Genomic DNA, 41744 nt, shown 5'->3' with positions numbered 1-41744 from the left:
TTCCGGGGAGGGGGGGGGGGGAGAAAAAAAGAACAAAAGGAGGAAAGACAAAAAAAGAGCTGGCCCCCTTTTTTGGGTTTGGGGGGGGGGGGGGGGGGGGGGGCCCCCCCCCCCCCCCCCCCCCCCGCCGTGCCGTTTCCGGCCCCGACCGGCCCGGGAACGGCGGCGGTCCGATCCGGACGCGCCGCGAAAATCCATGATCGACAAGGAATCCCGACAGATGAGTATCCCACGGGCCGCCGACCGGCGGTCCCGAGGCAGAGTCCCGGCCGTCGTCGCCGCCACCCTGCTCAGCTCGCTGCTGCCCGCCCTGCCGCTCGCCGGCAGCGCCGCCGCCGACCAGTACACCAAGCCCGCCGCCGCCTCGTCCGAGAAGCCGGTAAAGGGCTCTAACGGCAAGGTGAAGGCCCGCAAGGGCGACACCACCGTCAGCGCCCCCGCCGCCAAGCACACCAGCTGGCCCGGCGCGGGCAGCGCGAGCGTCGTCCCCGCGCCCGCCGGCCAGGCCCCGGCCCGGGCGGGCAAGCTGCCCGTCGCGCTGGAGAGCGCCGCCGCGGGCCTCGCCAAGGCCCGGTCCGCGCCACCCGCGTCCGCGCCGCAGGAGGCCAAGGTCGAGGTCCTCGGCCAGGACCTCGCGCGGAAGGCCGGCATCACCGGTGTGCTGCTGACCGTCGGCGGCAGCGACGCGCCGACCAGGGTCAGCGTGGACTACAGCGGTTTCGCGCAGGCGGCCGGCTCCGGCTTCGGCGCCCGCCTGCACCTGGTCCAGCTCCCGGCCTGCGTGCTGACCACTCCAAAGAAGCCGGAGTGCCGCACCCAGACCCCGCTGCCCGGCGGCAACGACCTCGAGAAGCAGACCGTCACCGCCGCGCCGGCGGCGCCGGCCGGCTCGATGCGCCTGCAGGCCCTCTCCGGGCCGGTGACCGTCCTCGCCGCGACCGCCGACACGGCCGGTCCCAGCGGTGACTACAAGGCGACCCCGCTGTCCTCGGCGTCCTCGTGGTCGACCTCGCTGAACAGCGGTGCGTTCACCTGGTCGTACGACATGCCGCTGACCGCCATGCCGGGCGGTCTGACCCCCAAGCTCGGCCTGTCCTACAACTCCGGTGCGATCGACGGCCGGACCGCCAACAGCAACAACCAGGCGTCCTGGGCCGGTGACGGCTTCGAGCTGTCCCCCGGCTTCGTCGAGCGCAGCTACAAGCCGTGCGCCGACGACGGCGCCCCGAAGACCAATGGCGTCACCCCCGGCGACCAGTGCTGGGCCACCGACAACGCCACCATCAGCTTCGCCGGACACTCCGGTGAACTGATCCCGGTAAGCGCCAACGAGTGGCGGATCAAGGGCGACGACAACACCAAGGTAACCCGCGGCCGCGACGTCAACCGCGCCAACGGCGACAACGACGGCGAGTACTTCCGGGCGGTCACCTCGGACGGCACCCGCTACTACTTCGGCTACAACCGCCTGTCCAACTGGGCCAGCGGCAAGCCCGAGACGAAGTCCGTGTACACCGTGCCGGTCTACGGCAACAACGCGGGCGAACCCTGCAACGGCGCCGACTTCGCCTCGTCCTGGTGCCAGCAGGGCTGGCGCTGGAACCTCGACCTGGTGATCGACGCCCATGGCAACGACGTCACCTACTGGTACACCCAGGAGACCAACAATTACGGCCGCAACCTCAAGGCCACCGACCGCACCCCGTACGTCCGCGGCGGCCGCCTGGAGCACATCGAGTACGGCCAGCGGCAGTCCGACATCTACTCGGCGACCGTGAAGCCGATGGGCCGGGTGGACTTTGGCACCGGCGAGCGCTGCCTGGAGACCACCTCGGGCACCTGTGACCCGGCGAACATCGACGCCAACCGGCAGTACTGGTACGACACTCCGTGGGACCGGAACTGCAAGGACGGCACCGACTGCACCGGGCAGTACTCCCCGACCTTCTTCACCCGCACCCGCCTCACCCAGGTCGTCGCCAAGACCCTGCAGGCCGATGGCAGCTACGCCGCCGTCGACACCTGGGACCTGAAGCACAAGTGGGGCACCGCCGACTTCGACTACCAGCTGCTGCTGGACTCGATCAAGCGCACCGGCTCCTCCGCGACGCCGGCGATCGCGCTGCCGCCGACCACCTTCGCCTACAAGCAGATGGTCAACCGGCTCGACAAGGTCGGTGACGGCCGGGCGCCGTTCATCAAGCAGCGCTTGGGCACCATCACCGACGAGCTCGGCGGCCAGCTCGACGTCAACTACTCGGCAGCGGTGTGCGACTGGGCGAACCTGCCCACCCCGCAGACCAACACCACCCGCTGCTTCCCCCAGCAATACCAGGCGTCCGACGAGGTACCGGTGACCACCGAGTGGTTCAACAAGTACGTCGTGGAAGCCGTGACCGCCACCGACCGCACCGGCCACGCGCCGGACATGGTCACCCACTACACCTACCTCGGCGACGCCGCCTGGCACTTCGACGACGAGGACGGCCTGACCAAGGACAAGCTCAAGACCTGGTCCCAATGGCGCGGCTACGCCCGCGCCCGGGTGGAGACCGGCGGCGTGGCCGCCATGTCCACCCACGCCGAGCACTGGTTCCTGCGCGGCATGGACGGCGACCGCAACGACCCCGCCGACAAGACCAAGAAGCGCAGCGTCACCGTCGACGACGGCCACGGCACCGTCCTCACCGACGACCAGGCGTGGGCCGGCTACGAGTACCGCACCGAGCAGTACGACAAGCCCGGCGGCGTGATCCTCTCCAAGACGGTCAACACGCCGTGGAAGAAGCAGAGCGCCACCCGCACCACCGACTGGGGCACCACCACCGCCAACCTCACCGGCACCGCGGTGACCCGCTCCTTCGCCTCGCTCGACAAGGGCGCAGGTGCCGCCTGGCGCGAGACCCGCACCAACAACACATTCGACACCTACGGCCGGACCACCCAGGGCGAGGAACTCGGCGACGTCGCCGTGGCCACCGACAACAAGTGCACCCGCACCACGTACGCGGACAACACCTCGTCCTGGATCCTCAACGGAGTCACCCGGACCGAGGTCGTGGCCGCCGCCTGCGCGACCAACGTCAGCCGTGAGACGCAGGCCGACGGCACCTCCGCCGTCCTCGCCGACACCCGGCTCCGCTACGACGGCCAGGCGTACGGCGCCGCCCCCACCAAGGGCGACGTCACGCTCACCGAGACGCTCAAGTCGCAGACCGGCACCAGCGCGACCTACCTAGACAGCTCCGCGACGTTCGACCTGTACGGCCGCAAGCTGACCGACACCGCGCTGGTCTCGACCACCGTGTTCGACACCACCGGTGCGACCGGCCCGGTCACCACCGCGTCCACCGACGCCCGTACCACCGCCAACGCCTACACCCCGACCACCGGACGTGCGACCAGGTCCACGCTCACCACGCCGCCGGCCACGGTCGGCGACAGCGCCACCGCCCAGACCACCACGGTCGACTACGACCTGATGCGCGGTCTGAGCACCAGCACCATCGACGCGAACGGCCGTCGCAGCGATCTCACGTACGACGCCCTGGGCCGTTCCCTGAAGGTCTGGCGGCCCGACCGCCTCAAGTCGAGCGGACAGACCCCGAACCACGAGTTCGCGTACGCGGTCGCGGACGGGGCGATCACCGCCGTCACCAGCAAGACCCTCAACGTCGACGGCTCGCAGGCCACCACCTACACGCTGTACGACGGCCTCGGCCGCGTCCGGCAGACCCAGGCCCCGGGTGGCAACGGCGGCCGGATCCTCACCGACACCTTCTACGACGAGCGCGGCCAGGCCGCCCTCAGCTACGCCCCCTACTACGCCACGGGAGCGCCCTCCACCACGCTGTTCAAGGTCGAGGACGCCACCGGCGTCGAGACCCAGACCGCCAACACCTACGACGGCCTCGGCCGCGTGGTGAAGGCCACCACCCTCGCCGGCAACGGCGTCGGCACGCCGCTGTCCACCACACTCACCGAGTACGGCGGCGACCGCGTCACCGTCACCCCGCCGCAGGGCGGCATCCCGACGACCACCATCACGGACGCCGCGGGCCGCACCACCGAGCTGCGCCAGTACAAGTCGGCCACCCCGACCGGCGCGTACGACGCCACCACCTACGGCTACGACCCGGCCGGTCACATGAACAAGCTGACCGACCCGTCCGGCACCGTCTGGACCTGGCTCTACGACCAGCTCGGCCGCCAGACCAAGGCCGTCGACCCCGACAGCGGCACCTCCACCAAGGCGTACAACGTCCGCAGCGAGGTCACCAGGACCACGGATGGCCGCGGCAAGACCGTCTCCAGCGTCTACGACAACCTCGGCCGCCTGATCGAGACCCACGACGGCCCGGTCACCGGACCGCTGCTCACCTCGCAGACCTGGGACCCGTCCGGGAACAAGGGCCAGCTGTCCACAGCCTCACGTTTCAGCACCGTCGGCGCGACCACCTACGAGTACAAGACCACCTACTCGCTGTTCGACGCGCTGTCCCGGCCGAACCGAACCACCGTCACCATCCCGTCCGTCCCCGGTCAGGAGAACCTGGCCGGCTCCTACATCAACGGCACGACCTACCGCCTCGACGGGCTGGTGAAGTCGGTCGCCTACCCGGCGGCTGGCAACCTCGCCTCCGAGTCGGTCGCGTTCACCTACGACGGCCTCCACCGGATGACCGCAGCCGAGGGCCTGAGCAAGTACCTCACCGCCCAGAGCTACAGCCTCACCGGCAAGCCGCTGCAGTCCACGCTGAGCAACGGCACCGCAGGCAAGGACACCTACGTCACCCTCGGCTACGAGTGGGGCACCCAGCGACTGGTCTCCAGCCGCACCGACCAGTACGGCATCACCGGCGCAGCCCGCGCCGCCGCCTACACCTACGACCAGGTCGGCAACGTCACCTCGGTCACCGACACCTCGCGCTCCGGCACCGACCGGCAGTGCTTCACCTACGACTACCTCACCCGCCTCACCGAAACGTTCACCCCGACCGGCAGCTCCTGCCCGGCCTCGCCGACCGGCGCCACCCTCGGCGGCCCGGCCCCGTACTGGACCAGCTGGACCTACAACACCAACGGCACCCGGGCCACCGAGACCCGGCACGATCCGGCGGGCAACACCGCCAACAACGCCACCACCTCCTACACCTACCCGGCCCCCACGGCCGCCCGGCCCCACACCCTGACCGGCACCAGCACCGTCACCGGCGGCACCGGAACGCCCGTCACCCAGACCTACACCTACGACAACTCCGGCAACACCACCGAACGGCACCTCAAGCCCAGCGGCACCCAGACCAGCGACCAGATCCTGACCTGGAACACCGAAGGCCGGCTCGCCCAGGTCGCCGACACCGTCAAGAACGGTGCGACCACCACCACCAAGACCACCGACTACCTCTACGACACCTCGGGCAACCGACTAATCGGTCACACCCTCGACACCGCCAACCCGGCCGCCGAGAACTGGACGCTCTACCTCGGCACCACCGAGCTCAACCTCGTCAAGGGCGCAGCCAAGGCCACCGCCACCCGCTACTACCCGCTCGGCGCCACGGCCACCGCCGTCCGCACCGACGACAACAAGGTCACCTTCCAGGTCAACGACCACCACGGCACCGCCGAACTCAACATCGACGCCACCACCGGCGCCCTCAACCAGCGCCGCACCACCCCGTTCGGCGGCACCCGTGGCACCGCCCCGACCACCTGGTCCGGCACCCGCGGCTTCCTCGGCGGCGTCAACGAGGCCACCGGCCTCACCCACCTCGGAGCCCGCGACTACGACCCCACCACCGGCCGCTTCATCTCCGCCGACCCGCTCTTCGTCGCAACCGACCCCCAGTCCCTGGCCGCTTACACCTACAGCGACAACAACCCGCTCAGGTACAGCGACCCGTCGGGGCTGGCCCTGGAGGAGTGCGCCAGCGGGATGTACCGCTGCCAGGGCGGAACGAAGATCCTCGGCGAAGGCCCGAGGTACCAGGCGATCGTCGCGCAGAACAAGGCCGAGGAACCGTACCGGAAGGCCGCACTGGCCGCGTACCTGGTGAGCGTGGGAGTCAAGCCGTCCGGGTGGACCGGCAGCCTGATGGCCAACGCCGCGGACGAGATGAGGAAGGCGCGCCGGGCCTACGGCGAGCAGCTGGAGAGGGAGTACCGCCAGAACACCAACTTCAAGTACGAGACGGTGCCCGGCCAGACGCAGATCCCCGGGGCGGAGCCGTACGACGAGATCGCGACCGGCAAGGCCAAGAAGTCGGAGCTGATGGTCTGCGCGTACATCGGCGTGGCCGACTGCTACGACGCGAAGCAGATCACCGGCTGGGCCGCGAACGTAGCGGCGGACGCATACCCCGGGGCGGAGAACGAGGGGCAGAACGCTTACCGGCACTTCACCTGGCAGGCCATGATCACGGCCAAGCACGGGGCCCAGACCGCCGAGATGGTCGCGGACGCCCACGAGGCGTACGGCGACCGGGAAGGCCACAACTATGCTGATCACCTCTCGGACCTCGTGAACAACGAGTACGGCCGCCAGATGGGCGAGAAGATCGCCGCAGCCAACCCCGGGGCCTCGGAGTCCCAGCTCAGGGACGCGATCACCAGGGAGGCAAAGAATTACATGACAGGTGGGAACTATGCCCGACCCAGTGACTTCGAGTAACCCGCTCCAGAAGGGAGATGTCGGATGAGGAGTGGCGTCCGTTTCCTGATCGGCTCACTGGTGGCCGTCCTACCGCTGGCGGTGTCCTGCACCGTGCAGACGGACGAGGACAGGGCGCGGCATGTCGTCGGGTCCTGGAAGTCGCCGACCCTGGGCACGATCCAGTTCCTCAAGGACGGTGCGCTCGGAGAGGTGAGCCTGCCTCCCAGCGTGTGTCACAAGGGGTCGTGGTCAGCCGACACGAAGTTCACCGGTACCTGGCGACCCTGGCATCTGGACTCCGTCGGACCGGCTACGGAGGTCAAGTTGACGGCCGCCGCCGGTGGCCCGACGTGCGACCTGTTCTTCCTGTACTCCACGGATCAAGGTCAGGCAGAGCTGGACCTGGCCTATGCCCCGGAGGGTAGCGAGCCCTTCGTCCGGCAGTAGACCAGCAGACCGGTCATCGCGGAGAACCTGAGCCTCCGCACGAGGGGTCGTGCTCATCCCACCGAGGATGAGCACGACCCCTTTTCGCGCCCTGGCGCCGGTGGCCGCACGCGGTTCCCAGGCGCCCCGGCCGATGGCGGACCCCACTCTCTCTGACTCTCTCGGTTCTGGACCTCCTGCCATCGCTCGCCTCCCGCTCTCTCCTCAGCCCCGAGAATCGCGCCGTCTGCCGTGGGGAGTTGTGGGAACACCTGGTTGACATGGTCGTTCCGGACCGGACCGGCCTCCCGGACAACGTGGTGCTCCGTCTCCCCGGCCTTGACTCTGTCGGGGATCTTGGAGTTCCCCGGAGTGCAACCCCGGCCCCCCATCACCAAGCCGTGATAGCTCGGCCCGGAGCCATATCGCCCCGACATCAAACTGATCAGCCCAGGCCTGCACGGCAGGCGAACGGCACGCCCTTGCCACAGCCGACGAGCGCGAAGCCCTCGCCGGCCAGCGGCGCCCGCGGGGTCCTCGAGCACGGGCTCGGCGCCCAGCGCCTTCAGTCCGCGGCCCCGCCGGGAGCGGCTGGGATGCGCATGCGCTGCGCGGCCGTGAGCGGCTGAGAAGCCCGCCGGTCGCTGGCCGAGGGCGCCACCAAGATCGGCCGGGCAGGCTCATCCGCCGGTAGACCGTGGCGGCGCGGTCCTGCTTGGGACGACCGCCCGCCCGGGACATGGCCGCTCGTCGGCCGGGTGTCCGACCTCGGTGCTCCTCAAGTCACCACATCCAAAGTGGGCACGCTCCGGCAGAGGATCGCGGCGATGGAGCCGTCACTCGCGGGCGCCGCCACGGAGCCGCGCTTCATACGCTCCGGTGGTGGCGGGCGCGCCAGCGGGCCATGGCTTCGGCGGGCGTACGGGCGGAGGGAGCCGGCTCGGCAGGTACGTTCTTCTGCCCGGCCAAAGGGACCTGCGGCATGAGGTAAAGCTTGCCCCCGGCCAACAGGGCGCACAGGGGTTCACCTCCGGGTATGTCGGCACTGCCCAGTCGGACCGTGAAGGCATGCGTACCTGCACCGTCAACGGTCTCGCCTTCGAGCTGCGTCGTCGCGCGGCGCCGGGTCGGCACCGAGGCGATCACTTTGCCGTCAACCAGCAAATCGGCCCGGCGGCGAGCCGGACTCCACTCGACAGTGATCGAGTGGCCCTCCTGATCCAGGTGGAAGCGGTGTGAAGGAGCGCGCATCGCCGATGCCTCCTTTCACCGTGCCCGCTCGCCGGCCTCATCAGAAAGGACCTGCGCCGGACGGTGCGCTCGGGCCCGGGGCGGGTCAGGGTGATGGCCGGGGCCGACGGCCAGGCCGGTCAAGGGAGTGGGGGAAAGGTCGGCGGGGTCCTCGCCGGCTTCGAGGAGGGTGTCGGCGGCCCCGACGATCAAGGGATCCGGGCGGCCGACCGCCAGCTCGTCCTTCCTGTCGTAGTCGACCCGCCACAGCAGGCTGCGCATCGCCTCCAGCCGGGCGCGCCGCTTGTCGTTGCTGCGCCCGGTGACCGTCGAACTTCTGCTCGTACGCCACCCCCGCGCGCAGCCGGCCTTCTTCCTCGCCCGGCAGCTGGCCGAGCTCTCGCTGAAGGCGCTCGTCGGGCCCGGACACAAGGAAGGCCACGACCTCGGCAAGCTGCTGAAGCGGCTACAGGATAGCGACGATGACCTGTTCGCTGCGGACGACGACCAGCTCCTGGTCGTCGAGTTCATCAGGGACCTGTACGCCCGCGACCCGAGAGGCGACCAGGGGCGCTACGCGACCACCCAAGGCGGGGATCTCTCACTGGCCGCGGTGTGCTGCGCGAACCCCGAGCCGTTCCGCCAGTACGTCGACCGCCTCTTCCTCTACACACAGGGCCGAATCAGCCGGGTCGGTCAGAGCGCCTGAAGCACCGGCCTACCCGTATCGGACGGCCGTACGGCGATCCGTGCACGTGTGCGGGGGCTGAGCTGGCGTTGTCAGAGCCCGCTGTCACCATCCGGGCATGGCCCAGATCAGCCCCAGGCTCGCCCGCACGTACTTCGCGGAGATCGCCGCCGGATCCGCCGTCCCGCTCGACCTGGACGACCTGGACGACCTGGACGACCTGGACGACCTCGTGAGCATGGTGCGGCTGCGCCATACTTGCCCGACTTCTGGCTGCCCAAGGAGAAACTCTGGGTGGAAGTCAAAGGAGTCGAGGATCAGCTCGATGTCGAACTTCTCGTGTACGCCGCGATACCTCACTTCGGCCTGCCGAGGCCGTCCGTCCCTCGACGCGAAAACGAGTATGAGGTCAGACTCCTCATCCTGGGGCCGATCGACCGTACAGGAAGCCTGGTCGACCAGACGACCGGCGAGCATGCCGGCTACATGCAGCCCGCGCACACCCTTCTCAGCTTCCGGAAGGGCGATGTCTTCAGCGGATCGGCCTGCTTCTTCTCCTCCGGCATGGACCTGTGGCCCGAAGGAGGCGTCGTCGGAAACGACGGGCCACACATCTTCTGGGAGTCCCGCGGCACTAAATGGGGCAATTGGGTCAACGGAGGCGGCCTCATCAGCGAAGAGTGTGATGAGAAGGTACATGCTGCCTACCGTGCTGCTCGCTCTGCACGCTTCGAGCACGGCGAGACACCCTGACTCGGTCAATGTGCCCCCCGTAGGCCGGCCGGGGCGCGCAGCCCCGGCCGCACCCTGCGGACGCCCCGCTACAAATCGAACTCGATGTGGTCGATGTCGGTGAACTCCACCAGGAGGCCGCCAGCGCGGCGGCCGCGGTCCTTGAAGTAGATCTCCTGCAGGCCCTCGGCGGCGATGTCGCGTAGCTGCTGCTCGGTCGCTCCGGCGTCTTGCGCGTCGAAGAGGCGGCCGGCGAACTCAGGCGGCAGCGCCACGGTGAGGTGGCGCAGCCGGCCGTCGTCTGTGGTGCCGGGGGCGGCGGTGTAGCCGAAGCGGGCCCGGGTGTCGACGACGATCCCGCCGGTGGTGGCCGCCGTCTTCTTGGCCTTGGCGCGGATCTGCGGCTGCCACCGCTTTTTGACCTCGCGCTCTATGCGGGCGGCCAGCTCGGGGCGCGGCTTTTTGATCTGATCCTTGACGTAGCGTTCGACAGTGCGCTGGGTGATGCCGAGCGCGGCTGCGGCGGCCTTGGTGGACTTGTACTGCTTGACCAGGTAGCGCATCTGGGCGCCCGCCGTCTTCGGGATCGGGCGTGTGAACGCCTTCTGGACCGCTTGGTTGAGGCCGTCCCCGAGCTGTGCCATCGCGGTTTACTCCCCGTCGTCGGTGTGGGTGATGTTGCCGTCCTTGATGTATCGGGCGAGGTTGAGGTCGCCGCCGTGCTGCTCGCGGACGCCTTCGCCCCACAGGACGGTCTGGGTGCCTTCGTGCTTGACCAGGCCGGGGTTCACGCCGAGCTTCCACCCGCCGGGCAGCGGCTTGCCCTCGCAATAGGGCAGGAAGCCCAGCGGCGACGTCCCGTCGACGGCGTAGACGGCGCAGTCAGAGAGGATCCCGACCGGGTACTGCCCGGTGAAGGCGGCGTGCTTGAGGATCTTGCGGTGCATGTTGATCCGGGTCCGGGAGATGACCGCGGCGCGGATGTCGGGGCGCCAGGTCGGCCGGGACAGGGCCCGCCACGGCTGGCCCGGCTTCCAGCCCTCGCCGCGGGGCCGTTCGCGGAGCTTGCCGATGCCGCCCTTGACCGTCGCCTTGATCGCCGAGACGACGATCGCCATCTCCGGGTCCCGGTCGCGGTAGCCGTCCATCGCCGCGAGGAACTCCTGCGGCGGCAGGTCGGCGCCGACGCCGAGGTCGGCCATCGTCGCCAGGTAGGCGTCGCGCAGCCGGCCGTACCAGGCATCCAGGTAGCGGCCGTTCTCGTACCGGACGTACGCCTCGAGCGGGGTGACGTCGTAACCGAGCTCCACCGCGTACGCGACGGTCGGCGTCGCGTACCAGGCGGGCCCCTCGGGGCGGTTGCCCTTTGGCGTGAACGGGCTGGGCAGCAGGGCGCCGTCCAAGTGCACCCAGTCCTTGCCAGCCTTAACCCGGGAGAGGTCGACGTGGGAGAGGTCGACGAGCCAGGAGCCGGGCAGCTTTGGGTCGAACACCGGCGCCTTGACGTGGGTGGGGGCGCCGAGACCGACGACCAGGCCGTTGGCGCCGGCGGCGAAGGCCATGTTCACGTCGATGCCGACCAGGTTGCGGCGCAGGCACTCGTCGTCGGTCAGCGGACGAGACCAGTCGTACGCCTCCTCCATCAGCATCTCGGCCGGGGTGCGCTGGTGGAAGCGCGGGAGGTCGGTGAGCAGCGGGTGGCCGTCGGGGGCCTCGCACGGTGCGCAGTCGACCGGGTCCTTGCCCAGCCCGCCGGGGTTGTGCTCCGAGTGCCGTCGGCCGTCGGCGTCGGGCTCGGAGGCGCGGGTCGCCGGGTGGAAGGCCGTCATGAGCTCCAGGCCGGTCACGGCCGTGGAGCCGCGAGGCGTGATCACCCGGGCCGCGTACGTGCCCAGCAGCCGGGCCAGTTCCGCCGGGGGGAGCTGCCCGGCCTGGCCCCAGTCCCGGATAGCGAGTGCGCCCCAGGACGGGATGCACAGCTGGACGCACGCGCGCTCCGAGCCCTGCGCGGGCCGGTAGATCCGCGCCCAGGGGCCGAAGCCGCGCTTGGTGAGCTTCCACTCGGCGCGGGCCAGCTGCTTGGCGACCTTGTGGCCCTCCGGCAGCCGTCCGGCCAGCCGCTCCTCGTCGCTGAGCTTCACCGGCAGACCGTAGCGCTCTAGAGCGGCCTCGGTGAGCACGATGAGCGGGTCGGCGTCCTTGCCCGGTCCGGACAGCTTCGGCGCCCCGAGCTTGGCCTCCTTGAGGATCCAGTCGACCAGGGACGGCAGGGACTTGGCGGGCACGTCCAGGACCAGGCCGCCGGTGCAGTACGCCAGCACCTGCCCGTCTTCGACGTCCAGGACCGCCAGCGGGCCGTTCTCGAACCGCGAGTCGGTGCCGCCCGCCGGGGTGTTCGCCGGGGCGGCCTTCTTCGCTGCCGGACGGCGTGACGTCGGCGTCCTGGTGGCGGGCGCCGGGCGGGTCTCGGCGGCCGGGGCAGCGGCGGCGACGGGAGCAGGGGCGGGGGTCTGGGTGTTCTCGGTCGCAGTCATGGCCGCAGCCTCGGGGGCCGGGCCTGTGGACATAGTCGGTGCTTCGGCCGGGGCCGGTGCGCTGGTGAACGTGGCGGGCACCGAGGCGGCCGGCTCCTCGGGCGCGGGGTAGAGCTCGGCGAGCTGCGCCAGCAGCCGTGCGTACGCCTCGCGTTCCGGGCCGCGGGGCTCGGTCGGCTTGGTGAGCGACTCCCACCCGGACACGGTGGCTCGCCGCACGCGCAGGGCGGCGGCGACTTCGTCCAGCGTCAGGCCGTGCGCGACTCGCAGCCGCTTGCGCTCCGCCGCCGGCGGTAGGGCGGCGCGGGACGCGACCAGGGCGTCGACCGCGTCGAACAACTCGGACATGGAACACCTCCTGACTCGCATCCTACATCATGAGCCGTACGTATGGCGTACATCAACCGTACGGATCGCGTACGGAGCCACTCTTGGGAGGCGACGTTTCACGCTGTGATAGCTCACCCACGACAGCAGCCTGATCACGCCATGACAGCCATGACAGCCATAACAGCCATGATCAACACGACCACCAAACACAAGCAGCGACAACCCCCACAACCTCGCTGACGCCCACCCCACTGCCACCAGCACACCCATTCACAGGGCCGAACGGCGGCCGGTAGTGGGGGCGGCCGGGGGTACTGCTACCCCCAGAACGATCTGGGCCCGGGGCCTCATGTGCACGCCATATCGGCATGGGCTACTCACCTAGCTTTGATCAACGACGACCGGGAGCATGAAAGAGGCCCGCCGGCATCCCGCCGACGGGCCTCCTTCATGCGTCCAGCGGAACTCCGCGGGGTCAGCGGCGATACATGACGTACAGCTTGCCAGCGTGGGAGGCCACGGTCGGCTCGCCCCGGGAGGTGATGCGCTTCCCGCCGACGTAGCCGGCGTCGCGCCATGGGGCGGCGTCGGTGTAGGTGGCGGCCCGCAGGGCGCCGTCCGTGTCCTGGCGGATGGCCCAGATCTGGCCTTCGTGGACGGTGAGGCCGAGCCCGCGGGTGGTGCTCCAGTCGGCCTTGGAGACGTCAGTGCGCCAGCCGGTGTCCGAGCCGGAGATCATGAAGTGGGCCTTGTTGTCGTGTCCGCAGGCCAGTCGCCACACCTGCCCGGTTCCATGGGGGACCATCGCGGTGGCTCTTGACCCGCCAGTCGACGTTGGACTGGTGGGCACGGCTCCAGTCGTCGCCGTTGTGGGTGTTGTGGTAGAGCAGGCCGTCGGTGCCGACGTGCGTCAGCCACAGCCTGCCGGGGATCGCGGCCATGGAAGGGGCGAAACCCGACCGGTAGCTGTCCCACCCGCTGACGCCGCTCCAGTCGCGGGGCTCGGTGTAGGTGTGCCAGTAGAGGCCGCCGTTGAGGCCGGTGACCGCGTAGAACAGGTCATTACGGAACGCGCACAGGGCGGGGGCGAAGATGCTCTGGTCCTGGACGATCCGTTCGGGTTTGCGCCACACCCCGTTCTCCAGGCGGCTCCACATCACTGCCTTGTCCTCGCGTACAAAGGCGACATACAGCTTTTGGGCGAAGGAGGCCAGAGCGGGCGGGGTGATGCTCTTCCACGGAAGAGTGACCGGCGCGCTCCAGCTGCTCCCGGTACGGACGGCGTATTCGAGGGTGCCGACGGGGAAGGGCACCGGGTCGCCGGTGTACTTCACCCGCAGCTCGTGGTGGCCGTCGCCGTTGAAGTGCCAGGCGGTCTGTCCGCGGTGGGACAGGACCGCCAGGTCCTGGCGGTCCAGCCCGATGGTGCGGACACAGGAGAGGTCGTCGTAGTTGCGGAAGAGGTGCATGAAGGTGACGAAGGACTTTCCGACCTCCCAGGCGATCGTCGCCCACGTAGGCATGCTGAAGCCCGTCAGGATGTCAGCGGCCATGAGGTAGTAGTCGATGGACTTGATGGCCTTGAGCAGGGCCTTCTGGAGCTCGCTGAACCACGCGGCGTTGCTCTGGTCGGCTTCCCAGCAGCAGATCGTCGTCCCGACGAATCCGCTGGAGGGCCCTTCGAAGAAGACCTTCCTGCCGGCGTTGAAGGACCGGGTGTCGCCCTTCTTGACGGCTCCGAACTCCTGCGAGATGAAGGCGCTGCCCCGATCGCTGTCACCGACTCCGGTGGCAGCGGTCCAGTAGATCTCGTCCCGGCCGCCGCCCTGGTCCCCCACAGCCCGCTCGACGTAGAAGCTGTCCATCTCCAGCTTCACCCGGAACGGGGTGCCCGCACTGGAGCCCTCCGCGCTCTCACCGCTGTCGGCCGGCGCCTCCTCGCCCTGTTCGGGGCCGGCCGCCTCGGTGGCGCCGGCGGTGAGGGGTGGGGTGACGTCACCGAAGCCCGTGACCGCGAACCCCGTCTCGGCCATCGCTGCCGGCATCGGTGTTCGGTGGGCAGTGAGGTACTCGATGACCGCCTGTCCTCCCCAGAGGTCGCGTGGATGCCCGGCCGGGTCGAGAACGGCGGCAAGGCGCAGCGCTGGAATGGCGAGGCCCACAGGTTCGCAGGCTTGGGCAACGTTGAGGGAGAGGAGGAGGGCGGCGGCGACGTGGCGTCCGTAGCCTTCGGTGTCCGCGTAACGCGGGAGCAGGTCGTCCAGTTTCGCGGCACTGCTGTTGAAGCGGAGGAGGTACTCCGCGTACGGGACGTCCTCGTTGATCATGTAGGCGGCTGCGTGGGACAGCGCCAGGGGCAGATGGCCCAGTGCCTCGGCCAGCGCTTGCGTCTGCGTGTCCAGCAGATGCTCCGCGCGGGCGGCTCGGAGCCGGGCGCGAAGGTAGGTGTGGGCTTCTTGTGGGCTGTAGGTGTCGATGTCTACAACCGCCCGGCCCCCGCCGGACAGGGCCGCATCCTGGCGCCGGGTGGTTGCCACCACCCGGCCGCAGCCCCATGCCGATGATGGCGGCCACCACGGCTGCATCGCATCCGGGTCGGTGATGTCGTCGAGGATGACGAGCCATGATCGTTTGGTGGTGGCGAGCCACTGGAGAAATGCCCTGGCATGTTGCTCGCCGGTCCGACCCGCCAGTGCGTTGGGGGCATCAACGATGTGGGCGGCGACCGCGTAGCGGGCGATCACCTGGTCCGTTTCGCTGGCGTCGACCCAGACCACCAGGTCGACGCGTTCGACCAGGGCCTGGTGGGCGTACGCGGAGGCGAGTTGGGTTTTGCCGACACCGCCGCCGCCGGACAGAACTTGGGTCAGCACCACGCGGTGTGCCCGGTGACGGCTTGGTCGATCGCGTTGCGCACTTCGGGCCGCTGCTGAAATGCAGATGCCAGTGCAGGAACCGATCCCAGGCGCAGCGGCCACTGGACTGGCCCTTGCGGACCCGCGTGGGTGATCGTCAGGTGATCCACATGGCCGCTGACGGCCACTGCGCCCGCTGCCGACGCGATGGCGTCACCGCTCTCGCTGACCGAGGAGGCCGCGAGATCGTCCCTCGAAGGGGATGAACGCTGCTTGCTTCGGCGCCACCTCATGTCGCGTTCGGCCTTGGCTCTACCTGCATGGCCGTGCTAATCGGTGTAGTCGATGCCGGTGCCGGCCTTGCTACCCGCGCCACGCGAGATGGCGTCACCGGTGTCCTGAACCCGAGCGGTGCCAGGGCTGCCGTCAGCACTGCGTCGTACGCCCGTATGGGCTTGCCCGCCGCCGATGGCTTCCGCTCGCCCTGTCTGAGTCGCGGTGTCCCGGACGCGCCTGGCGTGTCGGCCCGAGGCTGGGCCCACGCCCACGCCAGCGCCGCGACTCCGGTGGCGGCCTGAATTGACGCGCCCACGACTCCTGCGGTGTCCGGTCCGTCAAGCAACCAAATGACAGGAGTCGAGACGATTCCCACCATCGCGGCCACCATCACCGCGATCCGCTGCTTCCTCGACACAGAAGCCCCCTCCCCCGTCCAAACCCCTCGGCGCAGCACCAGCGCCGAGAGCCGCCTCACTGCAACGCGGTTCCATACTCCGGGAAGACTCCCCACCTGTGGGGTGAACCGCACAAAAAGTCCGGGCTGGCGCGTTGCCTCGCCCCCGCCACACACAGAGTTCCGCACCTGCCCAGTAACCGGGGAAGCCTGCGCAGCCAGGACCTAGCCGAGCCAGACGATGCCCAAGACGGACAGCCGCCGGGTGAGCCGGTTGGCCACGTAGACGACGGAGAGCTGCCCCACGGACGCGGCGCGGACGTCTTCGCCCTCAGGATCGCCCGCGTTCCACTGCGGCCAGCCCCACGGGGAGCGCACCGCGATGTCCAGGACGTCGCGGACCATCTCCCGTGCCGGGTCGGGGAGCTCGGCCAGGGTCTTCGCGGCCTGCGGGGACAGGCGCACCGCCCATGGCTGTTCGTCGGTCACGGGCGGCCGCCGAGGACGTCATCGAGGTCCACGAAGTCGGAGTCGTCCTGGCCGGAGTCCATGAAGGCGTCCACGGCCGGGGCCGCGGCAACCCGCAGCTGCCAGGTGCGCACCACTTCGTGCAGAGGGGTGAGGCTGAACGCGTGGCGGGCGTCCTCCAGCGCCTTCGTCCAGTCCCGCTCGAAAGCCGGCACCCACTGCTCAGCACGGCGGTCCGCCCTGAGCTGGGCGAGGAGTTCGGCCGCAGCGCCGGGTGCGGGTGCGTACGGGGTGGTGGGGGTGTGGTCGGGCTGGGCGCTCATCGGCTCCTCCTCGGCGGGGTGCTACCGCCACCGTAGAACGACCTGGCCTGGGCCGTGGAGGTTCGGACGGATACTGCAGCCCGGACCCGTCTGCTGCCGCGCTGCGGGGTAGCAGCAGGCGGGGCGGAACAGCACCTTCACGCCGGGCGCTTCGCCGCTTCCGCACGGCGAAGGGCGCTCACCTGCGTCCACGCCAGGTCGTCGGAGTCCATGTCCTCGGCATCGACGTCGCCCAAGTAGGCCTCGAGGGCGTCGCGCAGGACGTCGGCCTTCTCGTCATCCGTGATGACGGTCAGTCTGCCAGCGCCGGCCGCGAGGCGGCGTGACCGGGACAGGTCGGTGCAGCGGATCCCGCCGCCGGGGTGCCACTCCAACACCGGCGCCACCGCGTCGCCGTGCTCGGCGCACCAGGAGACGGGCACCACCCCGCCGCAGTCGTGCCGCCTGCACACGCACCCCTCGCCCGGACCCGCGTACGCGACGCCGTGGCGGACCACCCCGCCCGCCAGCCCTGAGGCGGTCGGTGCCGCGCAGTCCGGCGGGCCACGCCAGCGTGAGGCGCAGGCCCCCCGATCCGGACCGGAACCGTTCGATCACCCGCACCTCCCCCGGCACCGCCAGCGGGCCGGTACCGGGCGCGGTCAGCCGGCGCAGCGACGCCGCGAACTCCCCACGCCCAGGGCCAGCACGTCGGTGTCGTCGTCGGTGGACCAGCCGGACAGGCAGTCCTCGCCGGCCGCGTCGTCGGCCAGGGACAGCCACGGGGCATCGAGGCGGAACCGGTGCGTGGCGCCTGCAGCCCCGGCCAGCACTAGGGCGGCGATCGTCGGCCCGGTGGGTACTTCGATCTTGTCGTGGGCGAGGAGGGAGGCCACGACCGCGCGGCGGTCGAACTGCGGGTGCACGTCCGTACCGGCCACCGGGTCGGGGAAGTCGGGGTGCCGGCGGCGCCAGTTCACCACCGCGGCCCGGCCCACCCTGGCGATCCGCGCCACCTCCGCCAACAACACCCGGTCACCACCCGGGGCGACCGGGTTGAGACCGGCGAGCGGGGAGCGGCGGCCAGCGCGGGCGGTGCGCACGGCCCGCCAGTCCACGGAAGGGCGGACCACCTCCAGGAGCGCGACGTCCTGGGCGTCGTACAGGGGGACCGTGGTCACCCCGCCCTGCCGCTTGTATTCGATGGCCACGGTGCCGATCGGGGCCAGCCAGCCGAGCCGCACCACATGGTCGAAGTCGGTACGGCGCACCCCGAGGCGGACGGCGGCCTGGTCCGGGCCGAGGGGTACGTGCCGGTCGAGGAGGGCGGGCAGGTCCCGGCGGCGGCAGAGCGCGGCCACCTGGTCCGGGTGGACGTCGGGGAACTGCGTGTCCCCGCCGAGGTAGACCAGGAGGCCGGCCTTGACGAGGTGGCCGACAGCCGAGGCGGTCGCCCGCGGCCGGAGGATCGGGAGCGGCACCCCGAGGGCCTCCGTCAGCCGGTCCGCCGCATCCTAAGCACGCGCGCCGCCCGAACCCGAACACGACCTCACCGGGTTCCACCGCCGTCGCGCCGACCGCCCGCTCCGCTACTGCGCGTTGCGGAAGTCGTAGTAGTCCTTGCCCGCGACGAGGACCGAGGTGAAAGAGACGGGCAAGCCGTGCGGGCCGCGGGGGACTTCCTGGGAGGTCTGGCGGGTGAAGCCCAGGGAGACGCCCGGGACCACGACATTCTCCGGGTCCTCGGCGTCCACGGCGCAGCCGCGCTCGGCGAGCTCCGCGAGGATCGTTTCGGCGGGGTCCCTGAAGACGTCGTGCCCGTCCAGGAGGACGCGCGTGGCGCTCCCGCGGCCCTCGCCGGGCCACCACAGTTCCACGGCCGTCACGTGGTCATCCGCATCGAGGAAGACCGTGTAGCCGACCCCGTCGACGTCGCCCACCAGCCGGCGCGCGCGCCGGGAGGTGGGGCCGACGACCCGGGGCTCGCCCCAGGGCTGCAGCGCGGCCAGGGCCTCTTCGTACGTACTACCGAGGTGCACGGGCCCGGCGGCGGTCGGCGGTGTCAGGAGCAGATCCATATTGCTTCTCCGATTGCCTACTTGAGCACTTCGTAGTCTATTATCCAGTCCCGTTTCCCGAGCATCTTCTGGAACTTCTTGTTCACCTTGAGGCTCTCGACCATGTCCGCGATGTGCGTGTCGTACTTGTCGCCGTACAACTCCCGGATCTCGTCGATGTCCATCTTCATCGCGAGGTCCCACCGGCCGGCGTCGATCAGCGCACGCTGGTCGGCCCGCCACTTGATGGACTCCGCACTCGATCCGGTGCTCGTCACCCCGCGGTGGTCGTCGTACTCCATCCGGATCGCCGGGCCCATGCCGGCGCCGCCGCCGTCCTTGTTGGTCTTGAAGCCGGGCTCGTCCAGGTGCGCGTACGCGTTCTTCGCCGGGATGTGGTTGACCTCCATATTGGTCTCCGTGCGCCGCGTACCGTCCGCGTTCTTGAGGTTCGCCGGGCTGAGGCCGCTGTACCAGCCGCCGTGCTCCGTGCAGCCCTTGGCGATGAGGCCCTCGGGGTCCGACCAGCGGTAGGGATTGAGCACGAACGCGACGGGGTTCGCGGCCGCGCCCAGGCCCAGCGGGTCGGGACTGGCGTAGCATCCCCGGTAAGGGGTGACGGCCCGCACTGCTGCTCCGGTCAGTGGCTCCGGCCGCAGGAACCGGCTAGCGGTGGATCACCGCGCACCGCGCACCGTACGACGTTGCACTCGACGCACAGCTTCGCGCCGTGAGGGGAACTCCTGGCGGCCCATCCACTTCCACCCGACGGTGGACAGCTTGGTCATGGCCGCCGTGACGGGGGTGGCGTCCTTCCATCCGGTCAGCTCGGAGCGGTACCCCGTCGGCATGTAGGTGATCAGGCGGGCGCGTACCCCGGTCCCGTGGCCTTCCATGTGCGCGCCGACGTCGTCCACCCGCAGCCCCTTGCCGTAGACGGACAGGCCCGGCCCCGGGTGCGCCGGCCGGATGCCAAGCCCCACCCACTTGGCAGGCCCGTCATCCAGTGGGTACCGGACGGACGCCTACAGCCGGGACCTCGCCGGCGGCGCACGGCCTCCCCCGTCGCGTCACCCCAGCGGAATGCGGTGGGGCGGATGCGGTCAGCGCCAAACCATTCAGAGCCGCAGGAGTCGATCGAGGTCTCCAGCGAGAGCGTTCTGGAAGGCCAGGGCGTAGATCCGGGCCCGGTACTCGTCGGGTACCCCGGTTACGGCCGTCACGGCGCTGGTGCTTCCTCCCCCCAGCGCGTCGCCTTCGCGTACCAGGCGCGCGACGGCCTGCGCGAGGATCCGCGTCCCGGAGGCCAGGCTGGCGACGATGCCGGTCCGAGATGAGATCGTTCCCGCATGGCCGACACAGACGAAGCAGAAACCGACGTTGAGCATGCCGTCATCGCTCACTATCGACTGGCCGATGACGGTCTCGGCGAGCCAAGCCAACGGGAGGCCGTCCGCCAGGCCCAATCCCTGCTGACCGAGGCGATCGAGCAAGCCGACGTCGGCGAGTTCGACGGAAACGAGTACGGAGGAGGCGAGGTGGTCATCTACGCCTACGGACCGGACGCCGACGCACTCTTCGCTGTCATGGCACCCATCCTCAGCGACCTGCCGTTCCGGCCGGCGCACGTCGTCTTGCGCTACGGCTCCGTCGATGACCCATCAGCTGCCGAACATCGCGTCGACCTCTGAGGAGGCTCGTCTGCGATGCCGACCCGCTCTTCCGAAAGCGCTATAGACTGCTCGGCTTCATCTGGCTGGAGGTCGTCCGAGTGCTTTCCGTACGGGTTCTTGTCGTTGTTCCGTTGGCTTTGACTGGTTTCGCCCTCACCGGTTGTTCGGCCGGCTGGGGCTGTACCGACCGGATGGCGGAGCGCGCTGAAGCTGGGGCCTCGGTTCAGGTCGTGGACACGTCCGAGCGGCCTGTCGGGGTTACGGCCAAGGTCGTTGAGTGGCGACTCGAGCCCCATCCGCAGACGCCCTACGAGGGGAATCTGGCGCACTTCCACTACCGTTTCGACGGCGTTGCCGAGGGGGCGATCGGGCCTGCGGTGCAGGCCTGCGCGGTCGACGAAAAGCGTGTGGCGTTGATGTGCGAGACGATCTATTCGTCCACTGCGTGGTCCAAGCCAGACGGTACCCGCACGGGTGACGCCTGGCTTACCGTCGAGCACCCTGAGCGGGTTGCCGGAGTGCTTCTGATCCCCAACGATCAGTCCGAAGACGGGCGTTCGTGTGCGCAAGACGCGAAGGACGGTGGCGGGGTGCACCCTGCGAAAACGGCCTCGGTAGGGGACCAGCTCTAGTTGAACGAGGCCAGCGATACTGGGTCTCGATCTGACGAGCTCGTGCATGGTTGGCGGTGACCCGTCGAAAGGTGCAGGTCGGCCCGGTGCTCAGTGTCGCTGGCTGGTCCCGCGGGTGACGGTCTGCTTGCCGAGGAGATCCTCGACAAGTCGCCGCCTACTGCCCGACGAATCTTTGACTCACGTCGCTAGCGCCCCGGGCGGCATCAGCCGGACGCGGCCCGGTGGAAGCGGTCGGTGAAGTCTTCCACCACCGCCTGCGGCACGGCGTCCGGATACCGGGTGATCACGCCGCCCGTGCGGACGAACGTCGTCGTGCGGCCTGGCTCCTGGAGCGGTCCCGGCGCCATCGGTACCGGAGAGCCTTCCGAGGCATTGTCCTCGGGCGGCGGGTCGAGCCTGCGGTAGCTGATCCTGTCATCGCCCACCCGGTAGGGCGACAGCGTGGGCCTCAGACCGTGGCGCGTATAGAGGTCCGCGTACCAGGCGTTGTAGTGCGCACAGCTCGGGAGGGCTGCCCGGATGCTCTTCATGACGCTCTTCGCGTCATCCTCGGAGAAGCTGTAGGACACGACACTCTCGCCGTGCCCGGTCTCTCCGACGGCCCTGAGGGTCAGTCGGGTTGCAGCTGAGGGTGCGTGGTCCGGGGAGGTGAGGGCCGACGACACAGCGCCGCACGCACGGTCGGGGGAGGGCTGATCGGTGAGTTCCGGTTCGACGGACACCACACGGTATCCGGCGACATCCGTCCCCCGGGGAAGCACCTCCCTGATCCGGGCCGTGCCGAGCGTCTCCCCGTGCCCCCAGCCGAACAACGGGTTCTCGCCCACGAGACCGGCCGCCAGGACGAGGGCGGCGATCACCGCAAGCGCGGACAAAGGACGGCGACGCATGTACCTCCCCTTGGCGCACGGTGGGGTGTCCGGACGGAACGGCGGAGCGCCGCAAGACCACCCGGCCGGTCAGCTTAGAGGACGACCCGGACCCTCCGGCCGCAGGCCGTTGCGGGAGGCACCGGCTCCAGGCGGTCCTCCCGCGCCTGCGCCAGCCACTTCCGCACCTGGCTGACGGCTTCGACGCCTACCTCGACAGCCTGGTCATCGATCCGGAGTTGGCGGCGGACACGTGGGCTGATGTCTTAGACACCGACTCCAGCGACCCGTGGCGGCGGACCGTCGAGGAATGGCTGGACAAGGATCTGCCGGGTTGGCGCCTGGGGCCGCTGACCGGGTGATCCGGGCATCAGTACGGGAGCTGAACCGGTTCCGTACCGCGGCCCGGCCTGACTCGGCTGCCGAGTCTGATCACCGTCCCTGCGCGGCGAACTCAATCGGACGAGCTCTTGCCACGGCCGAAGAACGCGAGGCCGCCGCATCCCGGCGGCCGCCACCAGGGCCGCCCGCGTGGCTGATCGAGCGCGGAATCGGAGGCAGCCAGCCACCGGCCCGCGTGCACACCGGGGTCTGCTGGGACGATCAGATACGGCACCCGCTGGTCGAAGCTGAGACCTCGGCAGGGGACAATCCGTCGACCGACTGCGCCCTACTCCTCGGTCCCCCGCCCGAAGGAGATCTCCACCCGTCGGTTCTTCTTCCGGCCCTCCTCGGTGGAGTTGTCCGCAACGGGGTCGTCCTCGCTCTTGCCGACCACCTCGTAGGCGATCCCGGAAGCACCCAACTGCGCGGCGAGCGCCTTGTGTACGGCCTCGGCGCGCTCCGTGGACAGGGCCTTGCCGTGGGCGTATGTCCCCAGGTTGTCGGTGAAGCCGCGGACTGTGACCTTCCGTGGGCCGTTCTGCCTGATCTCGTTGGCGACCTCGGTGATCCTGGCGCCGGCGGAGCCGCTCAGCTCCGCGCTGTCCTTGGCGAAGAGGACCTCGGACTGGAGGGTCAGCTTGATGTCGTCGCTCGATTCCGCGCGCCCCGAGTCGCCGGACAGGTTTCCGGAGACCGAAATAATATCGACCACGACCGGAGGGGCCAGCTCCGCGCCCTTCTCCAGTTCCAGGGCCTCGGCGTGGGGATCGACGGGGACGGGCGGCGGCTCGGGCGAGGCGCTGGGCGAGGGAGCGGCCCGGGCCGCAGGGGCGTCGTGCAGACCGAGGAAAGTCGCCAGGCATACGGCGGTGATTGCACAGGCCGCAAGTCGGGCGGCAGCAGTGGCTGCCGTCGTCGCCGGCCTCACTGCGCGACCGTGATCTTGACGGGGACGGTGTCGAAGGTCGGCATGGCGAAATCGACCTCCGTGGTGCCCTCCGGAGGCGCCGGGAACTGGACGAAGACCGGGGCCCTGTCGCCGGGCTGGAAGACCGGGTGGAACTGGGTGCACAGGCAGTGGCCCTGGGTGTCCCGCAGCGGGTAGTAGCGCTTCTTGCCCTTGAGGTCCGCAAGGGAGGCACCCGACGAGGAGTAGCCGTTCTTCAGCGACAGATCGTTACCGCCGGTCCAGTGGTCGGTGTTCAGCGCCTGTTTGCCGTCGTTGCGCATCTCGCCGCGGACGGTCACCACACCGCCCTTGTAGCGCTGCACGGAGTGGATGGTGAGGACCGCGCCGTTCGCGCCCTTCATCTCCAGACCCTTGCCCTCGGAGTCGGCGCCGGCCGGCTTTTGGGTACCCGGCTGTTCGGCGGCCGGCTTCTTCCCGCTTGGCGAACCACCCGAGTCGCCACCCCCGCACCCGCTCAGTGAAAGCATTACGGCCGCAATGATGCCTACGGCGCCCGTCTTCACCCGGACTTGGGTAATCTCGTGCCAACTTCGGTGCCTAAAAGCAGTACGACCCTGCATCTCATGCATCATGTTTCCCCCTGGCTCCCCATCCACTGCAACACATTGCAAGTAGCTTATGCGAACGCTACGCCGGGTGGCGTGGATCGCACCCCTGCACCTCTGCACAAGCCCCCACCACCAGAGCGCAGGTCGGCCGGCCGGTCGCCCTTGCAGACCGGCCCGTGGGCACGTCTTGGTCCGCCCGCCGAAGGACTCGGTGGAGGCAATGGCGACGCGACGCTGTTCTCCTCCTCGCGTTCGGTCAGACCTGGAAGAGGGGTTCGGCGCCGCGGCGGTCGAGTTCCATGTAGCCGAGACCCAGCCACACTCAACACACCACACACAGCCCAGCTCACACTCCACGACCACCCCGAACAAACCGTCAGCTCCCTGGCATGTGACGGGTGAAGAACGACCGTACGAGGTCGCGAACGGCGGGCACGGTGACGCGCGGGTCTGCCCGCCCGACCATGGCGGCGCGTCCGGCAGCTGTCATCAGGCCGGCCGCGTGGAGCTGGGGGGCGAGGGCCGCGTAGTCGGTGAAGGCCCAGTGGTGGCTGTCGTAGAGCTGCCGCCGGGTCACGGGGCCCGCGTGGGCGAGGAGGGCTGCCCAGGACCGGTCCAGCCGGGCGTTGCGGAAGCCGTCGGTGCCGGCCAGGAGCAGCGGCCGGTCCGTCCCCTGCCGGGCCACCGGGAGGAGTTCGCCGTCCATCTGGTCGAGGTAGCCCTCCAGGTTGACGGCGGCCGCAACTCGCCGGTCCTCGTGGAGCGCCTGCGTGGCGGCGGTGCCGCCCGCGGAGTGTCCGTAGATCCCGACCCGGGTCAGGCCGAGGGTGTCGAGGATGAAGCGGAGGTCGGCGACCCGTGTGTCGATCATGGTGCGGAAGGTCGCCGCGTCGAGGTCCGGGCGCAGCACGGTCGTCCGGATCCGGTCGCGTCCCGGCTGCTTGTCGGGGAACTCCACCTCGCTCGCGTCTCCGGGGTGGTCGACGGTGGCGACGGTCCAGCCGTGGGAGGCGAGGTCGATCGCCAGGGAGCTGCCCATCGTGCGGGCGTCGCCGCCGCCGGGGCTGTAGAGCAGCGCGGGGCGCCGGCCGGGCAACGGCGGGGCCCCGGCCCGGGCATGGGTGAGGGTCGCCGCCCAGTCGACCCCCGTCGCCGGCAGGTGCGGACGGACCAGGTGGGCGAGGAAGGCGAACTCTGCGGCGGCGCCGGGCGTGAGCTGCGGAACGCGCGGGAAGCCACGGCCGGGCACGGCAGGCCGCAGGATGGTGACCATGAGCTCGCGTACGCCGATCTCGGGCTGCCACGGGTCGTTGCGGGAGCGGTCGACGAGGTGGAGGACCTGGGCGCCGACGGGGTACGGGCCGGTGGGTGCGGGCAGTCGGAGGAGGGGCGCGCCGGAACGCCCGGTAGCCGAGGCGGAGCCGGGGGCGGCCGTTGCGAGGAACAGGGCGGCGGCGCCGGCGAGGGCGCCCTTGGCGAAGGAACGGCGGCCGGGCGTGGAGGGAATGGTCATGGACGGCATCCTGGGAGCGGGCGCGGTGCCGGGGCGAAGCTTGCGGCCGGGCCCGAAAGGCTTGCGTGGAACAGGGAGATGTGCGTGATACGGATCCATTTCACGGCGGACGATTTCGCCCGGGTACGGTTCGCGCCGCGGCCCTCGCCGGTACCCGAGCTGCACGCTGCCCTGATGATGCTGGGCGCCCCGCATGAGGAACTGCTGTTCGGGCGCTGGCGGAACAGACTGCTGCGGAGCCTGCCGAGCGCGGTCGGACCGCTCGCGGACCTGGTGCCGGACGGGCTGGCCCCCGCCTTCCTCGACGTCCTCGGTGACACGCTGGACGAGGGGGTCGCGCTGATCAGGGCCGCCCGCCCGGAGTCCGTGCGGGCCGGGATCGAGCAGGTGTACGCGCGACGGCCGGTCCCGCCGTGGATCCGTGCCCTGCACGGCGGGAGCGCCGACGCGTGGCGGACACTCGGCCGGGCACAGCGGGCGGCCCACGAGACGGTCATCGCGCCGGTCTGGCCCCTGGTCCAGGACCTGCACCGGACGGAGTTCACCCGCCATGCCCTAGCCGTCGCCGAACACGGCCTCGGCGCCACCCTGACCGACCTGGCGCCGGGGTCACGGCTGCGCGACGGAGTCTGGGAATGGCCCAGGCCGGGCGCCGGGGGTATGCGAGAGATACACCTCGGGGGACGCGGAATGATCCTGCGCCCGACATTCCACTGGCGTCGTGACCCACTCGTTCAGCACCTGCCGGACCGCCCCACGGTGCTCACCTACCCGGCAGGCCGGGGGCTGCCGCTCGTCCCGGAAAGGGGCGGCCGAGCGGGCGAGCCCCTCGCGGGAGTCCTCGGGCGCACCCGGCTCGCGATCCTGCGCTCGTTGGACGAAGCACGTACGACCACAGGACTGGCCCGCCGCATCGGCGTCAGCAACGCCACGGCCTCAGCCCACGCCTCGGCCCTGCGCGCCGCTGGTCTCCTCACCACCCAGCGCACGGGCCGTTCGGTGCACCACGCGCGAACGCCCTTGGCGGAGCTGCTGCTGACCGGCGGCACCGCCGACGGCTGACCCGGGCAGGGTGACGCGCTTGCCGCACGGCCCGCATCAGCGACCACCAGCACGAGGCCACGGCGGCGCGGTTCACGGTCTTCCAGGCCCTGGCCGCCGTCGGGCTCTGGGACGAGTAGGCCGACGACATCGCGTCGAAGGTGGACGCGGGCGCGCAACCTCCAGCGCCATGCTGCTCGCCTACTACGCAGCGGCAATACCACCCCCGGTCACGACGCGGAAAGCCAACACCGAAGCCGCAGCAGCGGCACGCAGGACGTTGCGGATACCCATCGGGGACTCCTTGTGACGACCCCGGGCTGCACTCTCCGCAGCACTGAACGAACGGAGAACGACCTCCCGCTCTTCCGGGTGCGTGGCGCCATGCAATGGTCACCGTCCAGTCCCCCACGGGCACACGTCACACAGCGTCTGCCGCGACCGGCTCACTGCTGTGTCTACCGCTGCGGTTACCTCACCCGCCGTGAGCCGGCCCTTCGCCTCGCGCCGCTACCGCCCTCGCCCCCCGAGCTCTCCGCCTACAGCGCGTGGTCACGCGGGTGTCCCCCACAGCACCGACGTGGCCACGCCGCGGTGCGTCAATGCTGGCAGGACGGCCGGACGCGGAGCAGCTCGGTCCGCAGCACGGGTGTGCCGTCGACCGGTGCCGGGTCCTCCGCGGTCGGTTCGATGCCTCCGGCGGCGACTTTGTCGAGTGTCGTCAGGCCGTCGGCGCCGACCGTGCCGAACACCGTGTAGTTCGGTCGCAGCGCGGAATCGCCGTAAACGACGAAGAACTGGGAACCGTTCGTGTGCGGACCGGCGTTGGCCATCGCCAGCAGGCCGCGCCCGTAGAGGCGGCGCGCGCCGGTCGGATCGGTCGGTGCCGGCGGCAGGTCCACCGGCAGCTCGTCCTTGTACTTGTACCCGGGCCCGCCCTCACCGGTAGCGGTCGGGTCGCCGCACTGCAGGACCTTCAGCGTCGGGTACGCCGTCAGACGGTGGCACACCGTACGGTCGTAGAACCCATGCCGTGCCAGGTGCAGGAAACTCTGGACCGTGCACGGCGCCTTGGCCCGGTCCAAGTGCAGCGGGAGCGGGCCCTGGCTGGTCGGAACAGCCATATCAACCGTGCCGCGACTGGGGGTGCGCCGCGGGTCGGGCGGCAGCGGAACGGGGCGCGCCGGCGGCTCGTCCGGGGTCTGTGTGTACTGGCAAGGGCCGTGCGTGGTGCGCGGCGCAGCGCCGTCGGAAGCGGTGGCGACACTCCCCCCGGACACGACTAACGCCACTGCCGCGAATGTGCTGATCAGTGCCCGTTTCATCTCGCACGTCCTCCCGATGATCGCCAAGTCCTGGAGCGGTCGCAGTCTAGGCGTGGGTTTGGTCAGCGGGAATAGTCACCAACAACCGGCAAACTAGACCGCCGTTTGCGCTGGTGACCGCGGGTTCTTGGCGGCGCTCCACGTCGGGCGGCCTCGTTTCGGGGGAAACGAGGTCGCAAGCGTCGGGCGTACAGCCGGGCGTTTGGCCACACCGCCCACCGGTGTGTGCCGCGCAGTGGGACAAACGGAGAGCGGGCGGGGGCTTACGCCTCTGCGATGACCTCGTCCGCCTGCATGCCCTTCTGCCCCTGCACCGCGACGAACGTGACCTTCTGGCCTTCCTTGAGGCTCTTGAAGCCGTTGCCTTGGATCGCCCTGAAGTGCACGAAGAGGTCAGGGCCGCTCTCTGGGGTGATGAAGCCGAACCCCTTCTCGTCGTTGAACCATTTCACAGTGCCGCTCTGTCGCTCAGACATGTCCACTCCTTCGATCCACGTACACCGGTTGGGCGTAGGGATGCCCAACAGGGTGATCATCCCCGCTGGTGACGACTGACACGGGGACTTGAAGGTTGTTGGCTGGCAATCGGGCGGACCTGGCGCACCGGGGCATAGGCACGCGGGCGCCGCCATGTGCGGCCACGGCCCTTTCAGGCCGGTTGAGGTGAGGTGCCGGCGCGCACTGCTGCGGTGGTCAGCGGCCTTGGCCGCAGGGAACCGGCTACCGGTGGATCATCGGAGAAACGGGTCTTATGGGGTCACGTAGTCAGGCAGCTCGTCTCGCGGCCCACAGACCTTGTCATATGACCAGCGCAAACATGCTTGCCGGAGGCGTGCGAGAGCGGACGGTTCGCCGGCCACCGCGGTATCAGGTCACCGATTCGGCCCAGTACCCGTGACGGACGGGCGCTCCGGGCGGTTGTGGGGTGCGTCGTCCGAGCTGGATCCTCCGCAAACCGTGAGCTCAAGGAGAATTTCAATGTTCCGTATCGCCAAGGCCGTAGCCGTTACCGCCGCCGCCGGTGCCGTCCTGGCAGGCGGGGCCGGCATCGCCGCCGCCGACGCCACCGCCGAGGGCGCCGCCATCGGTTCCCCCGGCGTCCTGTCCGGCAACGTCGTCCAGGTCCCCATCCACATCCCCGTCAACATCTGCGGCAACACCGTCAACATCGTCGGCCTCCTCAACCCCGCCTTCGGCAACACCTGCATCAACGCCAGCGGAAACAACGACGGCCACTACAAGGGCCAGCAGCACGGCGACTACTGACAAACACCAGGCCCTGGACCCGGCACACTTCGCGCCGTCACCCCAGCCCGCCGTGTGAACCAGCCGCAGCGCACAGCCCGGTACCGAAACCGGCCTCCCCTTCCTTACCCAGGGGAGGCCGAAGCGTGCCGGGCTGTGCGCTGCCGTTTCCGCGGTACGAGACGGCTCCGCCGTTTCTATCCGCCGGACGCCCAGGCGGCCGCCGTGTCCGCTGCGACGGGAGATTTTCGGCTGCGCCCCCGGCACCTCCGACCTCCTGGAGTGCCTGCGGCGGGCCGGCCTGGACCTCGACACCGTCCGCCTGGACGACCCGCTGCTCATCGAGTGGCGCGGCGGCGGGCCCGCCGCCTGGAGCCCGGTACAAGGCGAGCAGTGAGCGCAGCAGTGCGGGCCGCCACCCGGTAAGGGTGGCGGCCCGCGCTGCTGCTCCGGTCAGCGGCTCCGGCCGCAGGAACCGGCTAGCGGTGGATCACCGCGCAGGGCTCACCTGGAGTGCCCCCTCGCCTGCGGCAGTCCATGGCTGCGAGCGAGCGCAACGGCACCTCTTGCTTCTGAGGGCCGGCGTGTGTGATGGACTACGCGTTGGGACGCTTGAGGGTTGCGGGTGTGTCCCGTGGGCAGCACGAGAGGTGGGGACTGCGATGGCCAGGGCGGCTGATTCATCACGCGCGGCGGCGGTAGGGGAAGTCGGCGAGCCGGAGCTGCGGCAGCTCCTGGTCGGCCTGACGGCGGTGCGCGACGGCGACTTCGGCACACGGCTGCCTGAGGAGGCCGACGGTCTTCTCGGGGAGATCGCCACGGTCTTCAACGGGATGGTCGACCAGCTGTCGCTGTTCACCTCCGAGGTCACCCGCGTCGCCCGTGAGGTCGGCACCGAGGGGACGCTGGGGGGCCAGGCCGAGGTACCGGGGGTGTCGGGTACGTGGGCGGATCTCACGGACTCCGTGAACGCGATGGCCGGCAACCTCACCACCCAGGTCCGCGACATTGCGCAGGTGGCGACGGCGGTGGCGCGCGGTGACCTCTCGCAGAAGATCGACGTGGCGGCCCGGGGTGAGATCCTGGAGCTGAAGGACACCGTCAACACGATGGTGGACCAGCTGTCCTCGTTCGCGGCCGAGGTCACGCGCGTTGCCCGCGAGGTGGGCAGCGAGGGCCGGCTCGGCGGCCAGGCTGAGGTGCCCGGAGTGGGCGGAGTGTGGCGTGACCTCACCGATTCGGTGAACTTCATGGCCGGCAACCTCACCGACCAGGTCCGCAACATCGCCCAGGTCACCACCGCGGTCGCCAAGGGCGACCTCTCCCAGAAGATCGCCGTCGACGCCCGCGGTGAGATTCTCGAGCTGAAGAACACCATCAACACCATGGTCGACCAGCTGTCCGCGTTCGCGGGCGAGGTGACCCGTATGGCTCGGGAGGTGGGAACGGAGGGCATCCTCGGCGGCCAGGCGGACGTGAAGGGCGTCTCGGGCACCTGGCGGGATCTGACCGACTCGGTGAACTTCATGGCCGGCAACCTGACCTCCCAGGTGCGCTCCATCGCCCAGGTGGCGACCGCCGTGGCGCAGGGCGATCTCTCGCAGAAGGTCCGCGTGGACGCGCGGGGCGAGATCCTGGAACTCAAGACCACGATCAACACGATGGTCGACCAGCTGTCGGCGTTCGCCGACGAGGTCACCCGCGTGGCCCGTGAGGTGGGCACGGACGGCCGGCTCGGCGGGCAGGCGGATGTGAAGGGCGTCTCGGGTACCTGGCGCGGCCTGACCGACTCGGTGAACTTCATGGCTGACAACCTCACCGCCCAGGTCCGCTCCATCGCCGAGGTCACCACCGCTGTCGCCCAGGGCGACCTGACGCAGAAGATCCGGGTGGACGCCCGCGGCGAGATCCTGGAGCTGAAGGAGACCATCAACACGATGGTCGACCAGCTGTCGGCGTTCGCCGACGAGGTGACCCGGGTGGCCCGTGAGGTGGGTACCGAGGGCAATCTGGGGGGTCAGGCCACGGTCCGGGGGGTGTCGGGCACCTGGAAGGACCTGACCGACAACGTCAACGTGATGGCGTCGAACCTGACCGGGCAGGTCAGGTCGATCGCCCAGGTGGCCACCGCGGTCGCGCGGGGTGACCTGTCGCAGAAGATCACGGTGGAGGCGAAGGGCGAGGTCGCCGCGCTGGCGGGTGTGATCAACACGATGGTCGACACGTTGTCGGCGTTCGCCGACGAGGTCACCCGGGTCGCCCGTGAGGTGGGCACCGAAGGGCGGCTGGGCGGTCAGGCCCAGGTGCCGAACGTGGCCGGGACCTGGAAGGACCTCACCGACAACGTCAATTCGATGGCGAACAACCTCACCGGTCAGGTCCGCAACATCGCCCTGGTCACGACGGCGGTTGCCAACGGCGATCTGTCGAAGAAGATCGATGTGGACGCCCGTGGGGAGATCCTGGAGCTGAAGACGACCATCAACACGATGGTCGACCAGCTGTCCTCGTTCGCGGCCGAGGTCACCCGCGTCGCGCGTGAGGTGGGCAGCGAGGGCCGGCTCGGCGGGCAGGCCGAGGTCGAGGGGGTGTCCGGGACCTGGAAGCGGCTGACCGAGAACGTCAACGAGCTGGCCGGCAACCTCACCCGCCAGGTCCGGGCCATCGCCGAGGTCGCCAGCGCGGTCGCCGAGGGCGACCTGACCCGCTCGATCACCGTCGACGCCTCCGGCGAGGTCGCCGAACTCAAGGACAACATCAACTCCATGGTCGGCTCGCTACGCGAGACGACCCGGGCTAACCAGGAGCAGGACTGGCTGAAGTCCAACCTCGCCCAGATCTCCGGCCTGATGCAGGGCCACCGCGATCTCGCCGTCGTCGCCGAACTCGTCATGGACGAACTCACCCCCCTCGTCGACGCCAGTTACGGCGCCTTCTACCTCGGGGAGGAGATCGACGGTCAGGCGGGGCTCACACTGATCGGCTCCTTCGGACGGCCGGCGGAAAGCCCCGCTGCCCTGCGGGTCAGGCACGGAGAGACCCTGGTGGGGCAGGCGGCCCGCAGCCGCCGCATCCTGACCACCGACAACGTACCGGCCGGCTACCTCATCTCCTCAGGCCTGGGACAAGCCACACCCGCCCACCTCATCGTCCTGCCCATCGTCGTCGAGGACCAGGTGCTGGGCGTCATCGAGCTCGCCTCCTTCGCCCCCTTCACGCCCGTGCACCGCGACTTCCTGGGCCGGCTGATGGAGACCATCGGCGTCAACGTCAACACGATCGTCGCCAACGCCCGCACCGACGAGCTCCTCGGCGAGTCCCAGCGGCTCACGGCGGAGCTCCGGGCACGCTCAGAGGAACTCCAGGTCCAGCAGGAGGAACTCCAGCGCTCCAACGCCGAACTGGAGGAGAAGGCAGCCCTCCTGGCCAGCCAGAACAGCGACATCGAAGCCAAGAACCTCGAAATCGAACAGGCCCGGCAGGAACTGGAGGACCGCGCCCAGCAGCTGTCGCTGGCCTCCAAGTACAAGTCCGAGTTCCTCGCGAACATGAGCCACGAACTGCGCACCCCGCTCAACAGCCTCCTCATCCTCGCCCAGCTGCTCGCGCAGAACCCCACCCGCAACCTCACCCCCAAGCAGGTCGAATACGCCGGCATCATCCACTCGGCCGGCTCCGACCTCCTCCAGCTCATCAACGACATCCTCGATCTGTCGAAGGTCGAGGCGGGCAAGATGGACGTCAACCTCGAGCGGGTCTCCCTCAAGCAGCTCCTCACCTACCTCGAAGCCTCCTTCCGGCCGCTGACCAGCGAGAAGGGCCTCGAATTCGACATCACCACCACCCCTGGCGTGCCGGTGGACATCCTCACCGACGACGCCCGTCTCCAGCAGATCCTGCGCAACCTGCTGTCCAACGCCGTGAAGTTCACCGAACACGGCCGCGTCCACTTCAAGATCGAACCGGCGAGAGCGGCTGAACTCCCCGACGAGCTGGCACAGGCCGGATCCGTGGTCGCCTTCCGCGTGATCGACAGCGGTATCGGGATCGCCGAGCAGCAGCTGGAAGCCATCTTCGCCGCGTTCCAGCAGGCCGACGGCACCACCAGCCGCAAGTACGGCGGCACCGGCCTGGGCCTGTCCATCACCCGGGAGATCGCCCGCCTCCTGGGCGGCGCGGTCACCGCCCGCAGCGAGGTCGGCAAGGGCTCCACCTTCACCCTCTACCTCCCCGTCTCGGGACGCGAACTCACCGAAGGGGCAACGGCTGCCCTGGAGAGTGCGGAGCCCGCCGGCTCGGAGCTTGAGCAGTCGGACGGCGCTGCCCAGCCGGCCCTCGAAGAGCGTCATCCCCGGCGCATTCTGGTCATCGAGCAGCGCAGCAACGGTCTCCTCAGCCTCGTCGCCGAAAGCGCGGCCGGGGACCTGACCGCAGGACGAGCAGTCACCGTGCCCGCCGAACGCGCCGAGGTCGTGACCGCCGTCACGGCAGCCGAGGCGGCAGCCGTACTGGCACAGGCACCCTTCCACTGCGTGGTTCTCGAACTCGGATCCGACGGGGAGGGGCTGCGCTTCCTGCAGGCCCTCGCCGGGGACAGCGCGCTTGCCTCCCTGCCGGTCCTCGCCCACGACAACCGGCGTATGACCAGGGAGCAGCAGGCAGAAGTCTCCGAGTGCGCCGCCGCTCTACCGCTGGAAGTGCTCTCCAGCCTCGATGAGCTCCGCGAGCGCATCGCCCTGCATTTGTCGGCAGACCGGCCGGGCGACGTCCCCACCCTCGTGCACGCCGACAGCCACGTCGCCGTCCCCGAACACGCCGTCGTCGACGCCAGCCTCGCCGGCCGGTCGGTCCTCGTCGTCGATGACGACCCGCGCAACCTCTACGCCATCAGCGGGATCCTGGAACTGCACGGGATGCACGTCCTGCACGCCGAGAACGGCCGCAGAGGCATCGAAACCCTCACCGGCACCCCGGGAATCGACCTGATCCTGATGGACGTGATGATGCCGGAGCTGGACGGATACGCGGCAACCACCGAGATCAGGCGCATGCCCGAATACATCGATCTCCCCATCATCTCGGTCACCGCGAAGGCCATGCCCGGCGACCGGGAGAAGAGCCTGGCCTCCGGCGCGAACGACTACGTCACCAAGCCGGTCGACGCCAACGACCTGATCACCCGCCTCCGCCGGTGGCTGCCGGCCCAGAACACCTCAGGCACCGCCTCAGCCTGACCACCCCGGCCACCCTGCGGAGGAATAGCGACAAACACGGTGAACATCACTCCTGACACAAACGAAACAGCCCACACCCATGCCTCTCCCCCCGCGGACGCAGGCACGCAAGCCGTACACGGCGAACCCGGTCCGGCGCGGCGCACCCGACCGGAGACATCCACGAACCGGGAGGCCGGCCGGCTTGCGGCGACCGTGGAGCGCCTGCGCGAGGAGGCTCTGGAGGCCCAGTCCGCGGCCGACGGCCGTGCCCTGGTCGAGCTCGCCAAGGGCATCCTCGTCGGGAGCCTGGGATGCGGGCCGGCCGAGGCGTCGAGGCAGCTCGCCAAACTCGCCGCACAGTCCGGAACCACCCTGCTCGCACTCGCCGTCGACGTCATCAACCAAGCGGCCCGCGATCGCGTCAGCGAGGTGGCGCAGGAGTTCCTCGCCACCGCTGTCGCCGAGCCGACTCCAGGGGCGACGCCGGCCGTCCGGCTGCGGGCAGCGGAAAGCCGCGTCCTGGCGGCGGGTGACACCCCGGCCGTCGCCGCGGCGCTCCTTGACAACGCGCTCGCCCCTCTCGGTGCTCACGGGGTCGCGATCTGGGTCGCGGGAGCCGACTCCTCGCTCACTCTGGCAGGCCAGGCGGGCTTCACGCCGGAGGACGCCGACCGCTGGCGCTACGTCCCACCCGAGGTCGCCACCTGCGCCCGGCTCGCCCTCACCCACCGCGAGCTCTCCGTCGTCACCAGCCTCTCCCAGGCCAGTCTCCCCACCATCGGGCGGCGCCAGCACCCCGACGGCGGCCGCATCGTCGTCCCCGCCGGGACCGGCGGCCGCATCCACGGCGTCCTGGAAATCGGCTGGCCCCAGCCCCTGCCCCCGCAACCCGTACAGATCATCCGCCAGCTCGAAGCGCTGGCCGAACTGTGCGCCCACACCCTCGAAGAACAGTCGCCCCACAGCACCCCGGACGATTCCGGCGCCGCGCACCACGCAGCCTTGGCGGAACTCACTGACCTGGCCGGCCACCTGGACGACACCGTCCTGGTCCTGGTACCCGTTCTCGACGCCCACGGCCGCCTCGCCGACTTCCGCATCCACCACGTCAACGACAGCTTCATCGACCCGGCCGGCCGGCCCCGCTCCATGATCACCGGCCGTCACTTCCTGGACATCTACCCCGCGGCAGCCGAGGACGCGGGGCTCTTCGACAAGCTGGAGAGGACCTACGCCACCGGCGAAGCCTGCCAGGCACTGCGCACCACCCTGACCACCTTCGTCGGAGAGGTACCCTTCACCACCGTCGCCGACGTACGCATCAGCCGACACGCCTCCGCCCTCCTCCTCATCTGGAAGATCGAGGACGAGAAGGCGCGACTGGCCAACCTGCTGCAGCACGCACAGCGCCTCGGCCGGGTCGGCGGCTTCGAACAGAACATGCACAGCGGAGAGATCAGCTGGAACGAGCAGCTGTTCGCCCTGTTCGGGCTGCCGATCACCGCCGCCCCCGTCCCCCTCGAAGACCTCCCCGCCCACGCCCACGCCCACGACGTCAACTCCATCGGGCGCTTCCTGCGCACCCTCCTGCACAGCCAGCGCGAATCCTCCGTGGAGTTCCGCCTCCAACGGCCCGACGGCATCACCCGGCACATCCGCATGGTCGCCGAACCCGTCCTGGACGACCAGGGCCGCCTCTACGCGGTGCGCGGCGCCTGCCAGGACGTCTCCTCCCAGCACTGGACCGAGGTCGCGCTCGCCGCCACCCGCGACCAGCTCGCCGACACCGAAGCAGAATCCGCCGACCGCAGCCGCCTCGCCCTCCAACTGCAACACGCCATCATGCCCCCGGCCCCGGCGCCCCTGGAAGTGCCCGGCATCCGCATCGCGGTGCGCTACCGACCGGCCGAATCGCAATCCCTCGTCGGCGGTGACTGGTACGACTCCGTGGTCCTGCCCAACGGCAAGGTCCTCCTCAGCGTGGGCGATGTCGCCGGCCACGGCATCCAGGCCGCTACCGGCATGGTCGTCCTGCGCAACGCCCTGCGCGGCCTCGCCGTCACCGGCGCCGGCCCGGCGCAACTGCTCGCCTGGCTCAACCAGGTCGCCTTCCACCTCACAAGCCACCTCACCGCCACCGCCGTCTGCGCCCTCTTCGAGCCCAAGACCCGAACCCTGCAGTGGGCGCGCGCCGGCCATCTGCCACCCGTCCTGGTCAGGGGCGCCCACGCCCAGTCGTTCCCCCTCAGCGCCGGGCTGCTGCTCGGAGCCCTGCCCGACGCGACGTTCTCAGAGGAAGAGGTGCAGCTCGAAGCCGACGACATCCTGCTCATGTACACAGACGGACTCGTCGAACGCAGAGACATCGCCGTTACCGACTCCCTCGCTCAGCTGCTCACCGTCGCCTCACGCTCCGCTGACACGCTGGAGAAGCGGCTGGACAGCGTCCTGACGTACAGCGCCTCGGATACCGACGACGACACCTGCCTCATCGGAATCGAGGTCCGCTGACGTCAGATGAATCCGCGAGAGCGGGCCCTGCCCGACCTGCCACGGTCCTCGTGGACGCCCTGGCGGAGCTGGGACTTGCAATCCGCCGGGAGGCTGGATTCCGTATCGGGCTGTGCGCTGCAGTTTGCGCGATGAACGAAACGGCTCCGCCCTCGGGGAGGGGGAGCCGTTTGCCGTATGCGGTTGTGAGGCGTGGGTCAGGCGTGGCTGTGGTGGTGGCGCTTGTTGCCGGTGACCAGGCGGTAGAGGGCGAGGAGGATGACGGATCCGATGATGGCGGCGATCCAGGTGGAGAGGTCGAAGAAGCCGTCGATGGAGTCGACGCCGAAGATGACCTTGCCGAGCCAGCCGCCGAGCAGGCCGCCCGCGATCCCGATGAGCATGGTGATGATGATGCCGCCCGGGTCCTTGCCCGGCATGATCGCCTTCGCGATGAGGCCCGCGAGCAGCCCTATGAGAATCCAGGCCAGAATGCCCATGACGCGTCTCCTACCTCGTTGTCTAAAGCTTGTGTTAGCGATCGTCTGCACCGCGGACGCGTTTTCAAACGTCCCACTCTGCGGATCCGGCGCCCGCGACGGCAGAGAACTGAGACATGCCCTTCGCTCTGGCGCTTTGGGGCAGCCAGTTCTCCCCACCGGGGCCGGGGCTGGGGTGTCGACGGCGTCGGCGAGGTGAGCGAAACGCTCACGGAGCGGAGCGAGGACGGACGGACAACCCGGTGTCGGCTCCCCCTTTTTTCTCGTGCGGATGTGCGAGCCGTCCCCTGCAGGCCCTGGACCGGTCGAGGCGGCCGGCCGCGTTCAGTTCGGTTCGGCGAGGAGGATCCGGTGCGCCCACGACGATGGCGGACGAGATGCGACTGCGCCTCGGATCACGCTGGGAGCTCTCACCGGCGCCGTCCTGACGACAGACCCCTGCGGCGCGTGGCCATGACCGGCCGGCGGGCGTTCCTCCGGCAACCCGCCATGATCGATAGGCGAGTGGACGTACAGGAGCGCACGGCGCACGAGGGCGCGCAGGAGGACCATGGAGCAGGCCGCAGCGCCACACCGGCCGCCCGGGGACGTTCACCGCGGGTGCATCAGGATCAGATGCCTGGGCACACGCGGTCCATGTCCGGAGACCACGCACGTCCCACGAGCGCCCTTTTCCGTCCCGGCACCGCGACGCCGCCGCGCGCAGCGCGGCACGGGCGCCGCGAGGGGTTCGCAAGGCGGCTGCGCCGCCGGATCCTCGCGTACCGCGACATCGAGTTCCTCTCCACCCGTATCCCCGGTGAGAGCGGTCCAGGCCAGGAGTGCCTGCTCCTGGTCCACGTCCGCAAGGTCGTCGGCCAGGTCCACTACCGGCTCTGCACCAGCTGCGCAGAAGGTGTGATCACCGGCGTCGACATCGACGCACACTTCCTGGCCAGCGGACTGCCCCATCGCGCCCTGTCCCACCTGCGATCCCGCCACCCGGGCATCACCTGGCGCAGCACCCTGACCGGGCGCACCACACGGGACCTGCTGCGACGTATGCGCATCCCCACCACCTGCGCAGGCAGCGCGTGTGTACACGCCCCTGCGGTGCCGGAGTCGCTGCAACCGGCCGGCTGAGGAACACCCGCGCACCTCGTGGTCAGTCCCGGCGGAGCTCTTGCGCCGGTGTCTTCTTGCGCCTGGTGAATTTACGCTGGAACCGGCGGCCGGCGCGGTGAGCGGCCCCCGGTCGTCACCCGTGGGCACCTGCCCCTCCCCCTCCGCGCAGGTGCCCACCCCAGCATCGGCCGGCGGCACTATCCCGCGGCTGGGGCCGGGGCCCCAGCCCCGGCCCCGGCCCCAGCCCCAGCCGGGGCACGTGCTCGACGGCCGCGTCCGACGCAGGCGCACGTACCGGATCGGATGCCGGTGGACACCGCGGTCGACGGAGGTGCCGGCGCTGATCTCCGCGACGAGGCCCGGGCTGGACGAGGGTGGTGTCCAGGACGGCGGGGGCCCCAGGCCGAAGAGAACTTCGCGCCGGTCCAGAGGTGTTACGTGGTGAGGGAGCAGAGGAGGATTCGGCCATCGCGGGTTCCGATGAGTAGGCGACCCGGCTGGGAGACGGTGAGTGCGGTGGGTATCGCGGTCACGTTTTTGAGGGTGAGATGGCGGCGCCAGAGCACGGTGCCGTCGTCGAGGTTGAGGGCGACGATCTCGCCGTCGTCGTAGGAGATGAAGGCGGTGGTCGCGTCGGTGTCCAGCGCGGTGGCGCTGCAGTCGGTGCGGAAGACCCACCGCGGTGTTCCGTCCGAAGGTTCGCGGCGTACGACGAACGAGTCACCGGGCTGAGGGTTCTGCCTGAAGACGGTGCCCGCGTGGATCAGGCTCCCGTCTGCGGTCTCCACGCCCGGCCCGCCGGTGTGTTCTTCATCGGGGAGCCAGGAGTAGGGGAACAGGTGCAGCGTGTCCGCCTTCGTCGGCTCGGTCGGTCGGCCTCGTACGGGCTTCAGCTCGGCAGTGGCTACCCATGGAATTCCAGGATGTGAACGACGCGTGCCCTCTTTCTTCACGTAGGACAGGAACCAGGCTCGGCTTGCGTGCCGGATGCGAAAGGGGTGCCTGTGCGCTACGGGCACACCCCGGACCCGGTACCCGGACGGGGCGAGGAGTGGATCGCCGTCCGCCGCACTCGACAGCGATACGTAGCCGGACGGTGCGGCCTGGTCCGCTTCGGCACCGTCCGCCAGGGACAGCCGAACCACAGACTGGGTGCGCCGGTGGTGTCTTTCGGGGCGTAGGAGGCAGACCCAGGCCGAGTTCTCGTCCCGGGCCACGGCGATCTCGCGGCCCCCTTCTTCGTCCGGGACGGCCCATAGCCGTGTTCCCGACGGGAGCCAGCACTCCAACTGCACTCCGCCGAGCGTGGCCAGGAGCCGGCCGTCCGAGAGCTCCTCGACCGCCTGAACGGTGAGACGCGGATCCCAGTCCGGGCCCAGCTCGCTCACCAGCTGGTACGCGGCCGCCCTGCCGTCGGGACGGGGCGCCGGTATCCGGGGGCCGATCAGTTCGTAGGAGGTGATGGACCTGGGCGGCACCGAGGCCCAGTCGGGCCGGATGACCACAGCGGTGTGACCTTGGGTGTGCGCTTCCTTGTCCTGCCAGTCATCGGGCGGGGCGATAAGCAAGCGAAGTCGCTGCTCGTCGAGCCACTCCAGCTCCAGGACCTGGCGCCCAGCCCCATGCTCGAAGCCGGAGAGGGACGTTCCCGTCTGCAGATTGAGCAGGAGCAGGTCACCGGAGAAGAAGTACCCGCCGTCGTACGAGCCGGTTCCGACGGCGAGCAGCGGCAGCGTGGGGTGGAAGGCCAGCGCCTGCACCACGTCGCGGGAGCGGATCAGTGCGCGGCAGGACAGGGTGGCACGGTCGTAAACGCCGACCGTCGGGTGCTGGGAGAAGCCGTGCGTACCTGCCACAGCGAGCAGACCCCTCGGGCCGTCAGCCACAGCAAGGGCGGGGTGGCCGATCTCGGCAAAGGATCGGGCGCCCAGAATCCGGTCGACAGAGAACGAGTGGGTCATGGGGGCGATGTTCGCACCCTCTGGAGAGGTGGAGACCATTACAGGCAGCAGCCGCCGTGTGAGCGCTGCTCCGGCAGCCTGGACGCACGCTCGACGCGGACCACTCACCCCCGTGCCACCCACACACCCCTTCACACTCGGTGCGGGCAGTACCCCGAATCCGGAGCGCTCGGGTCCACCTGACGCACGGGCGAAACCGCGTCCTGGGCAGGCAGGTTGCCGAGGGCATGAACGACGAGAACGTGATCACGATCGAGATTCGAGATCAGGGGCAACAAACCGGCCGCCGTCGAAGCGGAGCAGCGGATCTCCGAGCTGTTCCTCGCCAGCGGGCCGTGCCGGCTGCGCCGCAACCCGAGCGAGGCGGAGGTGCAGGTCTGGTGTACGCGGACGTCAGCCGGAACCCCGAGGGCGGCTATCTCGCTCCTGATCCGGCGGGGGAAAGCCTCACATCGGTGAGGCTGCGCGGGGACCGAACTGAGGTCCTCCTCATCCAGGAGCGCACCAAGACGGCCCTCCGCGTACCGTGTGCTCAATTTCAGGAGCATCCGTGCGATATCGCGTGCGGACTCTTGCGGATCGACGTCGAGGCGGGCTTCGGCTGCGCGCAGCGCATCAGCCACTCGGTACGCGTGCTCGCGCATCGCCTGTCGCCGACGCCATGACGATGCTCCTGTCGTGCCGCGCATCACCCGGGCAGCCAGGGTCCACTGAACAGATCTCCAGACGATTCCTGTGCAGTGCCGGTCGCGGACACGAGGTGCGCGGACGGTCTCGGCGCAGGCGTGGATGGCGAGCGCCCCATGATGCCCCTCCCCCGGTACGACGGTGCCCCGCCCGGGCGTGGTCGCGCACGCCCAGGGTGGCGGGCCGGCTGCTGAGGGCCGCGAGATGGCGCTCCGGAGCCGGATTGACCCTCGACCTTGTGCAGGGCCCAGAGTGCCGGGTGTGGAGAACGACATGCGCAGCATCGGAGAGATGGCCCGAGACAGCGGTCTGGGCGTGAGTGCCCTGCGGTTCTACGACCGTGCCGGTGTGCTGGTCCCGGCGTGGGTGGATCCGGTGAGCGGATACCGCTGGTACGAACCCGAGCAGCTCGAAGAGGCCCGGGTGCTGGCCCGCTTGCGCGGGGCCGGGATGCCGCTGGCGGACATCCGGCTGGTGCTGGCCAGCTGGTCCGGTGCGGACACCGGCCTGGTCCGCAAGCTCCTGACGGCGCACCTGCGCCGCCTCGAACAAGGGCTGTCCGATGCCCGCAGCGAGTTCTCCGCGCTCCAAGCACTACTCGCTCACAGGGAGAACATCATGGCTTCGCTCCGC

Annotated in this window: 34 protein-coding genes and 2 pseudogenes (1 of these 36 cut by a window edge); 14 read left to right on the top strand and 22 right to left on the bottom strand. The window is 69.8% G+C overall.

The genetic code is table 11. The annotated features are described in order from the left end of the window. Positions 1-220: 220 nt before the first annotated feature. Both AC07DU_RS28925 and AC07DU_RS28920 read left to right on the top strand, forming a co-directional pair. The gene (locus AC07DU_RS28925; protein ID WP_479114618.1) at positions 221-6673 is read left to right on the top strand and encodes an RHS repeat domain-containing protein; all 6453 of its coding nucleotides are present in this window, start codon (positions 221-223) and stop codon (positions 6671-6673) included. A gap of 24 nt (positions 6674-6697) precedes the next feature. Beyond that, positions 6698-7102 carry a hypothetical protein gene (locus AC07DU_RS28920; RefSeq protein ID WP_468629637.1) on the top strand — a complete coding sequence of 135 codons (405 nt, stop codon included), beginning with the start codon at positions 6698-6700 and terminating at the stop codon, positions 7100-7102. An 846-nt stretch (positions 7103-7948) separates the two neighbouring features. Here AC07DU_RS28920 and AC07DU_RS28915 read toward each other — a convergent pair. Then, positions 7949-8332, bottom strand: coding sequence for a hypothetical protein (locus AC07DU_RS28915; RefSeq protein WP_479038787.1), 384 nt, complete (start codon positions 8330-8332; stop codon positions 7949-7951). A 15-nt stretch (positions 8333-8347) separates the two neighbouring features. Further along, positions 8348-8629 (bottom strand): annotated as a pseudogene (locus AC07DU_RS28910) (polyphosphate kinase 2); the annotation flags it as partial. Between the two features lie 4 nt (positions 8630-8633). On the opposite strand from AC07DU_RS28910, the gene AC07DU_RS28905 reads away from it, so the two are divergent. Together AC07DU_RS28905 and AC07DU_RS28900 are read left to right on the top strand one after the other, a co-directional pair. Beyond that, entirely contained in the window at positions 8634-9020 is a 387-nt protein-coding gene (locus AC07DU_RS28905) for a hypothetical protein (protein ID WP_479114634.1), read from the top strand. A gap of 273 nt (positions 9021-9293) precedes the next feature. After that, positions 9294-9752, top strand: coding sequence for a hypothetical protein (locus AC07DU_RS28900; protein ID WP_479114616.1), 459 nt, complete (start codon positions 9294-9296; stop codon positions 9750-9752). A 68-nt stretch (positions 9753-9820) separates the two neighbouring features. Here AC07DU_RS28900 and tpg read toward each other — a convergent pair whose 3' ends face one another. The 11 genes from tpg to AC07DU_RS28845 all read right to left on the bottom strand — a co-directional run bounded on the left by tpg (position 9821) and on the right by AC07DU_RS28845 (position 19933). Beyond that, the gene (gene tpg / locus AC07DU_RS28895; protein ID WP_479038791.1) at positions 9821-10375 is read right to left on the bottom strand and encodes a telomere-protecting terminal protein Tpg; all 555 of its coding nucleotides are present in this window, start codon (positions 10373-10375) and stop codon (positions 9821-9823) included. Positions 10376-10381: 6 nt separating this feature from the next. Continuing rightward, entirely contained in the window at positions 10382-12613 is a 2232-nt protein-coding gene (gene tap / locus AC07DU_RS28890) for a telomere-associated protein Tap (RefSeq protein ID WP_479114614.1), read from the bottom strand. A gap of 457 nt (positions 12614-13070) precedes the next feature. Next, a complete protein-coding gene (locus AC07DU_RS28885; protein ID WP_479114612.1) occupies positions 13071-13334 on the bottom strand; it encodes a hypothetical protein in 264 nt (87 codons plus the stop codon). Beyond that, positions 13300-15471: an NB-ARC domain-containing protein gene (locus AC07DU_RS28880; protein ID WP_479114610.1), complete on the bottom strand. Its 2172-nt coding sequence runs from the start codon at positions 15469-15471 to the stop codon at positions 13300-13302. The genes AC07DU_RS28885 and AC07DU_RS28880 overlap by 35 nt, the downstream gene beginning before the upstream one ends. 877 nt (positions 15472-16348) lie before the next feature. Further along, positions 16349-16612: a hypothetical protein gene (locus AC07DU_RS28875; protein ID WP_479114608.1), complete on the bottom strand. Its 264-nt coding sequence runs from the start codon at positions 16610-16612 to the stop codon at positions 16349-16351. After that, positions 16609-16914, bottom strand: a complete 306-nt coding sequence (locus AC07DU_RS28870) for a DUF6247 family protein (RefSeq protein ID WP_479114606.1) — start codon at positions 16912-16914, stop codon at positions 16609-16611. The genes AC07DU_RS28875 and AC07DU_RS28870 overlap by 4 nt, the downstream gene beginning before the upstream one ends. 137 nt (positions 16915-17051) lie before the next feature. Further along, on the bottom strand, positions 17052-17366 hold the full coding sequence (locus AC07DU_RS28865) for a hypothetical protein (protein ID WP_479114604.1): 315 nt from the start codon (positions 17364-17366) through the stop codon (positions 17052-17054). 189 nt (positions 17367-17555) lie between these two features. After that, positions 17556-18374: a hypothetical protein gene (locus AC07DU_RS28860; protein ID WP_479114602.1), complete on the bottom strand. Its 819-nt coding sequence runs from the start codon at positions 18372-18374 to the stop codon at positions 17556-17558. A 108-nt stretch (positions 18375-18482) separates the two neighbouring features. Continuing rightward, entirely contained in the window at positions 18483-18971 is a 489-nt protein-coding gene (locus AC07DU_RS28855; protein ID WP_479114600.1) for a hypothetical protein, read from the bottom strand. A 17-nt stretch (positions 18972-18988) separates the two neighbouring features. Beyond that, a complete protein-coding gene (locus AC07DU_RS28850) occupies positions 18989-19579 on the bottom strand; it encodes an RHS repeat-associated core domain-containing protein (RefSeq protein WP_479114598.1) in 591 nt (196 codons plus the stop codon). Positions 19580-19627: 48 nt separating this feature from the next. Beyond that, positions 19628-19933, bottom strand: a complete 306-nt coding sequence (locus AC07DU_RS28845; RefSeq protein WP_479114596.1) for a hypothetical protein — start codon at positions 19931-19933, stop codon at positions 19628-19630. A gap of 366 nt (positions 19934-20299) precedes the next feature. Here AC07DU_RS28845 and AC07DU_RS28840 point away from each other — a divergent pair, with 366 nt between their 5' ends. Next, on the top strand, positions 20300-20641 hold the full coding sequence (locus AC07DU_RS28840; protein ID WP_479114594.1) for a hypothetical protein: 342 nt from the start codon (positions 20300-20302) through the stop codon (positions 20639-20641). Between the two features lie 80 nt (positions 20642-20721). Then, a complete protein-coding gene (locus AC07DU_RS28835; protein ID WP_479114592.1) occupies positions 20722-21255 on the top strand; it encodes a hypothetical protein in 534 nt (177 codons plus the stop codon). Between the two features lie 206 nt (positions 21256-21461). On the opposite strand, the gene AC07DU_RS28830 is transcribed toward AC07DU_RS28835, so the two are convergent. After that, positions 21462-22148, bottom strand: a complete 687-nt coding sequence (locus AC07DU_RS28830) for a hypothetical protein (protein WP_479114590.1) — start codon at positions 22146-22148, stop codon at positions 21462-21464. Between the two features lie 20 nt (positions 22149-22168). Between AC07DU_RS28830 and AC07DU_RS28825 the strand changes: the two genes are divergently transcribed. Then, on the top strand, positions 22169-22489 hold the full coding sequence (locus AC07DU_RS28825) for a hypothetical protein (RefSeq protein ID WP_479114588.1): 321 nt from the start codon (positions 22169-22171) through the stop codon (positions 22487-22489). Between the two features lie 308 nt (positions 22490-22797). Here AC07DU_RS28825 and AC07DU_RS28820 read toward each other — a convergent pair whose 3' ends face one another. The 4 genes and pseudogenes from AC07DU_RS28820 to AC07DU_RS28805 form a co-directional block, all read right to left on the bottom strand. Continuing rightward, entirely contained in the window at positions 22798-23439 is a 642-nt protein-coding gene (locus tag AC07DU_RS28820; protein WP_479114586.1) for an OmpA family protein, read from the bottom strand. Further along, on the bottom strand, positions 23436-23822 hold the full coding sequence (locus AC07DU_RS28815; protein WP_479114632.1) for a hypothetical protein: 387 nt from the start codon (positions 23820-23822) through the stop codon (positions 23436-23438). Before AC07DU_RS28815 ends, AC07DU_RS28820 begins: the two co-directional genes overlap by 4 nt. A 390-nt stretch (positions 23823-24212) precedes the next feature. Continuing rightward, positions 24213-24339, bottom strand: a pseudogene (locus tag AC07DU_RS28810) (IS21-like element helper ATPase IstB); the annotation flags it as partial. Positions 24340-24405: 66 nt separating this feature from the next. Next, positions 24406-25542: an alpha/beta fold hydrolase gene (locus AC07DU_RS28805; RefSeq protein WP_479114584.1), complete on the bottom strand. Its 1137-nt coding sequence runs from the start codon at positions 25540-25542 to the stop codon at positions 24406-24408. Positions 25543-25626: 84 nt separating this feature from the next. Between AC07DU_RS28805 and AC07DU_RS28800 the strand changes: the two genes are divergently transcribed. Then, positions 25627-26604 (top strand): ArsR/SmtB family transcription factor, encoded by a 978-nt coding sequence (locus AC07DU_RS28800; RefSeq protein WP_479114582.1) that lies wholly within the window; start codon positions 25627-25629, stop codon positions 26602-26604. A gap of 578 nt (positions 26605-27182) precedes the next feature. Here the strand turns inward: AC07DU_RS28800 and AC07DU_RS28795 are convergent. Together AC07DU_RS28795 and AC07DU_RS28790 are read right to left on the bottom strand one after the other, a co-directional pair. Continuing rightward, positions 27183-27707, bottom strand: a complete 525-nt coding sequence (locus AC07DU_RS28795; protein ID WP_479114580.1) for a peptidylprolyl isomerase — start codon at positions 27705-27707, stop codon at positions 27183-27185. Positions 27708-28171: 464 nt separating this feature from the next. Further along, complete coding sequence (locus AC07DU_RS28790) at positions 28172-28384, bottom strand: cold-shock protein (protein WP_360897542.1); 213 nt, start codon at positions 28382-28384, stop codon at positions 28172-28174. A gap of 502 nt (positions 28385-28886) precedes the next feature. On the opposite strand from AC07DU_RS28790, the gene AC07DU_RS28785 reads away from it, so the two are divergent. From AC07DU_RS28785 to AC07DU_RS28775, 3 genes are all read left to right on the top strand, one after another. Further along, positions 28887-29174 (top strand): chaplin, encoded by a 288-nt coding sequence (locus AC07DU_RS28785; RefSeq protein WP_479114578.1) that lies wholly within the window; start codon positions 28887-28889, stop codon positions 29172-29174. Between the two features lie 641 nt (positions 29175-29815). Continuing rightward, positions 29816-34387: a HAMP domain-containing protein gene (locus AC07DU_RS28780; RefSeq protein WP_479039385.1), complete on the top strand. Its 4572-nt coding sequence runs from the start codon at positions 29816-29818 to the stop codon at positions 34385-34387. A gap of 39 nt (positions 34388-34426) precedes the next feature. Next, a complete protein-coding gene (locus tag AC07DU_RS28775) occupies positions 34427-36880 on the top strand; it encodes a SpoIIE family protein phosphatase (RefSeq protein ID WP_479039387.1) in 2454 nt (817 codons plus the stop codon). A 197-nt stretch (positions 36881-37077) separates the two neighbouring features. Here AC07DU_RS28775 and AC07DU_RS28770 read toward each other — a convergent pair whose 3' ends face one another. Then, positions 37078-37359 carry a GlsB/YeaQ/YmgE family stress response membrane protein gene (locus AC07DU_RS28770; RefSeq protein ID WP_360897566.1) on the bottom strand — a complete coding sequence of 94 codons (282 nt, stop codon included), beginning with the start codon at positions 37357-37359 and terminating at the stop codon, positions 37078-37080. Positions 37360-37995: 636 nt separating this feature from the next. On the opposite strand from AC07DU_RS28770, the gene AC07DU_RS28765 reads away from it, so the two are divergent. Then, on the top strand, positions 37996-38481 hold the full coding sequence (locus AC07DU_RS28765; RefSeq protein WP_479114576.1) for a hypothetical protein: 486 nt from the start codon (positions 37996-37998) through the stop codon (positions 38479-38481). Between the two features lie 416 nt (positions 38482-38897). Here AC07DU_RS28765 and AC07DU_RS28760 read toward each other — a convergent pair whose 3' ends face one another. After that, positions 38898-40319: a PQQ-binding-like beta-propeller repeat protein gene (locus tag AC07DU_RS28760; protein WP_479114574.1), complete on the bottom strand. Its 1422-nt coding sequence runs from the start codon at positions 40317-40319 to the stop codon at positions 38898-38900. A gap of 332 nt (positions 40320-40651) precedes the next feature. Between AC07DU_RS28760 and AC07DU_RS28755 the strand changes: the two genes are divergently transcribed. Both AC07DU_RS28755 and AC07DU_RS28750 read left to right on the top strand, forming a co-directional pair. Next, positions 40652-41089, top strand: a complete 438-nt coding sequence (locus AC07DU_RS28755; protein WP_479114572.1) for a hypothetical protein — start codon at positions 40652-40654, stop codon at positions 41087-41089. Between the two features lie 295 nt (positions 41090-41384). Next, on the top strand, positions 41385-41744 hold the start of the coding sequence (locus AC07DU_RS28750; protein WP_479037436.1) for a DNA polymerase III subunit beta family protein. Its footprint extends 708 nt past the window's final position; the window shows 360 of its 1068 coding nt (coding positions 1-360); its start codon is at positions 41385-41387; its stop codon lies beyond the right edge, outside the window.

Source organism: Streptomyces sp. NPDC045695 (genome assembly GCF_056432025.1).
Note: the sequence above shows the minus strand (reverse complement) of the source record. Positions and strands in the feature narration are given on the sequence as shown.

Coding starts and splice junctions, on each gene's coding strand:
- AC07DU_RS28790 (WP_360897542.1), bottom strand. CDS start 28,384: ATGTCTGAGCGACAGAGCGGCACTGTGAAATGGTTCAACGACGAGAAG.
- AC07DU_RS28915 (WP_479038787.1), bottom strand. CDS start 8,332: ATGCGCGCTCCTTCACACCGCTTCCACCTGGATCAGGAGGGCCACTCG.
- AC07DU_RS28785 (WP_479114578.1), top strand. CDS start 28,887: ATGTTCCGTATCGCCAAGGCCGTAGCCGTTACCGCCGCCGCCGGTGCC.
- AC07DU_RS28920 (WP_468629637.1), top strand. CDS start 6,698: ATGAGGAGTGGCGTCCGTTTCCTGATCGGCTCACTGGTGGCCGTCCTA.
- AC07DU_RS28805 (WP_479114584.1), bottom strand. CDS start 25,542: ATGACCATTCCCTCCACGCCCGGCCGCCGTTCCTTCGCCAAGGGCGCC.
- AC07DU_RS28780 (WP_479039385.1), top strand. CDS start 29,816: ATGGCCAGGGCGGCTGATTCATCACGCGCGGCGGCGGTAGGGGAAGTC.
- tpg (WP_479038791.1), bottom strand. CDS start 10,375: ATGGCACAGCTCGGGGACGGCCTCAACCAAGCGGTCCAGAAGGCGTTC.
- AC07DU_RS28830 (WP_479114590.1), bottom strand. CDS start 22,148: ATGCGTCGCCGTCCTTTGTCCGCGCTTGCGGTGATCGCCGCCCTCGTC.
- AC07DU_RS28840 (WP_479114594.1), top strand. CDS start 20,300: ATGGCCGACACAGACGAAGCAGAAACCGACGTTGAGCATGCCGTCATC.
- tap (WP_479114614.1), bottom strand. CDS start 12,613: ATGTCCGAGTTGTTCGACGCGGTCGACGCCCTGGTCGCGTCCCGCGCC.
- AC07DU_RS28770 (WP_360897566.1), bottom strand. CDS start 37,359: ATGGGCATTCTGGCCTGGATTCTCATAGGGCTGCTCGCGGGCCTCATC.
- AC07DU_RS28885 (WP_479114612.1), bottom strand. CDS start 13,334: ATGATCTCCGGCTCGGACACCGGCTGGCGCACTGACGTCTCCAAGGCC.
- AC07DU_RS28755 (WP_479114572.1), top strand. CDS start 40,652: ATGAACGACGAGAACGTGATCACGATCGAGATTCGAGATCAGGGGCAA.
- AC07DU_RS28855 (WP_479114600.1), bottom strand. CDS start 18,971: ATGGATCTGCTCCTGACACCGCCGACCGCCGCCGGGCCCGTGCACCTC.
- AC07DU_RS28765 (WP_479114576.1), top strand. CDS start 37,996: ATGTCCGGAGACCACGCACGTCCCACGAGCGCCCTTTTCCGTCCCGGC.
- AC07DU_RS28925 (WP_479114618.1), top strand. CDS start 221: ATGAGTATCCCACGGGCCGCCGACCGGCGGTCCCGAGGCAGAGTCCCG.
- AC07DU_RS28870 (WP_479114606.1), bottom strand. CDS start 16,914: ATGAGCGCCCAGCCCGACCACACCCCCACCACCCCGTACGCACCCGCA.
- AC07DU_RS28795 (WP_479114580.1), bottom strand. CDS start 27,707: ATGGCTGTTCCGACCAGCCAGGGCCCGCTCCCGCTGCACTTGGACCGG.
- AC07DU_RS28815 (WP_479114632.1), bottom strand. CDS start 23,822: ATGAAGGGCGCGAACGGCGCGGTCCTCACCATCCACTCCGTGCAGCGC.